The 57,671-nt window shown below is 36.4% G+C and carries 60 protein-coding genes and 2 pseudogenes (2 of these 62 only partly in view); 25 read left to right on the top strand and 37 right to left on the bottom strand.

All coding sequences use genetic code 11. The annotated features are described in order from the left end of the window. Positions 1–185 carry the 5' end (the start) of a lipase family protein gene (locus ACUXEY_RS04140; RefSeq protein WP_048545174.1) on the bottom strand. It extends 550 nt beyond the left edge of the window, so the window shows 185 of its 735 coding nt (coding positions 1–185); it begins with the start codon at positions 183–185; the stop codon falls past the left edge of the window. A gap of 156 nt (positions 186–341) precedes the next feature. Here ACUXEY_RS04140 and ACUXEY_RS04135 point away from each other — a divergent pair, with 156 nt between their 5' ends. Then, positions 342–524 carry a YjzD family protein gene (locus ACUXEY_RS04135; protein ID WP_001211116.1) on the top strand — a complete coding sequence of 61 codons (183 nt, stop codon included), beginning with the start codon at positions 342–344 and terminating at the stop codon, positions 522–524. Positions 525–557: 33 nt separating this feature from the next. On the opposite strand, the gene clpB is transcribed toward ACUXEY_RS04135, so the two are convergent. Beyond that, positions 558–3,158: an ATP-dependent chaperone ClpB gene (gene clpB, locus ACUXEY_RS04130; RefSeq protein ID WP_429600755.1), complete on the bottom strand. Its 2,601-nt coding sequence runs from the start codon at positions 3,156–3,158 to the stop codon at positions 558–560. Positions 3,159–3,369: 211 nt separating this feature from the next. After that, positions 3,370–3,549, bottom strand: coding sequence for a YjzC family protein (locus ACUXEY_RS04125; protein WP_000531421.1), 180 nt, complete (start codon positions 3,547–3,549; stop codon positions 3,370–3,372). Positions 3,550–4,040: 491 nt separating this feature from the next. Here ACUXEY_RS04125 and ACUXEY_RS04120 point away from each other — a divergent pair, with 491 nt between their 5' ends. The 3 genes from ACUXEY_RS04120 to ACUXEY_RS04110 all read left to right on the top strand — a co-directional run bounded on the left by ACUXEY_RS04120 (position 4,041) and on the right by ACUXEY_RS04110 (position 5,294). Next, positions 4,041–4,850 carry a Cof-type HAD-IIB family hydrolase gene (locus ACUXEY_RS04120; protein ID WP_087957718.1) on the top strand — a complete coding sequence of 270 codons (810 nt, stop codon included), beginning with the start codon at positions 4,041–4,043 and terminating at the stop codon, positions 4,848–4,850. Between the two features lie 105 nt (positions 4,851–4,955). Beyond that, a complete protein-coding gene (locus ACUXEY_RS04115) occupies positions 4,956–5,096 on the top strand; it encodes a hypothetical protein (RefSeq protein ID WP_000516816.1) in 141 nt (46 codons plus the stop codon). Beyond that, on the top strand, positions 5,097–5,294 hold the full coding sequence (locus ACUXEY_RS04110; RefSeq protein WP_166704159.1) for a DUF3813 domain-containing protein: 198 nt from the start codon (positions 5,097–5,099) through the stop codon (positions 5,292–5,294). 25 nt (positions 5,295–5,319) lie between these two features. Here ACUXEY_RS04110 and ACUXEY_RS04105 read toward each other — a convergent pair whose 3' ends face one another. Continuing rightward, positions 5,320–6,177 carry a YitT family protein gene (locus tag ACUXEY_RS04105; protein ID WP_417902665.1) on the bottom strand — a complete coding sequence of 286 codons (858 nt, stop codon included), beginning with the start codon at positions 6,175–6,177 and terminating at the stop codon, positions 5,320–5,322. A 100-nt stretch (positions 6,178–6,277) separates the two neighbouring features. Between ACUXEY_RS04105 and ACUXEY_RS04100 the strand changes: the two genes are divergently transcribed. Continuing rightward, on the top strand, positions 6,278–6,409 hold the full coding sequence (locus ACUXEY_RS04100) for a DUF3941 domain-containing protein (protein ID WP_001120851.1): 132 nt from the start codon (positions 6,278–6,280) through the stop codon (positions 6,407–6,409). Between the two features lie 129 nt (positions 6,410–6,538). Beyond that, positions 6,539–7,396 (top strand): peptidylprolyl isomerase PrsA, encoded by an 858-nt coding sequence (prsA, locus tag ACUXEY_RS04095; RefSeq protein WP_461300153.1) that lies wholly within the window; start codon positions 6,539–6,541, stop codon positions 7,394–7,396. A 53-nt stretch (positions 7,397–7,449) separates the two neighbouring features. Here prsA and ACUXEY_RS04090 read toward each other — a convergent pair whose 3' ends face one another. Further along, positions 7,450–8,304: a CvfB family protein gene (locus ACUXEY_RS04090; protein WP_166704156.1), complete on the bottom strand. Its 855-nt coding sequence runs from the start codon at positions 8,302–8,304 to the stop codon at positions 7,450–7,452. Positions 8,305–8,535: 231 nt separating this feature from the next. Between ACUXEY_RS04090 and ACUXEY_RS04085 the strand changes: the two genes are divergently transcribed. Beyond that, complete coding sequence (locus ACUXEY_RS04085) at positions 8,536–9,027, top strand: YajQ family cyclic di-GMP-binding protein (protein ID WP_001040146.1); 492 nt, start codon at positions 8,536–8,538, stop codon at positions 9,025–9,027. Between the two features lie 582 nt (positions 9,028–9,609). On the opposite strand, the gene ACUXEY_RS04080 is transcribed toward ACUXEY_RS04085, so the two are convergent. The 3 genes from ACUXEY_RS04080 to ACUXEY_RS04070 all read right to left on the bottom strand — a co-directional run bounded on the left by ACUXEY_RS04080 (position 9,610) and on the right by ACUXEY_RS04070 (position 12,335). Next, positions 9,610–10,491 carry a helix-turn-helix domain-containing protein gene (locus ACUXEY_RS04080; protein ID WP_429600757.1) on the bottom strand — a complete coding sequence of 294 codons (882 nt, stop codon included), beginning with the start codon at positions 10,489–10,491 and terminating at the stop codon, positions 9,610–9,612. 215 nt (positions 10,492–10,706) lie between these two features. Next, the gene (locus ACUXEY_RS04075; protein WP_151631330.1) at positions 10,707–10,934 is read right to left on the bottom strand and encodes a hypothetical protein; all 228 of its coding nucleotides are present in this window, start codon (positions 10,932–10,934) and stop codon (positions 10,707–10,709) included. Positions 10,935–10,979: 45 nt separating this feature from the next. Then, a complete protein-coding gene (locus ACUXEY_RS04070; RefSeq protein ID WP_461300152.1) occupies positions 10,980–12,335 on the bottom strand; it encodes an alpha-amylase family glycosyl hydrolase in 1,356 nt (451 codons plus the stop codon). A 158-nt stretch (positions 12,336–12,493) separates the two neighbouring features. Here ACUXEY_RS04070 and ACUXEY_RS04065 point away from each other — a divergent pair, with 158 nt between their 5' ends. After that, on the top strand, positions 12,494–13,726 hold the full coding sequence (locus tag ACUXEY_RS04065; RefSeq protein ID WP_461300151.1) for an ammonium transporter: 1,233 nt from the start codon (positions 12,494–12,496) through the stop codon (positions 13,724–13,726). Between the two features lie 186 nt (positions 13,727–13,912). Here ACUXEY_RS04065 and ACUXEY_RS04060 read toward each other — a convergent pair whose 3' ends face one another. From ACUXEY_RS04060 to asnB, 4 genes are all read right to left on the bottom strand, one after another. Then, positions 13,913–14,116 carry a hypothetical protein gene (locus ACUXEY_RS04060; protein ID WP_429600759.1) on the bottom strand — a complete coding sequence of 68 codons (204 nt, stop codon included), beginning with the start codon at positions 14,114–14,116 and terminating at the stop codon, positions 13,913–13,915. Positions 14,117–14,341: 225 nt separating this feature from the next. Next, the gene (gene katB / locus ACUXEY_RS04055) at positions 14,342–15,808 is read right to left on the bottom strand and encodes a catalase KatB (protein ID WP_461300150.1); all 1,467 of its coding nucleotides are present in this window, start codon (positions 15,806–15,808) and stop codon (positions 14,342–14,344) included. Positions 15,809–15,867: 59 nt separating this feature from the next. Next, positions 15,868–16,827, bottom strand: a complete 960-nt coding sequence (gene hemH, locus ACUXEY_RS04050; RefSeq protein WP_461300149.1) for a ferrochelatase — start codon at positions 16,825–16,827, stop codon at positions 15,868–15,870. 187 nt (positions 16,828–17,014) lie between these two features. Then, positions 17,015–18,862 carry an asparagine synthase (glutamine-hydrolyzing) gene (gene asnB / locus ACUXEY_RS04045; protein ID WP_461300148.1) on the bottom strand — a complete coding sequence of 616 codons (1,848 nt, stop codon included), beginning with the start codon at positions 18,860–18,862 and terminating at the stop codon, positions 17,015–17,017. 239 nt (positions 18,863–19,101) lie between these two features. Here asnB and ACUXEY_RS04040 point away from each other — a divergent pair, with 239 nt between their 5' ends. Beyond that, positions 19,102–19,656, top strand: a complete 555-nt coding sequence (locus ACUXEY_RS04040) for a DUF2777 domain-containing protein (protein WP_087957708.1) — start codon at positions 19,102–19,104, stop codon at positions 19,654–19,656. Between the two features lie 57 nt (positions 19,657–19,713). On the opposite strand, the gene ACUXEY_RS04035 is transcribed toward ACUXEY_RS04040, so the two are convergent. Further along, positions 19,714–20,079 (bottom strand): YisL family protein, encoded by a 366-nt coding sequence (locus tag ACUXEY_RS04035; RefSeq protein WP_000233492.1) that lies wholly within the window; start codon positions 20,077–20,079, stop codon positions 19,714–19,716. A gap of 150 nt (positions 20,080–20,229) precedes the next feature. Between ACUXEY_RS04035 and rocD the strand changes: the two genes are divergently transcribed. Next, a complete protein-coding gene (gene rocD, locus ACUXEY_RS04030) occupies positions 20,230–21,420 on the top strand; it encodes an ornithine aminotransferase (RefSeq protein ID WP_000616654.1) in 1,191 nt (396 codons plus the stop codon). Positions 21,421–21,530: 110 nt separating this feature from the next. Further along, on the top strand, positions 21,531–21,815 hold the full coding sequence (locus tag ACUXEY_RS04025; RefSeq protein WP_070805472.1) for a hypothetical protein: 285 nt from the start codon (positions 21,531–21,533) through the stop codon (positions 21,813–21,815). A gap of 40 nt (positions 21,816–21,855) precedes the next feature. Here the strand turns inward: ACUXEY_RS04025 and ACUXEY_RS04020 are convergent, their stop codons facing one another. Further along, entirely contained in the window at positions 21,856–22,755 is a 900-nt protein-coding gene (locus ACUXEY_RS04020; protein ID WP_208326605.1) for a fumarylacetoacetate hydrolase family protein, read from the bottom strand. A 246-nt stretch (positions 22,756–23,001) separates the two neighbouring features. Between ACUXEY_RS04020 and ACUXEY_RS04015 the strand changes: the two genes are divergently transcribed. The 7 genes from ACUXEY_RS04015 (at position 23,002) to gerPF (ending at position 25,263) form a co-directional block, all read left to right on the top strand. After that, complete coding sequence (locus ACUXEY_RS04015; RefSeq protein WP_000462840.1) at positions 23,002–23,181, top strand: aspartyl-phosphate phosphatase Spo0E family protein; 180 nt, start codon at positions 23,002–23,004, stop codon at positions 23,179–23,181. 96 nt (positions 23,182–23,277) lie between these two features. Next, on the top strand, positions 23,278–23,499 hold the full coding sequence (gene gerPA, locus ACUXEY_RS04010) for a spore germination protein GerPA (RefSeq protein WP_001111188.1): 222 nt from the start codon (positions 23,278–23,280) through the stop codon (positions 23,497–23,499). A 14-nt stretch (positions 23,500–23,513) separates the two neighbouring features. Beyond that, on the top strand, positions 23,514–23,720 hold the full coding sequence (gerPB, locus tag ACUXEY_RS04005) for a spore germination protein GerPB (protein WP_087957704.1): 207 nt from the start codon (positions 23,514–23,516) through the stop codon (positions 23,718–23,720). A gap of 67 nt (positions 23,721–23,787) precedes the next feature. Further along, on the top strand, positions 23,788–24,402 hold the full coding sequence (gene gerPC, locus ACUXEY_RS04000; protein WP_166704148.1) for a spore germination protein GerPC: 615 nt from the start codon (positions 23,788–23,790) through the stop codon (positions 24,400–24,402). A 6-nt stretch (positions 24,403–24,408) separates the two neighbouring features. Beyond that, positions 24,409–24,603, top strand: a complete 195-nt coding sequence (gene gerPD, locus ACUXEY_RS03995) for a spore germination protein GerPD (RefSeq protein WP_001052807.1) — start codon at positions 24,409–24,411, stop codon at positions 24,601–24,603. Between the two features lie 15 nt (positions 24,604–24,618). Further along, the gene (locus tag ACUXEY_RS03990) at positions 24,619–25,005 is read left to right on the top strand and encodes a spore germination protein GerPE (RefSeq protein ID WP_166704147.1); all 387 of its coding nucleotides are present in this window, start codon (positions 24,619–24,621) and stop codon (positions 25,003–25,005) included. Positions 25,006–25,047: 42 nt separating this feature from the next. Next, positions 25,048–25,263: a spore germination protein GerPF gene (gerPF, locus tag ACUXEY_RS03985; RefSeq protein WP_002149901.1), complete on the top strand. Its 216-nt coding sequence runs from the start codon at positions 25,048–25,050 to the stop codon at positions 25,261–25,263. Positions 25,264–25,340: 77 nt separating this feature from the next. On the opposite strand, the gene ACUXEY_RS03980 is transcribed toward gerPF, so the two are convergent. The 6 genes from ACUXEY_RS03980 to ACUXEY_RS03955 form a co-directional block, all read right to left on the bottom strand. Continuing rightward, complete coding sequence (locus ACUXEY_RS03980; protein ID WP_166704146.1) at positions 25,341–25,628, bottom strand: RNA polymerase alpha subunit C-terminal domain-containing protein; 288 nt, start codon at positions 25,626–25,628, stop codon at positions 25,341–25,343. A gap of 12 nt (positions 25,629–25,640) precedes the next feature. Then, positions 25,641–29,366, bottom strand: a complete 3,726-nt coding sequence (addA, locus tag ACUXEY_RS03975; protein ID WP_461300147.1) for a helicase-exonuclease AddAB subunit AddA — start codon at positions 29,364–29,366, stop codon at positions 25,641–25,643. After that, positions 29,363–32,878 carry a helicase-exonuclease AddAB subunit AddB gene (gene addB / locus ACUXEY_RS03970; RefSeq protein WP_461300146.1) on the bottom strand — a complete coding sequence of 1,172 codons (3,516 nt, stop codon included), beginning with the start codon at positions 32,876–32,878 and terminating at the stop codon, positions 29,363–29,365. The genes addA and addB overlap by 4 nt, the downstream gene beginning before the upstream one ends. A gap of 116 nt (positions 32,879–32,994) precedes the next feature. Continuing rightward, complete coding sequence (gene lepB, locus ACUXEY_RS03965; RefSeq protein ID WP_048567025.1) at positions 32,995–33,558, bottom strand: signal peptidase I; 564 nt, start codon at positions 33,556–33,558, stop codon at positions 32,995–32,997. 56 nt (positions 33,559–33,614) lie between these two features. Next, positions 33,615–34,208 carry a TVP38/TMEM64 family protein gene (locus tag ACUXEY_RS03960; protein ID WP_000347517.1) on the bottom strand — a complete coding sequence of 198 codons (594 nt, stop codon included), beginning with the start codon at positions 34,206–34,208 and terminating at the stop codon, positions 33,615–33,617. A 335-nt stretch (positions 34,209–34,543) separates the two neighbouring features. After that, positions 34,544–35,125, bottom strand: coding sequence for a competence protein ComK (locus ACUXEY_RS03955; RefSeq protein ID WP_000444425.1), 582 nt, complete (start codon positions 35,123–35,125; stop codon positions 34,544–34,546). A gap of 284 nt (positions 35,126–35,409) precedes the next feature. Here ACUXEY_RS03955 and ACUXEY_RS03950 point away from each other — a divergent pair, with 284 nt between their 5' ends. Continuing rightward, on the top strand, positions 35,410–35,595 hold the full coding sequence (locus ACUXEY_RS03950) for a hypothetical protein (protein WP_000391433.1): 186 nt from the start codon (positions 35,410–35,412) through the stop codon (positions 35,593–35,595). A gap of 118 nt (positions 35,596–35,713) precedes the next feature. On the opposite strand, the gene cspA is transcribed toward ACUXEY_RS03950, so the two are convergent. After that, on the bottom strand, positions 35,714–35,917 hold the full coding sequence (gene cspA, locus ACUXEY_RS03945) for an RNA chaperone/antiterminator CspA (RefSeq protein WP_000301518.1): 204 nt from the start codon (positions 35,915–35,917) through the stop codon (positions 35,714–35,716). Between the two features lie 375 nt (positions 35,918–36,292). Here cspA and ACUXEY_RS03940 point away from each other — a divergent pair, with 375 nt between their 5' ends. After that, positions 36,293–37,084: a phosphotransferase gene (locus ACUXEY_RS03940; RefSeq protein WP_461300145.1), complete on the top strand. Its 792-nt coding sequence runs from the start codon at positions 36,293–36,295 to the stop codon at positions 37,082–37,084. 163 nt (positions 37,085–37,247) lie between these two features. Here the strand turns inward: ACUXEY_RS03940 and aceA are convergent, their stop codons facing one another. The 10 genes and pseudogenes from aceA to ACUXEY_RS03890 all read right to left on the bottom strand — a co-directional run bounded on the left by aceA (position 37,248) and on the right by ACUXEY_RS03890 (position 47,183). Next, positions 37,248–38,525 (bottom strand): isocitrate lyase, encoded by a 1,278-nt coding sequence (gene aceA / locus ACUXEY_RS03935; protein WP_166704139.1) that lies wholly within the window; start codon positions 38,523–38,525, stop codon positions 37,248–37,250. 23 nt (positions 38,526–38,548) lie between these two features. Then, a complete protein-coding gene (gene aceB / locus ACUXEY_RS03930; protein ID WP_461300144.1) occupies positions 38,549–40,138 on the bottom strand; it encodes a malate synthase A in 1,590 nt (529 codons plus the stop codon). 189 nt (positions 40,139–40,327) lie between these two features. Further along, positions 40,328–40,993, bottom strand: coding sequence for an S-layer homology domain-containing protein (locus ACUXEY_RS03925; protein WP_461300143.1), 666 nt, complete (start codon positions 40,991–40,993; stop codon positions 40,328–40,330). A gap of 339 nt (positions 40,994–41,332) precedes the next feature. Continuing rightward, a complete protein-coding gene (locus ACUXEY_RS03920; RefSeq protein WP_461300142.1) occupies positions 41,333–41,992 on the bottom strand; it encodes an S-layer homology domain-containing protein in 660 nt (219 codons plus the stop codon). Between the two features lie 411 nt (positions 41,993–42,403). Beyond that, positions 42,404–43,075 carry an S-layer homology domain-containing protein gene (locus ACUXEY_RS03915; protein WP_461300141.1) on the bottom strand — a complete coding sequence of 224 codons (672 nt, stop codon included), beginning with the start codon at positions 43,073–43,075 and terminating at the stop codon, positions 42,404–42,406. A gap of 79 nt (positions 43,076–43,154) precedes the next feature. Next, positions 43,155–44,063, bottom strand: a complete 909-nt coding sequence (locus tag ACUXEY_RS03910; RefSeq protein WP_461300140.1) for a DMT family transporter — start codon at positions 44,061–44,063, stop codon at positions 43,155–43,157. 94 nt (positions 44,064–44,157) lie between these two features. Then, positions 44,158–45,423, bottom strand: a complete 1,266-nt coding sequence (locus tag ACUXEY_RS03905; RefSeq protein ID WP_461300139.1) for a M48 family metallopeptidase — start codon at positions 45,421–45,423, stop codon at positions 44,158–44,160. Positions 45,424–45,672: 249 nt separating this feature from the next. Next, positions 45,673–45,972: a hypothetical protein gene (locus tag ACUXEY_RS03900; RefSeq protein ID WP_461300138.1), complete on the bottom strand. Its 300-nt coding sequence runs from the start codon at positions 45,970–45,972 to the stop codon at positions 45,673–45,675. Next, positions 45,969–46,333, bottom strand: a pseudogene (locus tag ACUXEY_RS03895) (hypothetical protein). The gene ACUXEY_RS03900 and the pseudogene ACUXEY_RS03895 overlap by 4 nt, the downstream one beginning before the upstream one ends. Before the next feature lies 1 nt (position 46,334). Next, complete coding sequence (locus ACUXEY_RS03890; RefSeq protein WP_461300137.1) at positions 46,335–47,183, bottom strand: lysostaphin resistance A-like protein; 849 nt, start codon at positions 47,181–47,183, stop codon at positions 46,335–46,337. 140 nt (positions 47,184–47,323) lie between these two features. Here ACUXEY_RS03890 and ACUXEY_RS03885 point away from each other — a divergent pair, with 140 nt between their 5' ends. Together ACUXEY_RS03885 and ACUXEY_RS03880 are read left to right on the top strand one after the other, a co-directional pair. Then, positions 47,324–48,028 carry a response regulator transcription factor gene (locus ACUXEY_RS03885; protein ID WP_166704130.1) on the top strand — a complete coding sequence of 235 codons (705 nt, stop codon included), beginning with the start codon at positions 47,324–47,326 and terminating at the stop codon, positions 48,026–48,028. A 9-nt stretch (positions 48,029–48,037) separates the two neighbouring features. Then, a complete protein-coding gene (locus ACUXEY_RS03880; RefSeq protein WP_461300136.1) occupies positions 48,038–49,780 on the top strand; it encodes a sensor histidine kinase in 1,743 nt (580 codons plus the stop codon). Positions 49,781–49,926: 146 nt separating this feature from the next. Here the strand turns inward: ACUXEY_RS03880 and ACUXEY_RS03875 are convergent, their stop codons facing one another. Both ACUXEY_RS03875 and ACUXEY_RS03870 read right to left on the bottom strand, forming a co-directional pair. Beyond that, complete coding sequence (locus ACUXEY_RS03875; RefSeq protein WP_429600777.1) at positions 49,927–50,292, bottom strand: VOC family protein; 366 nt, start codon at positions 50,290–50,292, stop codon at positions 49,927–49,929. A 59-nt stretch (positions 50,293–50,351) separates the two neighbouring features. Continuing rightward, positions 50,352–51,254 (bottom strand): AraC family transcriptional regulator, encoded by a 903-nt coding sequence (locus ACUXEY_RS03870; RefSeq protein ID WP_429600778.1) that lies wholly within the window; start codon positions 51,252–51,254, stop codon positions 50,352–50,354. Positions 51,255–51,594: 340 nt separating this feature from the next. Here ACUXEY_RS03870 and ACUXEY_RS03865 point away from each other — a divergent pair. Both ACUXEY_RS03865 and ACUXEY_RS03860 read left to right on the top strand, forming a co-directional pair. Beyond that, a pseudogene (locus ACUXEY_RS03865) lies at positions 51,595–52,029 on the top strand (RNA polymerase sigma factor); the annotation flags it as partial. 5 nt (positions 52,030–52,034) lie between these two features. Further along, positions 52,035–53,153 carry an anti sigma factor C-terminal domain-containing protein gene (locus ACUXEY_RS03860; RefSeq protein WP_461300135.1) on the top strand — a complete coding sequence of 373 codons (1,119 nt, stop codon included), beginning with the start codon at positions 52,035–52,037 and terminating at the stop codon, positions 53,151–53,153. A 43-nt stretch (positions 53,154–53,196) separates the two neighbouring features. Here the strand turns inward: ACUXEY_RS03860 and ACUXEY_RS03855 are convergent, their stop codons facing one another. Then, positions 53,197–54,576 carry an MFS transporter gene (locus ACUXEY_RS03855; RefSeq protein ID WP_429600780.1) on the bottom strand — a complete coding sequence of 460 codons (1,380 nt, stop codon included), beginning with the start codon at positions 54,574–54,576 and terminating at the stop codon, positions 53,197–53,199. A gap of 135 nt (positions 54,577–54,711) precedes the next feature. On the opposite strand from ACUXEY_RS03855, the gene ACUXEY_RS03850 reads away from it, so the two are divergent. Further along, entirely contained in the window at positions 54,712–55,044 is a 333-nt protein-coding gene (locus ACUXEY_RS03850) for a winged helix-turn-helix transcriptional regulator (protein WP_061676523.1), read from the top strand. Positions 55,045–55,083: 39 nt separating this feature from the next. On the opposite strand, the gene ACUXEY_RS03845 is transcribed toward ACUXEY_RS03850, so the two are convergent. The 3 genes from ACUXEY_RS03845 to ACUXEY_RS03835 form a co-directional block, all read right to left on the bottom strand. Beyond that, a complete protein-coding gene (locus ACUXEY_RS03845) occupies positions 55,084–56,061 on the bottom strand; it encodes an HD domain-containing protein (RefSeq protein ID WP_429600782.1) in 978 nt (325 codons plus the stop codon). 223 nt (positions 56,062–56,284) lie between these two features. Continuing rightward, the gene (locus ACUXEY_RS03840) at positions 56,285–57,391 is read right to left on the bottom strand and encodes a metallophosphoesterase (RefSeq protein ID WP_461300134.1); all 1,107 of its coding nucleotides are present in this window, start codon (positions 57,389–57,391) and stop codon (positions 56,285–56,287) included. A gap of 146 nt (positions 57,392–57,537) precedes the next feature. Continuing rightward, positions 57,538–57,671, bottom strand: the final stretch of a protein-coding gene (locus ACUXEY_RS03835) for an alpha/beta hydrolase (protein ID WP_429600784.1). 784 nt of this gene lie beyond the right edge of the window; the window shows 134 of its 918 coding nt (coding positions 785–918); its start codon lies beyond the right edge, outside the window; the stop codon is at positions 57,538–57,540.

The following is a 57,671-nucleotide window of genomic DNA, read 5'->3' as shown; positions in this document are numbered from 1 at the left end:
CCTTCCTCAATAAGGCCATGTAAAAAATAAGATCTACCCGCATGCTGTGTCCATAAACTTGTACCATTCTCAATAAAGTAGTTGTAATCACCAAGAAGCATTACAGAAAATCCATTTGGCTTCTCCGGTAAATAAATGACACATGGTTCTTTTTCTAAGTAAAAAAAACGTTCCGTAATACTCATTTTTCCCCCGCCTTATTTTCTAAACGTATAAAAGTACTCTTTTATAATGTATGAACGGAATGCAAATTTGCGTTGAAAAATCTACAAATATTTTTCTATATTCTTTTTTCAATTGTGTTACAATAAGGACAGATTGAACGAATAGAGGTGTAAAATATGCGTTTCATTTGGGCATTAATTTGGTCGTTCTTGCTTGTACATATGATGAGCTACGTAATCGGCTCTATGACTGGCGGTACATACGATTTTAACCAAGCGTCTATTTTCTCAGTTGTTCTTGCGGTATTAGTACTAGCAATTTCAGCTGCAATTCCAAACGAGCCAGTAGAACAGCACTAAAAAAAGAGTCCGGATTTTATCCGAACTCTTTTTTTATTTCACATGCACGACTAATTCGTTATTTGCTACATCAACTACTACATGACTACTGTCCATAATCGTACCTGCAATTAATTCTCTCGCTAATTTCGTCTCAACTTGACGCTGTACATATCGTTTTAACGGACGAGCTCCGTACATCGGATCAAAGCCAGCTTCTACAACAAATTCTTTCGCTGCGTCTGTTAATTCTACTGTAATATGACGGTCAGCTAAACGACCTTGTAATTCTTTTACAATTTTATCAACAATACCTTTAATTTCATTCGTTGTAAGAGGTTTGAATAAAATAATTTCGTCGACACGGTTTAAAAACTCTGGTCGGAAATGTCCTCTTAATTGTCCCATCACAAGTTCTCTTGATTCTTCTTTAATGGAGCCATCTTCTTCTAATCCATCTAATAAATGAGCAGATCCAATATTTGAAGTCATAATAATAACTGTGTTTTTAAAGTCTACTGTACGTCCTTGCGAATCTGTAATGCGTCCGTCATCTAACATTTGTAATAAAATGTTGAATACTTCTGGATGTGCTTTTTCGATTTCGTCTAATAAAATAACGGAATACGGTTTACGTCTTACCGCTTCTGTTAATTGACCGCCCTCTTCATATCCAACATATCCAGGAGGCGCACCAATTAAGCGTGACACAGCGTGTTTCTCCATATACTCAGACATATCGATACGGATCATTTGCTCTTCACTATCGAATAAAGACTGCGCTAACGTTTTTGCAAGTTCTGTTTTACCAACACCTGTCGGTCCTAAGAAGATGAAGGAACCAATTGGACGGTTCGGGTCTTTAATACCAGCGCGCGCACGAAGAACTGCGTCTGATACTAAGCTTACCGCTTCCTCTTGTCCGATGACACGTTCTGATAAAATTTGCTCTAAGCGTAGTAATTTCTCGCGTTCACCTTCAACGAGTTTTGCGACAGGAATACCAGTCCAGCGTGAAACAATATCAGCAATCTCTTCTTCACTTACTTCCTCACGTAATAAACGATTTTCTTGTTTATTATGCGCGCCCATTTCTTCTGCTTCTTTTAACTCTTTTTCAATTGCAGGAATTTTCCCATGGCGAAGTTCCGCTGCTTTATTTAAATCGTAATTCCCTTCTGCTTCTTCTAATTCGCGGCGCAGACGCTCTAAATGTTCACGTAAGTCACGAACTTTGTGAATATCTTCTTTTTCTTTCTCCCATTTCGCTCTCATACCACTTGCAACTTCTTTTAAATCCGATAATTCACGTTGCAACGTTTTTAGACGTTCTTGGCTACCAAAGTCCTTCTCTTTTCCAAGAGCTGCTTCTTCAATTTCCAACTGCATAATGCGGCGCGTTACTTCATCTAATTCTGTTGGCATAGAATCAATCTCTGTTCGAATCGTTGCACACGCTTCGTCAACAAGATCAATTGCTTTATCTGGTAAGAAACGATCCGAAATATATCGATCTGATAAAACAGATGCTGCTACAATCGCGCGGTCATGAATATTTACACCGTGATAAATTTCAAAACGCTCTTTTAAACCACGTAAAATGGAAATTGTATCTTCAACAGTTGGTTCTTCTGCTAATACTTGTTGGAAACGTCTTTCTAACGCTGGGTCTTTCTCAATATATTTGCGATATTCATCTAGTGTTGTCGCCCCAATGCAATGCAGTTCACCACGTGCAAGCATCGGTTTTAACATATTTCCTGCATCCATCGCACCTTCTGTTTTACCAGCGCCGACGATTGTGTGAAGTTCATCAATGAATAATAAAATGCGGCCTTCACTCTTTTTAATTTCATTTAATACAGCTTGCAGGCGCTCTTCAAATTCACCACGGAATTTCGCTCCAGCTACAAGGGCACTCATATCTAATGCAAAGATTGTTCTATCTTTTAACCCTTCAGGTACATCCTTCTTCACAATACGCTGCGCTAACCCTTCAACGATTGCTGTTTTACCAACACCTGGCTCCCCAATTAAAACCGGGTTGTTTTTCGTTTTGCGTGAAAGAATGCGGATTACGCGGCGAATTTCACTATCGCGGCCGATAACAGGGTCAATTTTCCCCGCTCTTACTTCCGCCACTAAATCACGGCCATATTTTTCTAACGCTTCATAAGTTGCTTCTGGATTTTGACTAGTCACTCTTTGATTCCCCCGAACTGTCATTAAAGACTGTAATAAGTTATCTTTCGTAATATGAAATCTTGTGAATAATTGGCCTATATCGCCTTTTTCTTCAGTAAAAGCAAGCAATACATGTTCGACTGAAATGTAGTCATCTTCCAATTTTTCTGCTTCTTTTCCTGCTCTTACAAGTAATTGCTGCAGAGCACCTGTTATATATAATTTGCCTGCTTCTGCACCGCTTCCCGTTACAGAAGGCTTTTTCTTAATTAATCTTTCGGCGCCTTGTTTTAACGCTTCTATATCGACATTCATTTTTTGAAAAATACGTACTGCTAACCCATCTTGCTCTTCTAATAATGTAAACAAGAGATGAACAGTATCTACTTCTTGATGATGATGAGATACCGCTAAAGATTGGGCACTCATAATCGCCTCTTGTGTTTTTGTTGTCATTTGATTTAAGTCCATCTTTACAGTCCTCCAAATGTTTGACTTTCTTTGACCTTTGATTTGATTATACGCCAACTGACTTTTTTATACAATAATTTTGCTTATGTATTTTCAAACTTATTATTGGAAAAAGAAAAAGGGAACATTCATTGTACAATTGAAAAATATACGGTAAATGAAATTATAATGTGTAGCGACAAAAAAGCCGCAATAATGATTGCGGCTTCTGTTACGGTTTTCTTTTATATGTCCACTGGCGATTATGATTCGTGTTATCTGGAAACTTTTCACCAGCAGTTAGTTTTACCATTTGCGGATCTTTCACCATACTTCCCGTTTCACCAATTTCTACGTAAATGCCATCATTCGGCGCTTTTTGTCCAGAACGAAACCTACGATTTTGTCCCATTTCCATTCTCCTTCCATGACGTCTTTGCCTCATTAGTATATCCATTTTAAAAGAAAGCTTTTCTGTCATGTTTAGGAAACAAGTACTATATTTCATCCTTGTACATATACATGAATGACACAAGCTTAGGAAGGGATTTCTTTCCTATTTGTAGAAAAAAAAGAAACCAACCTACTATAGGCCAGTTTCAAAGGAGAGTCAAACATATACGAGAAGATTACATGTTCATTATAAGCCTCATCATACGAGTAATGTAACCCTTTTCACCATTTGTCCATAATGAAAGAAACATTGTTTGAACTTTCTAAAAAGATGTTGACTTTTCTTGATTTCCAGCGAGAAATAGTAGACACCGCAGCACTTTGCGACGTAAGATGGATATATAGTGAACTTTCCATCTTTGGTGGTCTCACCCAGTCTAACCTCTTATTTCTGCATATTAAAAACGGAAATACAGATAGATACAAAAAATTATTATAAGAGGTGAAATTATGAACAAACAACATTTAATCGCATTAGACTTAGACGGCACTTTATTAACAGACAACAAAATAATTTCCACTCGCACAAAACATACAATTGCAAAAGCAAAGGAACAAGGACATATTGTCGTTATTTCAACAGGGCGTCCCTTCCGTGCTAGTTTTGATTACTATAAAGAGCTCGGTCTGAATACACCAATCGTAAACTTTAACGGCGCTTACGTACATCATCCCCTTGATTCAAAGTGGGGCACACACCACTCTCCTCTTGAACTAGCAACAGCACAAGAAATTGTCCGAGCTTGTTTTGATTTTGGCGTAAAAAATATATACGCTGAAGTAATGGACGATGTGTACGTTCGTGAAATTGATGAAGATAAAAAACATATTTTCGAATTCGGTTCTCCAAAGATTTTTACAGGAGACTTATTAAATACTTTGAATGATCATCCAACTTGTTTATTAATTGACGCACATGACGAGCATTCTGTTGCGATTCGTCAACATTTAACTGATATGCACGCTGAAGTAATTGACCATAGAAAATGGGGTGCACCTTGGCCGATTATTGAAATTGTAAAAAGCGGGTTAAATAAAGCAGTCGGATTACAAAAAATTTCTAGTCATTACAACATTCCACAAGAGCGAATTATCGCTTTCGGTGATGAAGATAACGACTTTGAAATGATTGAATTTGCTGGCCACGGCATCGCAATGGGAAATGCCATCCCTGAATTAAAATCACTCGCAAACCATACGACGTTAACGAACGAAGAAGATGGTATTGCACTATATTTAGAAGAGGTTCTTGGATTGTAATCTAAAAATTCCCTGCTTATAGTTTCTCGCCAAACGCTCATACTATAATTAGACGCAAAAGTCAGCGCGTCGATTGTTTTCAGCTAAATAAAGGGGGTTTTTCGAATGGGTAAAAAGAACAAATCAAAACGTTTTATCCAACAAGGAGCCGATGCTGTTATGAAGCATGATGCAAGATTCCCGTATAGAGGTACATTAGCTGAGGCAGAAAAAGCGAGAAGTAACTCTTCTTTTGGAGGGGTCTAAATGGGGAACTTACTATTCCAACAAGCTAGAGACGCTGTTGCAGATGCCGTATCTTGTTCAAGCGGCGCCGAGCAACAAGATCTCGTATATAGAGCAAAAAACGCGTTGCACTCTGCTTATGCAAACTCTTCAACAGCTGAAAAAGTTCAGCTACGCGAAATGCAGGAGCAGTTGCAAAACATTACGAATTTGCATTAAAAAAGAGGACCAGCTTTGGTCCTCTTTAATCTTTTCGAAACAATCCAAACACCCCAACTGTTTGCAGTACGTTTGTAAATGCACCTGGGTCAACTTGTTTAATAACCCTCTCTAATTCATACAGTTCGTAACGAGTAATAACTATCATTAACATTTCCTTATTTTCATTCGTATAAGCACCTGTTGCCGGTATAGTTGTAATCCCCCTCACTAAGCGTGAGTGAATCGCCTTTCGTACATCCGTCCCATTCTTCGTAACGATTAAAGCTGTAATCTTCACATGGCGCGTATGAATCGCATCGATAATTCGCGTTGATACATACAAAGTTACCAAAGTATACAATGCTTTTTCCCATCCATACACATAGCCAGCGGCGATAATGATGAGCGCATTAAAGAAGAAGAAATATGTACCGACAGGCTTGTCTTTAATCTTTGATAAAATCATGGCGATTATATCTAAACCACCTGTAGAAGCCCCCCACTTCAACGCAATCCCTACTCCAATCGCTGAGATAATCCCGCCAAAAATCGCATTCAATATGATATCGTTCGAAACAGCCCTAACCGGAATAATTTCTAGAAATAAAGTCATAAATATAACGCAAAGAAAACTAAAGAAAGTAAAAGCCTTTCCAACCTTTTTCCATGCTAAAATAACGACAGGAATATTAAACAAACTAAACAAAACCCCCGTTGATATGTGAATAGATAAAAAGTCACCTAATATTTGTGATAACAATTGAGACAATCCAGCAAAACCACTTGCGTACACTTTCGCTGGCGTTAAAAATAAATTCATTCCAATCGCATTTAACAAACCTGCGACAATTACAACGATTAACTTCTTTATAAGTTCGGCATAATTCAACTTCAAATCCATTTCTAATCCACCCTTATTATTCATGAATGCACTGCTATACATAGTCTTTACGAAAAAGGAAATGATAAACGTACAACGTTTAGAAATGGAGTTGATACATATGCCACATACGAGTGACAACGATAAAAAAGCACGCGATAATAACGCAAAGCGTACGCAAAAAAATGAGCAAGAACAAAAAAATATTCAGCAAGGTAAGCGTGCCTATTCTAAAAAGACCGATCACCTTTGATTCCATCGTACATCAACAATATTGTTGATGTACTTTTTTTACATTTCACAGGAAAAAACATTAAAAATTCACTTCATGTTCACTTCTATATTCTACAATAGCGATAACATATTCGGATGAGGTGTTGGCATGAGAGGGAAACACATTTTCATTATTACTGCACTACTAAGTATATTAATGCTATCTGCTTGTGGACAAAAAAACGACTCAGATACAGTCGCTACAGCAACAGACTCAACCATTACGAAGGACGACTTCGAAAAACAGTTGAAAGATCGTTACGGAAAAGACATGCTATACGAAATGATGGCACAAGACGTTATCACAAAAAAATATAAAGTATCTGACGATGATGTAGATAAAGAAGTAGAAAAAGCAAAAAATCAATATGGAGACCAATTTAAAAACGTATTGAAAAACAACGGTTTAAAGGATGAAGCTGATTTCAAAAATCAAATTAAGTTCAAACTTGCTATGAATGAAGCGATTAAGAAAAGCATTACAGAAAAAGACGTGAAAGACCACTATAAACCAGAAATTAAAGCGAGTCATATTTTAGTAAGCGATGAAAACGAAGCGAAAGAAATAAAGAAAAAATTAGATGCTGGTGCTTCATTTGAAGAATTAGCAAAGCAAGAATCACAAGATCTACTATCAAAAGAAAAAGGCGGAGACCTTGGATACTTCAATTCAGGTAAAATGGCACCTGAATTTGAAACAGCTGCCTACAAACTAAAGGTCGGACAAATTAGCAACCCCGTTACATCACCAAACGGTTATCATATTATTAAATTAACTGATAAAAAAGATTTAAAGCCTTATAATGAAGTGAAAGACTCTATTCGAAAACACTTAGAAGAAGAACGTCTCGCTGACCCTATATTCAGCAAAAAACTATTACAAGACGAATTGAAAAAAGCAAATATTAAAATAAACGATAGTGACTTGGAAGATACATTTACTTTTATGCATGAGCAAGGAAATTAAAAAAAGCACCACCTTATTTTTATGACAAAATAAGACGGTGCTTTTTATTTAATTTACTTCTTAAAATATGTCCAACCTTCTTCTTGGTAAATCTTCTCTTCTTTCATCATTTTACCAAGCGCGCGCTTAAATGCAGCTTTACTCATGTTGAAACGTTCTTTAATGTCTTCTGGGTGGCTCTTATCCCAAAACGGCATTGCTCCGCCTCGTTCTTCCATATATGCATAAATTACTGCAGCATCATCTTCCATTCCTTCTTCTTTACGAGGAAGAAGTGAAATGTTAATTGTACCGTCATCTTTTACGTCAATAATACGGCCCGTTACACGTTCACCGATGCGGACTTGTTCTTTTCTTTCCGTATGGTGTAAGAAAGCACGGAAATGCTCATCAGTTAGTATGAATGAACCAACTTGAAGTGAACGATACACACGTCCATTTACGTTTTTATTACGCATAGATGGTGTCGCATCTACGATAATTTCTTGCATATCACTATCTCTTGCTGGAAGAGCGATAAGGCGATCACGATTCGTTAATTTTAACGTACAATATAATTCGTCTCCAACTTCAGGCCATACTGGCATATAAATTGGGAACTCATCAGCTGGGATTAGTATATCTTTTGATACACCAATATCAACAAACACACCTAAACTAGGAATAACTTCTACAACCTTTACCCAGTTCCAGTCAAAAGTTGTAATAAGTGGCTCCTTCATTGTTGCTGAAACACGATTTTGATGATCAAGGTATAAGAATACATCAATCGTATCGCCTTCTTCAATTTCTCCAACTAATTCGTTTTTATGTAGGAAAATTTCTTCTTCTTCATTCCCAACCATATATCCGATTTCCGTTTCGCGTAAAACAGTTACCTGTTCAATCGATCCTAATTGCAAATACATATTTTTTTAATTCCCTTCTATATATATAAAATTATCTTTTTTATCATTCCAAACAAAAGTTAATTATAACACGATTTTTCCTTTATTTGTCCAACTGCCCAAAATTCACTATAATAAAATGAGGTTACATGAATATAAGTATGAAAACACTTAAGTCTAGACTCGTTTTCAGCTATACTTTAGTATGTACAGTACATAAAAAGATTAGAAATTTATTTGGAGGTGCTAACTATGGCAAAAGATAGTTCTTTTGACATCGTTTCGAAAGTAGAATTACCTGAAGTAACAAACGCAATTAACATCGCATTAAAGGAAATCCAAAACCGATATGACTTTAAAGGAAGTAAAAGTGATATTAAATTAGAAAAAGAAGTACTTGTTTTAACTTCTGACGATGAGTTCAAATTAGACCAAGTAAAAGACGTTCTAATTTCTAAACTTGTAAAACGTAACGTTCCAATTAAGAACTTAGATTACGGAAAAGTTGAAGCTGCAACTGGTAACACTGTTCGCCAACGCGCAACACTTCAACAAGGTATCGATAAAGATAACGCGAAAAAAATTAACAACATCATTAAAGAAATGAAATTAAAAGTAAAAACACAAGTACAAGATGACCAAGTACGTGTTACAGCGAAAAGCCGTGATGACTTACAAGCAGTTATCGCTGCAGTTCGCAGTGCTGATTTACCGATTGACGTACAATTCATTAACTACCGTTAAAAAGAAAAACATCCTCTACACAGAGGATGTTTTTCTTTTTAGTGGGTAGGGAAACTCACAATCGGATAGTATGCATAAATTAAGGAAGCCCTTTTGAAAATCAGCGTAAGACCACCCTCCCCACTCAAATGTAACAAATTATGAGTATAAGAATATTTTCCACCCTTTCATGTAATGTACAATTAGTAAGGAATTTGTTTTATGAAAAATATTCATTAAAAAAGAGTTAGAAGTGGTTATTTGAAAAAATTAATACTATGGTTTTTATTAACTACATTCTGTCTACTTATTGCAGGATGTTCTAATAATATGACTACACTCAAGGATAAATCTAAAACTTCAACACCAGCGAAGTGCAAACACATCAACAAAGCTTGGTATAAGAAACATATGTAATGCAATAATCGAATCATCTTAATTTTAATACTATATAGACGGAAATATAAATTATTAACAGGGATACAAACTTCAAAAATGATTTTAGAATCAAGTTTATAGAAAATAATAAGATGTTTATAAGCGTAAAACCTACAGAGATTTTCCCTGTGGGTTTTGTTCTATGTATAAGTAATTTTTAAGCATTTATAGATGTTTTTTTAAATATTTTTCTTTAATCCTTTTTATATAATGCTCTTTTTCTGTTAGTTCAAATATAAATAATGCTTTTTTCATGTTATCAACCATATCTTCTTCATTATGTTCTTTAAGCCTTAATAAATTCCAACCCTTTAAATAGTATAGTTCACCTAATAGGTATAACGTGTTTAAATTAATAGCTAATTTGATGCCCTTATCAAGGTATTTCATTGCCTCTTCATGTTCGTATGCCTGACCTAAACAGTTCGCTAAATTAAAAATGATTTTTAATTTAATTTCTCTATCTCTAGGAAAGTCTAATTTATTAAAGTTCGTTAAACATTTTCTTAATATATCAATACTTTTTTCATATTCTTTGTTTTCCGCATAAAATATAGACATTGTCTGCATAATATCTATTTCTCTTTCTGATAAAAAATCAGCATTGGTTAACGTTAGTTTTAATGCATTATTTAAAAGATCTAAAGCCGTTTTTGTTGATCTATTCACCATAAATATAGCAATTGCTTCATGCCATAGTAGAAATTGTTTATCTTCTTTTGTCTGGAAAGCATTTTCATCTTTTTCTTTCTTTACTATCTCATAAAGTTCTGTATATTGTTTTTGCTTTATGCAATCTCTTATTACACATTTTACATTTTCTACATATTTCAATCTTTTATTTTGAGTTAGTGCAAATATATTATTCGGATCAATACCAAGTCTTTCAGATAGTTGATATAACAATATACTTGATGGAAAAATCATACCTTTTTCTATTTTGCTAATTTGACTTTGTGAACATATTCCATGACACAATTCAGATTGTGATATATTCTTTTTCACTCTAAGTTCTTTAATGGTAATACCCAAATCGTAAAATTCCATTTTTCCTCCTCAAATGTGTAACCTTTAATGAGTATAAGACTATTTTTCATTCTTTAATGTAATGTAAAATTCGTATAGTTGCAATTATTGTTTGTTCTAACTGACTTTTCACTTCTTTGCTCAGCTACATTTCGAGGTGAGAGTCTTACTTCACAGAAAAACAGACTAGGGAGAAAGTTTTCTCCTTAGCCTGTCCCACCGAGATTTCGCATTTATTAAGAGCAACACCATATTGCTTTATCAAATGATTTTTCAGGAATGTATACTTTATCATTTTCGATTTTGTATTTTATATCGTTTCTCTTCAGAACTGCCGTATCAACAGAATGAACACTATCGCCCCACCGAACAAATTCCCCATCATCACGGTTGTCCCAAAAATAAAAACTTACGAATACGATAAAAACACATACGCATAGAGCGAACCACTTCTTTTTCCGCAAATACCTCACCACCTTAAACTGGAGAACTACTAAAAAAAACGCTACTCATTTCCGTCTCTTTTTAACCGCGATTAAAAACGCAATAAACAATACGTTCACACCGACGATTAAAGAGATAAATAGCCAATTCACACCTGTTTCCCCGTTAACTTTATACACATTTGATTCTTCACGCTTTAAAACAAGATAAAAATTTCCGTTTTCTTCTCTTATAATTTCATCTTCTAACAATCCTCGTAACTCTTGTTTTTCGCCAATTGCACTTACAGGTAAAGCAACTTTTTGCGTTTCTTTCGTATTATTAATCGCTACTACTGTCACTTCATCTTTATACTTTCTCTTTAGTACACTCATTCCACCTTTATCGTATAGAAGCTCAAACGTACCCCTACGTAGAGATGGTCTCGATTGTCTAAGTTCACCGAGTTTCATTATGTGCTGCATAAATTTTTCATCTGATTTGAAATCCATTAATCGTCTATTATCCGGAGTATCCCCTCCATCTAATGCAATTTCAGTTCCGTAATAAAAATTCGGAATACCTGGTGTTGTAAATAAATATGTAAGGGCTAGTTTCAAGCGAGATGGCGGATAATTCATATTCTCTTTTGCAATACGAGCAAATCTTTTCGTATCTTGATTATCTAAAAATGTAGCGGATTCCCCGTCTTTTTTACTCACATCATATAAAGGTTTCACCGATACGCCCGCTTTAGAAAACGCCCCTACTATTTTTTCGTTGTATTCACTATCTTCTTTTGTCATAATACGAAAATCTTTCTTTATCGCTTGCATATCTTTTTGCACGTCATCCCAAAAAGCATCCGACTTTTTTTCACTATGTATTACATAACTTGCATCTAAATCGACTTCTTTGATCCACCATTTCATCGCGTCGATGACTTGTCGTGCGTTCTCTCCAAGAGGAAATTGAAGTACAACTTTTATTCCTTTTGCGTGAGCTGCTTGTACAAGTTCTTTCACATCATTTTCTGTTCCGAAATGTTCATTTACCTTTTGAAAATTGTGCACGTCTAATCCATCGTACTTTCCACTTTCAAAAAGCGGAGAAAGCATAACAGTGGTAAATCCCATTTCTTTTATGTAATCCAGTCTTTTTATAATTCCTCTTATATCTCCGCCTTGATACCCTTCTAAATTACCAACTTCTAACTGTTTGTCATTTTTCGGTTCTCCATTATTAAAGCGATCAATCATAATAGAATAAATAACTTCGTCTTGCCACTCTCTTTTTTCATCTGCAAACGTATGTATTGGTACAAATAAAACGACAGCTAAACAAAAATAAATGAACAGTTTCCTAGCATGTATTTTCCCCACACGCATCCCCCATGTTTTTAATTGTAAGAATATTATACCAATTTTTCGGACGAATCGCATACGTTGATTTCATTCTTCTCAAATTATCTCATGTTAGATTTTCTAACATGAATTAAAAAGTTTTCTGAATTTTTAGTTGATTTTTCTTTTTATTTCGAATATGATATGAAACATAACAAATCGATGTTATTTTTTCTAACATTATAGGAGGAGAGAGAATGAATACGGGAGATACTGTTTTTATTTTTGTAACGACTGTAATGGTCATGTTAATGACACCAGGATTGGCACTTTTTTATGGGGGCATGGTTCGCAGTAAAAACGTGCTTAGTACGACAATGCATAGTTATAGCGCAATGGCTATCGTTTCGATTCAGTGGATTGTAATTGGTTATTCTTTATCATTTGGACCAGATTGGCACGGACTTATCGGTACACTCGATTGGTTCGGTTTAAACGGAGTTACCTACGTACCAAATCCAGACTACTCATCTACTATTCCTCACAATTTATTTATGATGTTCCAGCTTATGTTTGCTATTTTAACTCCCGCTTTAATTTCAGGTGCATTCGCCGAAAGAATGCGATTTTCAGCTTTCCTTATTTTCATCCTTCTATGGACAACAATCGTTTACAATCCTGTCGCTCATTGGGTATGGGGCGTTGGCGGTTGGCTAAGAGAACTTGGTGCGTTAGACTTCGCTGGTGGTAATGTCGTTCATATTACATCTGGCGTCGCTGGCCTTGTATTAGCTATTTTCCTTGGAAAACGAAAAAACATAAACGGTACTTCTCCTCACCATTTACCATTTACGATGTTAGGCGCAGGTTTACTATGGTTCGGCTGGTTCGGTTTTAACGTCGGTAGCGCATTATCCTTAAATGATGTAGCTTTAACTGCATTTATTAATACAAATATAGCCGCTGCTGCCTCCGCATTAACTTGGATGCTTTCAGAATGGTTCTTTCAATCAAAACCGACTGCGATGGGAGCTGCTTGCGGAGTCGTTTCCGGTTTAGTTGCTATTACACCAGCTTGCGGGTTCGTTACACCTTTCTCCGCTCTTCTTATCGGAGCGATCGGCGGCGTATTATGCTTCGGAGCGGTCTTTTTCTTAAAAACAAAATTCGGATACGACGACACACTCGACGCATTCGGATGCCATGGCATCGGCGGAACTTGGGGCGGTATTGCGACAGGACTATTTGCAACTACTACTGTAAACGGCGATGGCGCGAACGGATTATTTTACGGAAACGCCGCTTTACTGTTCAAACAACTTGTAGCAATCGGCGCAACATATGCATTCACGATCATCATGACGTATGCCATTATTAAAGCAATTAACTTCTTCCTCCCTGTTCGGGTTGATGAGCACGAAGAACATATGGGTCTTGATATTTCGATGCACGGGGAGAAAGCTTATGAATATACGGAGCGAGCAAACTAAAAAAAAGATGCAATCTACCGGTAGTAGATTGCATCTCTTTTTGTTGTAATTGTCGGCGTTTCATACCCCACCTGGTATTTTGACGAATATATCAGCGATTATTCGGATATATCGACGTTTCGACACGATATATCGATTTACCAAAAAATTCCGACATATCGAAACCGAGAAATACCCCGGCGTAACTTACGAATCGCCGTACTTTCTTTTATTCGTACTTAAAATAATAAGAAACGCAATCGCAATTTGAAACGGCTCAGCCATCGCTTTATTTTTTATAAACGTAGCACGCTCATCACCTTGTTTCCCAATTGCTATAAACATTTTTACGATAGGAACTACTACAAATACAAAAACACTTAGCGCAATAATAAAAATTAAAACATCCATCAAAATACACCTCGCATATATAAAACATCTTTTACACATAAAAAAAGACGACCGTTTAACAGTCGTCTTTCCCTATTTACCCCGATATTTGCGGACAGTAAGATCCCCCAGCTTAAAATTCAGCGAAAAACAAAAAGTTAGGTGAGGGATCAACTGCCCGTAAAAGCCCGATTGGTGAAGGCTGATAATCAGCGGGGATGCCCCCCCACTGATTAAAGTTTCACTTTATTTCGGAGCATTTCCCACATATTGCGTAATATCAACATTTAGCGCCTGCGCTAAACGCATTCCATACTCTTGATCTGCACGGAAGAAGTTACAAACGGCTAATAATTTCGTGCGTTCATTTACGTCTTTTAAGTCATTTGTTAAGTTTGCAATTAAGTTGTCTTGCTCTTCTTTAGAGAATGAACGGTAACGCTCACCTGCTTGTTTGAAGTCATTTGGTTTTTCAATTTTTTCACGAGATACGTAGCCTTCTACTTTCATAGTTGAATCGCGGTAAGCTTTGTCTTCAACTGGATTTTCAGCATGACGGCTCGGTTCGTAGTTGATTGTAGATGGGTTTTGATTGATTTGCATTGCACCATCACGTTGTTGGTTATGAACAGCTGCGTATGGGCAGTTTACAGGAATTTGTAAGTAGTTTGCACCAAGACGGTAACGCTGTGTATCTGGGTAAGAGAATAAACGACCTTGTAATAATTTATCTTCAGATGGTTCAATACCATTTACAGTTGCACTTGGAGAGAACGCCACTTGTTCTACTTCTGCGAAGAAGTTTTTCGGATTACGATTTAACGTCATCGTCCCTACTTCAATTAACGGGAAGCGATCTTCTGGCCATACTTTCGTTGGGTCTAATGGATCAAAGTCTAAAGAATCCGTTTCTTCTAATTGCATCACTTGTACGTGTAAATCCCACTTTGGATAATTTCCTTTTTCGATTGCATCGAACAAGTCACGAGTTGCATGGTTGAAATCTTTCCCTTGAACTTCTTGCACTTCTTTTGCACTTAAGTTACGTACAGCTTGCTGTGGTTTCCAGTGATATTTAATGTAGACGATTTTTCCTTCTGCATTAATCCATTTAAATGAATGGACACCGAAACCTTCCATTTCGCGATAGCTTGCTGGTGTACCGTAATCAGAAAATACCCACGTCATCATATGTGTAGATTCTGGACTTAACGTCATGAAATCCCAGTAACGATCTGGCGTTTGAATATTTGTATCAGGTGCTGGTTTTAAAGAATGCACCATATCAGGGAATTTAATTGCATCACGAATGAAGAAGACCGGTAAATGGTTACCTACAATATCGTAATTTCCTTCTTCTGTATAAAATTTAACAGCGAACCCGCGTGGGTCACGAGCTGTTTCCGGAGAACCTTGACCATGAATAACCGTTGAGAAACGAACAAATACAGGCGTTTCAGTTCCTTCATTTTGTAAAAATGCTGCTTTCGTATATTGCTTCATGCTGTTTTTCGTTACGAATACACCGTGAGCACCTGCACCACGTGCATGCACAACACGCTCCGGAATACGTTCACGATCAAAGTGAGCCAGTTTTTCTACTAAATGATAGTCTTCTAATAATACCGGTCCACGGCGACCAGCTGTACGAGAATTTTGATTGTCTCCAACTGGAGCACCTTGGTTTGTTGTTAAGCGATTATTTGGATTCATCTAGGGGGATCCTCCTCTTTCTTTCATAGTAATTATTATTTATTTAAAATTATTATAAATTAATTATTATTCAAAACTGAATTCTTGTCAACTATTTCCTTCATTTTTTTGGAAACAATTTCAGCTAAGCAATCGATAAATGCAGATTGTGAATTTGGCATATTTGGTCTAAAATATACGGCATTTAATTCATCAGTAACAACTTTACACTCATAATCGTTGTCATATAAAACTTCTAAATGCTCTGCGACAAAGCCAACTGGGCAATATATGAAAGATTCATATCCACGGTCTTCAAATAAATCTCTCGTTAAATCTTGCACATCCGGACCAATCCATGGATCCGGTGTATTTCCAGCACTTTGCCAACCAATTGTATAGTTTTGAATATCGGCAGCCTCCGCAATTAAATCTGCTGTATGCTGTAATTGCTCTACATAAGAGTCCCCTGCCGCAATAATTTTTTCTGGCAAACTATGCGCCGAAAAAATTACGACTGCTTTCTCTTTCTCTTCAATCTTTGTAAATGTTTCTTTTATTTGATCTGCCCAATAGGAAATAAATTTCGGTTCATCGTACCATTGTTCAATTGGTTCAATAACAGGGCCACCGATTTCTTTTGAAAGACGAATCGCACGGTCATTATACGCTTTAATGCTAAATGTAGAATAGTGCGGTGCTAATACGATACTAATCGCCTGCTCAATTCCATCACGCTTCATCTCTTCTACTGCATCTTCTATAAATGGAGCAATATGTTTTAAGCCTAAGTAACAAGTAAATTCATACTCTGTAAATATATTATTCATTGCATCTGTTAATTTATGCGCTTGCTCTTTCGTAATTTTTGCAAGTGGTGAAATTCCACCAATCGCTTTATAGCGCCCGATTAAGTCTTGGAGTGATTCTTCGGAAGGTTTACGACCGTGGCGAATATGTGTGTAGTACGCTTCTACATCATCTAATGATTCTGGCGTTCCATACGCCATTACGAGTAAACCTATTTTTTTCTTTACCATCTATATAACACCTCAATTTTATAAATGAGAATCTTTTTCAAGAACATTTGTTTCCAATTATAACAACTAATAATAAATACGTAAAGATAATTATTCTAAATAAGTATTTTTTCTAATATGATTTTGAATTTTATTTGACAATTTATTTAATAAAAAGCGACTTACATAAAAGTAAGTCGCTTTTCTTCTATTCTTTAATATTTACGCCGTATTCTTTAAACCAAACATGAATTTGCGCTAAATGGGCTAAGAGTTGAGGCCCCGTCATTAATTGACCGAACCATGGTGATTGAAATGCACTACCGCCTGACTCAATTAATCCGCTCAGCTGCTCTTTATCAAATAGTTCGTGTAAAATTGAACCTTTATCCGTCAATAAATCTTGTAGCCATATTGTGACTGCATTTGTATAGTGCGGATTATGCGTTTTCGGATACGGACTCTTCTTTCTATATAAGATGTCATTTGGAAGCAATCCTTCTAACGCTTTACGCAATAGACCTTTTTCGCGGTTTTTATACATTTTCATTTCCCAAGGAATATTCCACGCATATTCGACAAGTCGGTGGTCCGCAAATGGAACGCGCACTTCTAAGCTTGCCCCCATGCTCATACGGTCTTTTCTGTCTAATAATGTTGTCATAAACCATACCATGTTCAAGTAAAATAGTTGTCGTCTCTTTGCTTCAATCGGGCTTTCTCCCTCTAAAATAGGAACTTCTTGAATGGATTCTTCATAGCGCTGCTGTACATATTGTTGTAAATTTAATTTATTTCTCCATTCTTTCTTTAGCAGTTGTTCACGCGCTTCTGTAGAGCGCATCCACGGAAACGCACTCGATTGTAAATCATCTTCTCTATAAAACCAAGGATAACCACCAAATATTTCGTCTGCACATTCCCCAGATAAACCGACGACAAAATCTTGTTTAATTTCACGGCAAAACCATAATAATGACGAATCAATATCTGCCATACCAGGCAAATCACGAACGAGTACAGCTTCTGTTAAATACTGCGCTAATTGTTCATTTGAAATGACGCATCGATGATGAATCGTTTGAAACGTCTCCGTCATCAAATGAATAAATGGCGCATCTGAATTTGGCTGGAATGCATTCGCTTTAAAGTATTTGTCATTATCTTCATAATCAACAGAGTATGTGTGTAATTGCCCTTTTCCTGACCGTGCGTATTCTTTCGCAGCAATTGCTGTAATCGCGCTCGAATCTACACCACCTGATAGAAAAGTGCACAGTGGTACATCAGAAACGAGCTGCCTTGTAATCGCATCTTGTAATAAAAAGCGTGTTTTCTCTACTGTTTCTTCAAAGGAGTCTTCATGTTTTTTGCTTTCCACATTCCAATATCTCCATATACATAAACCGTTCTTTGAAAATGTCATCGCATGACCTGGACGTAATTCTTTTATACCAGCATAAATACCGTGACCAGGCGTTCTAGATGGTCCAAGGCCGAATATTTCGGATAATCCTTCTAACGTTACTTCCGCCTTCACATCAGGATGAGCCAATATCGCTTTTAACTCTGAACCAAATAATAACCGCCCACTATCATATTTAAAAAATAGCGGCTTTACACCTAATCGATCTCGCGCAATAAATACTTGTTCTTTCTGTTCATCCCATACGGCAAACGCATATATACCGTTTAAATGATCGACACATTCTTCTTTCCATTCAATATAAGACGCTAATAGTACTTCCGTATCAGAATGGCCTTTGAACGTATATCCTCTTCTTAATAGTTCCTTTCGAATATCTTCCGTGTTATACAGTTCACCGTTATAGCAAATCGCATAATTCGTTTCATCTTTTAAACAAGTCATCGGTTGTTTCCCACCCTCAGGATCAACAACGATTAACCGTTTGTGCCCAAATGCAACATTGCCTTTAATCCAAACTTTATTATCATCTGGGCCACGCTTCGCTAACGTCTCAGCCATCTTCGTAACGACGTCTCGCTCTCCTTCTAATGAGCGTTTATAATCCACCCATCCTGTAATCCCGCACATATAAATCATCCTTCCATCTTATTTCTTTTCTTGAACGTGCAGTAATCCCCACCCTAAAGGGTGCGGATCAAAAAATGAAAAACTTGACGATAACCTACTATCCACATACAGAATAGAATTTTCACTCAGTAAAACGTGTTTTATTGTATGCCCACCTATGTCTAGATGTGTCTAGTTATAAAGAATGCGCGAACTGTCTATAACAGAAATAACTACTTTTCATAAAGGAGAAATCATGTATGATACAACGTAACCATATTTTATATAACCAGCCTCGTGCTCATACGGTCGGTAATGTAGAATATATAAACAATGAATGGGTATTCTTTGATGATGAGAATGATGAAGCATTTTTATTAGAAGATATTGCCGAAGATGGCTTTGAGATTTTATATAACAACAACTGGCTACCAGCTCGTTTCTATGAACAAGATGTATTACAAATCGCCAACGAACAGCACCATTTGCAAAACGGAGAAATGATACGAATTCGAAAGAAATTACTGCTTAGCTATACGGAATGGCTTGAGGAATTGCCTGACTCCGTCTTTACATTATTAACGGAATCATTGCAATCTCTTCATTACTCTTTATATGATTGCATGTATTGTCATAATTATTTATCTTTCTTACCGAAAGAGGAAGCGTGCGAAGGAGTAAATATTCTTTTGTTTGATAACGAAGAGATGATTTGTACACTGCAGCACCATTTCGTTCGTCACGCTGCGTCCAATAAAAATATGTTTCGTTTTACGAAAGTAAACGGAGAAGAGTTGCATATCGATGCGACATAAAATAAAAAACCACCTTATCTCCCAAACATTTGAGTTATAAGGCGGTTTTATTTTTTATTAGAATACTTGCCAGCCAATCGGTAATTTCAGTCCAAGGTAAAATACTGCTACTAGTGCAACAATAAATAGTCCCCAAACTGCCCCTGTTGCTTTGTTCTTGCTCATTTTTACAAGAACCATTTCCATTCCACCGATCACTAAAATACCAGCTACCATTTTTAAACCATACCACATGTGCATGTTACTTGTTGCAGTCTTCATAATACCCATGTACAACATGAAACCTGTCACAATAATGATAATGTACATAAGACGAAGCCCCATATGTACACCTTTACCTTTTCTTCCTGCTGAATAAAGTGAATACGCAACGAAGAATAAAATTAAACCTAACGCCCATGCTGTAATATGCATATGTACCATCGTATCCCTTACCTCCTCTTTTCACACTTTTTCACTCTATATGATAACATGTTCATTTATTTTCAGGAAATGTTTCGCTTTTTTACATTTAAATGATATAATATTTAGAGTATTTACAAACTTCTTGTAATAACAAAAGGGGGAACAATCATGATTCAAACTAAGGATATTATCGAACTTACAGACACATACGGAGCAAATAACTATCACCCACTTCCGATCGTTATTTCTAAAGCAGAAGGCGTTTGGGTAGAAGATCCTGAAGGAAACCGCTATATGGACTTATTAAGTGCATATTCTGCAGTAAACCAAGGTCATCGTCACCCAAAAATTATTAACGCTTTAATTGACCAAGCTAATCGTGTTACGCTAACTTCTCGTGCTTTCCATAGTGATCAATTAGGTCCTTGGTACGAAAAAGTTGCGAAACTAACTAATAAAGAAATGGTACTTCCAATGAATACAGGTGCAGAAGCTGTTGAAACTGCAATTAAAACAGCTCGCCGCTGGGCTTATGACGTGAAGAAAGTAGAAGCAAACCGTGCTGAAATTATCGTTTGTGAAGATAACTTCCACGGACGTACGATGGGTGCTGTTTCTATGTCTTCAAACGAAGAGTACAAGCGTGGATTCGGTCCAATGCTTCCTGGCATTATCGTAATTCCTTACGGTGATTTAGAAGCGTTAAAAGCTGCTATTACACCAAATACAGCTGCATTCATTTTAGAGCCAATCCAAGGTGAAGCAGGTATTAACATCCCACCAGCTGGTTACTTAAAAGAAGCTCTTGAAGTATGTAAAAAAGAAAACGTTTTATTTGTAGCAGATGAAATCCAAACAGGTTTAGGCCGTACTGGTAAAGTATTTGCTTGTGACTGGGACAATGTAACTCCTGACATGTACATACTTGGTAAAGCACTTGGCGGCGGCGTATTTCCAATCTCTTGCGTAGCAGCAAACCGTGACATTTTAGGCGTATTCGAGCCAGGTTCTCACGGTTCTACATTCGGTGGTAACCCACTTGCATGTGCTGTTTCTATCGCAGCTCTTGAAGTGTTAGAAGAAGAAAAATTAACAGAGCGTTCTCTTCAATTAGGAGAAAAATTAGTTGGGCAATTAAAAGAGATTGATAACCCAATGATCACTGAAGTTCGCGGTAAAGGTTTATTCATCGGTATCGAATTAAACGAGCCAGCTCGTCCTTACTGTGAACAACTAAAAGCAGCTGGTCTATTATGTAAAGAAACACATGAAAACGTAATTCGTATCGCACCACCTCTAGTAATCTCTGAAGAAGACTTAGAGTGGGCATTCCAAAAAATTAAAGCAGTATTATCGTAATAATAGAGAGGTTGTCCTACACGTTAGGACAACCTCTTTCTTTTTATATTGATTTATACTAAAATTAAATTGTAATTTTCTGTATTTTAAAATCACAAAGGAGGTGCGATATGTTATTAAGATATGGCAAACATATTAACTATTTAGCTACATCTTTTCTTTTAGTTACATTCTTTGGCTTCCTACTTTCTGTAACATTGCTTAGTCACTACTCAACTCCCACTACATTCACACTACTGAAAGCATCATTTTGGACTACTGTTATTCTTACTATTATTGGTTTTGGACGAGAAAAAAGCGCACTTACGGTTATACTATTTGGCATTTGTACACTTGCAGTCATTGGTCTTTACACTTTTTCCGTTATCGATTACCTCTATCACCCAAGACCATAGAAAAGAGCTATCTTTTCATAAGATAGCTCTTTTCTTCACTTCACTTCACTACATTTCGCAAAGTACCAATTCCTTCTACTGTAACGACCACTTCATCACCCGCATGTAAAAACTTCGGTGGTGTGAAACCTTTGCCGACACCAGCTGGCGTTCCTGTTGCGATAATATCTCCTGGTTCTAATGTCATACCTTTACTTATCGTTGAAATAATTTCTTCTATTGAAAAAATCATTTTATTTGTATTTGAAGTTTGTCTTATCTCTCCATTTACTACCGTTTCAATGTGTAACGCATTTGGCGCTTCAACCATTGATTTATGAATTAAATACGGTCCCATCGGACAAAATGTATCGAAACTTTTTCCAAGGAAAAATTGTTTATGCTTCCTTTGAATGTCGCGAGCAGTTATATCATTTATAATAGTGTAACCAAAAACATGCTCAAGCGCTTTTTCTTTTTTTATTTGTTTCCCTCGCTTACCGATGATGATAGCTAGTTCTCCTTCATAATCTAGTTCATTCGTTGCGTGGGGGTGACTATTAATTTTTTCATCCATTCCAATAACTGTCGTTGGCGCTTTCGTGAAGATCATTATATTTTCTGGAATTGACTCTTCTCCGCCCATTTCTATCGCATGCTCACGATAATTTTTTCCAACACATAAAATATTCTTCCTTGGCCTTGGAATTGGCGCTAATATTTTTACCTCAGTTAACGGGTAATACGCCGTTCCTTCATTTTCCTTTGCCCAATTTACAATATCACATATTTTTTCAAAACATTCGGTTCCTCTTTCAATACACTCTAACATCGTAATCGGAATCGTAACCTTTTCCCCTTTTTGTCTTTGCGCTTCTCTTAAGTGCAATACCTTTTCTTCCTCTTCATCCACAATACCTACAAATACCTTTTCATCTTTCTTCGCCGTTACCAAACGCAATATTTCCACTCTCCATCCTAAAACTCATACCATTTAATTGTATTCGCATCCGTAAGAAAAAAACCTTCTCATGCACGCTAATTTTTACAATATTCTTCTCCCATCCTATTCGTTACTCCTATGCATTTGGCATAAAATGTAGAAATTTTACTTTTTTTAGCGAAGGTATTTCTTTTTTATGGTTTTTTTGTATAATATGTACTACATATATACTAAAAATTTCATTTAGAGATGGAGCCGATTTCAATGTTTGAGCAAGCGATTGAAAAAAAACGTGAAAAAATGATTTATTTTGCTGAACGCTACGGAATGACTTCTCAAAAAACAGTGGATTGTAGCCAAGAACTGGACAGGCTCTTAAATGCAATTTGGCATGTACATACGGATTTTCACCCTAATCAAACACTCGATACACACACACAATAACGTGTGTGTTTCTTTTATTTCAAAAAAATACACATTTTATTGAAAACGCCCATACAATAGTAGAAAAGAAAATTTTAAAAACGAAAGGTGTTTTGTATGCCAGCTATGGTCGGACATATTCGTATCGTCAATATTGGATCAAGTGGTATTTTTCATATTGGAGATGTATTTGCGATTAGGCCTATTAGTTATTCACGCGCTTTCGCCGGAGCCGGCTCCTTTAATGTTGGAGATAACGTTTCTGTCTACAATTATCAAAGCGCAACAACTGTTAATGATTCAGATGTAGTTGACCAAGCGATAATTGGTTCAACTTAGGGGAGGCGATTGTATTGAATTTTTACGTAAACCAAAGCATCATCATTAACAGCATTAGAATTGATAGCATTACAACCTCTTCTGTATTCCAAATTGGTACTGCTGGAAGTATTAAAGCTCTATCTAAATTCTCAAATACTGGCGGATTTACAGAGCCCCTTCGCCCATTACAGGCGAAAGGACAAATTATTTCTATCAAACCATCAACTAGTTCTTCTTAAGACATCCTTGTCATAAATATATAGCAGGAATATATTTACCCTCCCTATTGAAAAGGAGGTTTCACAAATGAATCAAGATATATATACTTATTTACACCAACTTCAACAAGCTCTTCAAGCACAACAAGCAACCATTCTTAATTTAGAAAATCAAGTTCGTCAATTACAAGAAGAGCTTAATGAATTAAAAAGTCGCCCCTCCTCTTCTATAGGAAAAGTGGAATACAAATTCGATCAATTAAAAGTAGAAAATTTAAATGGTACTTTAAATATTGGCTTAAATCCATTTTCAACAAAAGGACAGCAAATTGAGGATTTTCAAGTTGATACAGAAACTTTGAAGGTCAATCCTGAAACTGACACAAACCCAGACTTTTACCAAGGCATCCTTCAAGAAATGCATCGTTACTTAGATGAAGAAGCATATAACCGAATTCTCCATTTTGAACAAGAAGAGAGAACGCCGCTCGATGAAATGTATAGACAAATGATGGTGGATGACATAAAAAAACAGATGGAGCATAGACTTCCTTATTATTTATCACAAGCGCAATCATATGAAGGGATTTCAACAGATCCAGATTATTTACGAGATATCATTATTCAAGCAATGAAACATGATATTGACAAAGCTTTCTTATCTTTTATCCAACACATACCGGGAAATTTCCGAAAGGAGTAAGTATGTATGAACCTTAATGTTGTGAATCGTGAGTTAAAAGTCGGACAGATTAAAATGAACGGTGTATCGTCGTCTGCACTCTTTTTAATTGGGGATGCGAATCTCCTCATACTATCTTCTATTCTTGATACACCATTTGAAACTGTTACAGAGGGGCCATTTGTACCGCTAGTAACAGATGTCCCTCCTACTCCAGGTTAAGGAGGCTGAGAAATTATGTTACATCATGTGTCTGTTGTCCAAAATGTGTCTATTATTTCTTTAGGAATTGCTGCCGTATTTCAAGTTGGAGATGCAAATCAAATGGAATTAAAAAGTAGAGCGCTTGCCGTACACAGGGAAATTCCTTGTTATATAAAAGGAGAAGGTCGCTTAGATGCATTTGAAATCTTTACAGATGAACACGTCACAATCCCAAAGCGAGCGACAGATGTAAAATTAAACATTGTAAATGAATGCCCTTTCATTGAAGTAAACAATGTTGAATTACGATCACTTTTAAATTCTGGTGGATTTCAAATCGGAAATGTTGATTATGTTTTTAATAACTCTCGTATTATGCAAATCCGCCAATACATTACGGATGAACCTTCCGCTCAATAATTCATATAGTAATTAAAAAGCTTAGTAAAGTAGGTGGATGGTATGCCTTCTATTGTTGGAAATCTCGTCGTTCAAAACAGTAATGGTTCTTTCAATTTAGGGGATTTTTATAATGTGTCTCCGAAAGAAAATACGAAAGCTTATAATGGATCCGGAGCTTCCAATGTTGGATTTGTCGTGAATACTTTTAACGGTGTTAGTGCAACAAATACGTTTGATTCTGATGTGGCCGATCAAGATCAAATTGGAACAGCGTAAAAAAAGTAGGAGATATTCTCCTACTTTTTCTTTTATCTCATTCAAGATTATCAAAAAACACTGTTTACTGTTTCATTTTATTTAAATGATAACCCGCTCTCTTCCAAAGCCTTTCTAAGCTTCGGCATAGACGCAGGTCCCATACCGTGCAGTTTTAAAATCTCTTTTTCACTATACTTTGAGAGTTCTTCTATCGTGTGAATTCCATGATGTTGCAGTGCATTTCGTGCTGGTGATGAAAGAAGTGAAAGAAATCCTGTTTTTGGTTTCTTTTCTTTCTCACAAGTTGGGCAAGTTGGACAATCGCTACTTTTAAAATATTCATGTCCTTTTTCACACGTTCTTAACGTTTTTTCCGTTGCCATTTTCAAGTCCCTCTATTCTTCAATTTTTACAACATGGTTGCCATCAAAGAAGTATAAGCATTTCTCTTTCACAGGGTGTTGTAAGCTTTTTTCAAGTGCCTTTGCATATAAAGAAAGCTGCACTTTATATCGATCTTCTAAAATTGGTTTCGCCTGATCGAATCCGCCTGGGAACTTCCCTTCAATCGTATCCGTTTTAAAGTCAATTAAAGTGATTCCGTCTTCCTCTTCGATCATGCAATCGATAACCCCTTGGACAAGAATTGATTCTCCGCTCTTCCCTTGCCAATCTTGATATGCTTCTTCTGCTGCAAGCATCATCGTAAATGGTACTTCACGCTCCACACTTTTCGCCGCTAGTACCCTTTTACCTAAATCACTGTCAAAGAATGAAATGACTTTTTCAATCGCTATTTCTTCTGCTTGTTCGAATGTTAATAGCTCTTTATTGACCATGCCATTAATTTGTTCCCGAATCACTTCTTCTGTAATCGGCTTCTTTAAATCAACATGTTGCATAACAGCATGAACTGCCGTACCTCTCTCAGCGTACGTTAATCCTTTTTTCTCCATAAAACGAGGGCGCGTTTTAATTGGCGCACGTAGTTTTTTAATAAAGGCGTTATCGCTACCTTCTTCAGATTGATAATTTCTCTTTATTTCTGTAACAGACTGTTTCGCACGATGAGATGTTGCTTCCTCATATCCGTACTTCCACATTAATCTGTCATACACTTCTTCTTTTCGTTCACTTTGCAGGGGAACAGCTTTTTTCTCACGAAGTGCTTCTAGTAATTCTTGTTTCTCTTCTTGAACTGGTTCTGGCGCAAGTAACGTGTTACCGTCAACAACTTCTACTTTCCAGCTCGCACTATATCCATAAATTTCATCCGGAATACTCCCTTGTCCTAATTCAAGAAGCATTTCACTATCACGATGTCTATATAATGAAGGTGCAATCCAGTCTAAATAACAAGACGCTCCGGCACGTATATGGTCTGGTAATAACCATTCACTATGCTCCCTCGCATCAAGCCATTTTTCCATTTCTTTATTTGCATCCTTAACTGTACCGATTAAAATTAACTTCTCTTTTGCACGCGTTAACGCTACGTATAATACGCGCATTTCTTCCGCGATTAATTCCATTTTCATTTTACGCTTAATCGCTAGTTGCGATAATGTCGTATATTTAATTCGTTTACGAGGATCGATGAATTGTGAACCGAAACCGAAGTCTTTATGCAGTAAGAAACGTTTCATTAAGTCTTGTGTATTAAAACGGCGACCAAGTCCAGCTACGAACACGACTGGGAACTCTAATCCTTTACTTTTATGAATTGTCATAATGCGAACGACATCTTCTTGTTCACCTAAAGCTCTCGCCGTCCCCATATCATCACCGCGTTCTAAAATACGTTCAATAAAACGTAAGAAGCGGAATAATCCTCTAAACGATGTTGCTTCGTATTGTCTTGCGCGGTCATATAATACACGCAAGTTTGCTTGTCTTTGCTTTCCGGCTGGTAAACCACCGACAAAGTCGTAATAACCTGTCTCACCGTACACTTTCCAAATTAAATCAGAAAGTGATTGTTGACGCGCGAATTCACGCCATCCTTGTAGTAAGTTATAGAACCACTCTAATTTATCATGTAGTTCTTTTTCTTCTTCAAGCGGTGCCCCTTTTAAGAATGAGCTCATTACTTCATAAAACGAGCCTTTTTTCCCGTGAGCACGAAGCGTTGCAAGTTCTTCATCATTTAATCCAACGATTGGTGAACGAAGCACTGCTGCAAGCGGAATATCTTGCATCGGATTATCGATAACGCGGAAGACGTTCATCATAATATTTACTTCTGTCGCTTCAAAGTAACCAGTCGCAAGATCAGCGTATACTGGAATTCCTTGCAATTTTAACTCTTCCATAATTTGCGGCGCCCACGGCATGGAGCGCAGTAAAATAACGAAGTCGCGGTATTGTACAGGGCGCATACTATCCGTTTTACGGTCATACACTTCATAACCTGAATCAACCATCGCTTTAATACGCTGCGCCATAAGACGAGCTTCAAGCTGTGCTTTTTCGACTTCTGCACCTTCTTCTCCGTCTATTACTTCTTCTTCCGTTTGCTGAATACATAGTAGTTCCGCCGCTACATCTTCACCTTCTGGATAGGTAGCACCTAACTTTAATTCAGCGTCAGCATCGTAATCGATTTCTCCAACTTCTTCGCCCATAATTTGTTTGAAGATAAAGTTCGTACCTGCTAAAACTTCATGACGACTACGGAAGTTTTTTGCTAAATCAATCTTCATTCCGCCGCCTAATCCTTCTTGCGTGAAGCGTTTATATTTTCCTAGGAATAAGCCTGGTTCTGCTAATCGGAAACGATAAATCGACTGCTTTACGTCACCAACCATGAATAAGTTTCCTTCACTCTCAGAATCTTTCGTTACGAATTTAATAATCGATTCTTGTACGAAGTTCGTATCTTGATATTCATCGACTAATACTTCAGCAAATTTATTTCGATATTGGAGCGCTACTGCTGACGGCTTCATTTCATCATTTTCACTTTGTTCACTTAAAATTTGTAAACAGAAATGCTCTAAATCTGTGAAATCGACCATTCCTTTATCTCGCTTCATCGCTTGGAAACGCTCTTTAAATACTTTTACAAGTTGAACGAGCTTTTCTAATACAGGGTGCATATCTTGAAAATCTCGTAAGAAACTTTCAGGTTTGCGGCTAAATAGCTCTTCTTGTAATTTCTTCACTTCATCTTTCGCTTTATTACGAAGAGAATCTACTTGTTTTACAACATCCTCGTTGTAATCACTTTTCTTAATACGCTTTAACGTTTGCCACGACACATTCTGCATCGCTTCATGCACACTTGTCCACGATTCACAAGCTGCTGACGATAACGTTCCAAGTAAAGCTGCATCAGCTTGCAAGGTTTCAACACGAGGCGCCGGGCCGTCAGGAAGCATTGCGAGTTCCGTCGCTTTACGAATATACTGTTCCGCTGTTTCAAGCTGGAATTTCACATCTTCTAATAAGTAAGAAGCGTACACTAAATCTTCAATTGTCTTTCCTTCTACGTCGTATGCTTCTACTAATTTATCGAGCCATTTTTCCGGATTCGGATGCGCTCTTGATTCTGTATGAAGCGCTAAAATCATACGCTGTAAGTCATCATCGCTACGATCACTCGTATAACGATCAACGAGTTCAAAGAATATCGTATTATCTTCAATTCCATACTCTTCTTCTAATATGTCATCTAGCACTTCTTCTTTTAATAATTCATTTTCCGTTTGATTCGCAATGCGGAAACGAGGATCAACATCAAGCATGTAGTAGTATCCTCTAATTACTTGTAAACAAAAGGAGTGAATCGTTGAAATAGAAGCTTTATTTAATAGACTCAGCTGCTTTCTAATGTGCTGCGACCCTGGCTCATCAATTAATACTTTTTCTAACGCTTCCCCAATTCTGTTTTTCATCTCTTGCGCCGCTGCATTCGTAAATGTTACAACGAGCAGGCGGTCGACATCGACTGGATTTTCTTCATTTATAATCTTTTTAATAATACGTTCAACTAATACTGCTGTTTTCCCTGATCCAGCTGCTGCTGCGACTAAAATATCACGTCCGTTCGCTACAACCGCCTTCCACTGATCATCTGTCCACTGACTACCTTCTGGTTTTTTAGGCCAATTTTCAATCATTCTCCGCCAACCTCCTCTCTAATTTTCTCCATCGCTTCGCTATCTTTCATATCTTTTAGCGTACGGAATTGGTTATCTTCAAGTGATTCATCGAACTGACAAACAGATTTGAAGTTACAGAACGTACATGCCGCTTTATTTCCCTTTTTGTAAGGAGCAATATCGATAACGCCTTCTGTAATATCTTTTCCGATATTTTCAAATGTATGGTGTACGTATTTTTGAAGTACGTTAAACTCTTGTTCACTTGCAATGCTTGAACGCGCACTAAAGCTACCGTCTTTTTTCAGACCAGCAGAAATAATATCAGAGCTTCCTGTTGAAAGCTTGTTGTCCATTAAACGAACAACGTCAGCGTCTCCTAGTACGAGCCCTTTCATTTTAAATTTCTTTAAAATCTCTTTCTCAATTTCCGCTTCAGATGCGTCACCTTTCATCTCAACGATCGGGTTATGAATATGGAAGTACAGTACACCAGCCGGTGATGCCGTGCCGCCTTTTTTCATCCACGTATGTGCATTTGAAGTAACAACATCTAAATACGTTAACATTTGAAGTGCTAATCCGTAGTACACTTCCGTTAAATCTAACGCTTTTGAGCTTGATTTATAGTCAATAATACGTAGGAACGTCCCGTTTTCATCTTCTGCCTTATCTACACGGTCAATACGGCCGACAACTTCCATCTTCACACCATTTGGTAATGAGAATTCCATTGGCGGAAGCGATCCTGTACCGCCCATACCGAATGGCACTTCTAAATCAACTGGTACGAAACCACTCGATTTCGCGTGTTCACGAAGAATGATTGACGTACGGAAAATGATTTGTTGTAGTTTTTGTTTTAAATAGAAATGACGGTTTGAACTTAATAAAATTTGTCTTTGTAATAACGGTGCAATTTCTTCTATTACTACAGCCGAAAGATGCTCACACTCTTTTATTGATAAATCTGCCCAAGTACGATTTTCACGTAATAGCCTGTCTGCAATTCTCTTCAGCGCTGCATGGAATAATTCACCTATATCTGGCGCATCTAGTTTGAAAATATCACGCTCTCTTAATGCTAGACCGTGCTGCGCGAAATGAGCGTACGCACAACGGTTAAATAATTCCATACGAGAGACGCTTCCTTTTATTTTGTCTCCGTATAAATCTCTACTTACAACTGTACTTAGTTTTTGCGCACGATTTCGGTAGAATAAGCTTGATAATACGCGGCTACTTTTTTGCTTCCATTCATCTGAAGTAACGTAGAAGTTATATACGTCCCACCAAAAGTCTAAATTCCCTTCAAATCCGTATCGCTTCCACGTTTGAAGTTGCTGCATAACGTAAGATAACGTTACTTCTGGCGTTGCTACGTATGAAATTTGTTCCGAACGGGATAAATCATTTACATCATTCGTAATAAATGTATCTTTCACATCAGGAAACATTCTTTTTATTTTTTTAATAAAGCTAGAAGCAAGTAACGTCTTTCCTTCCTCATCTGCTAGCGGGCATGAAATGTATAATTTCTCAGTTGCTCTCGTTACCATTTGATACATAACGAACTGTTCTTCTAATAAAGTTTGTCTCGTCGTTGGTGCTAATTCGATACCTGCAGTACTAAGAACGTCTCTTTCCTCATCAGAAAGCATACCTTCATCCATCGGTGCTGCTGGAATCACACCTTCATTCACGCCAATGACAAATGTTGCTTTCACATTTGATAATCTAGAACGATCAATATTCGCAATTAACACTTGGTCTAATGACGGCGGAATGTTGGCGAATTGAAGCGCCTCAAGACCTGTAGACATAACGTCTGTGAACATAGAAAGTGACATTTTTTCTTCGCCAAGCATCTCTACGAACGTATCAAGAAGACTCATTACTTCTTCCCATACTTGTTCATGATCTGTCGCAAATAAGAAATCTCCGCTCTCTTCTGCACGAATACGTAATGCTTCTAGTTTTTTCGGAACGTCAAGCTCTTCTAAAAATAAGTAAACAGCTTCGCACATTTGCATAACTGTTCCCGCACGCTTCAGTCTTTTTTGCATACGAATAACTGGCGTTCTTACAACGTCACGCAATCGATTTATTTTCTCTTCCATTTCACGTTCACTGTCTGTAATCATCCCGTCCGTATCGTCAAGAGAACGATAGCGGCGATACATCCACGGATCCTCAGAAGTCCATCTCTTTCCTTGTACACCGTACGCTAAACAGTAGTTTTCAAACTCATCCATCTCTTCACGCATCGTTTCTTTTCTTACGTCTAATGGATATAAAAGCTCTGTTTTTACGCAGCGAAACACTGCATCATAACGCCAATTCCCGCTAATAATCTCGAGTGCAGAACGAATGCATTCTACTAGCGGATGATGTGACATCGGGCGTTTTTCATCGATGAAATGCGGGATATTATAATCTGTAAATAGCGTTCGCATTACATCGTAATAACTTTCCCCGTTACGAAGAAGAACCGCAATATCTCGGTAACGATAGTCTTCATCTGCCACAAGTCTACGAATTTCACGCGCAACGCCTTCTACTTCAGCTCGTAAATTCGCTGCTGTACTAATCGTTACACTTGCTTCTCCGTGAAACTTTTCATTTGGACGAGCTTCGTAATGCGTTTCTAAATGCGCTAATGATTGCGAATGAAAACGCGGTTGTTCCATAAGTGGAATCGTTTTTTCAATTTCTATCTTCTCTTCACGTGCTACTTGTTTTATTTTTTCATATGTTAACGTCGTTTCATAAAATAAATCTAGTTCATTTACTGGCTGCGCTAACGTTTTTTCATCTAGTGTTAACGTGATTGTAACTCTCGCACCGCAAATCATAAGCTGTCTTACAATTTCTAGCTCTTGCGGTGAGAATGAATGAAATCCATCTATATAAATTTCAGCCCCATTTACATAGTCAGACTGCGGAAGCTTTTCGACTAGTAATTGCAAATAGTCTTCTGAATCTAAATATTTTCCGATTAAAGCACGCTCGAAATCATCATATAGTAGTTGTAAATCATACACTTTATTCGCTAATAGCTTTTGTTCGGCACTGCTACTATGTGCATCTAATTGTTGCCACATTTCATATACGTTAGATGGCGTCACGTTGTAACGTTTAAACTCCGCAATCATACTACCAAGATGTTCAAAAAAACCGTTTTGCTCCGCTGCTTTTTGGAACACCGATAATCCATCTTTACGAGACTCTACAATTTTACGAAGTAACATATGTACGCCCGCTTCATCAATATGAAGGCGACTCGCTCCGCCAACTTCTTGCAGTACCTTCCATGCTAACCGTGAAAAACTAAAAACTTGTGCCCGAATAGAACCTCTAACATCCTCACTACCAATTAACGCCTGCTGCGTTTGGAATGTCATCTGTTCTGGCACAAGATATAATATTGTTTCCCCTCTTGGACGTTGCTTTAACTCTTCTTGCACTTCGTGTAAACAAAGTGTACTTTTTCCACTTCCCGCTCTACCAATCACAAATCGAAGTGACATGTAACCCCACCTTTCACTTACATAACGAACGTTAGTTTGCTACTATAATTGTATTATAGGACACGAAAAAAGACAAACGGAGTAGTTTGCCTTTTTCTATACTTCTATCTATTATATCAACCTTTTGAAAAATTCGTTTGCACCTCTTGAATTGGCCAATATCGTAAATCAACTTTACCGACAACTGTATCAGCTTTTACAAATCCAAAGTGTCTACTATCCCAGCTCCCGAGGCGGTTATCACCTACTACAAAAATATATCCAGGTGGCACCGATTTTTCTTTCGTTAACTCTTCTAGTTTAAAATCACCTGTTAGTTGTCGTCCATTTATCTCTTTCTTATACGTTTCTAAATAAGGTTCATCCACGAATTGTCCGTTTATATATAATTTATCATGCTTATATTCAATTTGATCTCCAGGTAAACCGATAATTCGTTTTACGTAGTCCTCTTTTTTATTCGCATGAAACACAACAACATCAAACCTGTTCAAGTCCCCCACTTGATAACTCACCTTATTTACAACGAGCATATTGCCATCTTGCAATGTCGGCATCATTGACTTCCCCTCTACAACGTACGTCGAAAAGAAAAACGTTCGAAAAAATACAGCTAATAATACACCAATTAAAATTGTTCGTATCCACTCTATGCCTTCTTTTTTCAAAGTTTTCTTCATCCGCTTCTCCCCTTATCCTTTAATAATGAAGCTTTCCTTTACAAAGAAGACTATTCTTAATGTAGTTCTAACTTTACTTCAATTTTCTTACCGACATACCATAAAATAAAAATACCAATTGCTACAATAACTGATTTCACCGGATTATGAATAAATGACATTAAATCATGGCCGATATACGTTAAAATAAAAATCATCACAAGCTTTCCGAACGCAAGCGCAAGGCCAAACTGTTTTACACTAATGCGAGATAGACCCGCGACAACATTTATAAGCGCAGACGGTGTAAACGGAAAACAAAATATGACGAAAATCGGCGCGAACCCTTTTCTTTCAATCCATCCCATCGCCTTGCGTACTCTCTCATGCTTATTTACAAAAGAAAAGAAACGACTTCGGCCAAAATGGCGGATAATGAAAAAGACAAGTAAGGCACCCATTACTGATCCAAGCCAAGAATAAAGAAAACCGAGCCAAAATCCAAATGCAACAGCATTCGCCAATACAAATACGATGAGTGGCAATGCCGGAATCAACGCTTCTATCATCGGTAAACCAATACCAAGCAGTGGTCCGAACGCTTTATAACTTTCAACAATATGATCCATATTTTCTGGTGAAAAATACTCTTTGATTGTCTGAAAATCCATTCTACACTTTACCCCTTTACTCTAAGTACTACCTCTACTGTATCATTGCTTATATGAAAGAGGAAATGGTAGATACGACATATGGAGATGTAATTATTAAGTTTCCATATCTTTCATGAGAATTCCTTCATTATTATGCTATGATAATCTATCAATATTCGACAGGATATGAAGTTAATTTAGACAACGTACCTAGATTATCACTCAATAGTTATTATAAAAAAAGAAGAAAATACAGAAAGATACATTTAGAATTTTTAGTTTTTTTATGAAACTTACAGCGTGACGGTATATAATAAAATCAAAAAAGGATGAGTTCCCCCATCCTTTTCCTCTCAAACATCCTCTTCTCTAACAAAATACACTTTCTCATAAGCTGGTCTTAATGTCGATTCATCCCTTTGATCAATCTCTTTAAAACAAGGGTTCCCTTGTTTTTTTCTACGATCTTCATATTCAGTACGCAATTTCGCTGTACGATTTTGTTGATTTTCAAAACTACTTTTTGATATTTCTAATTTCACAGCAAAGCCATTTATAAATCTAACAATGACATTTCCATCTTTTGACTCTTTATTACTTTCAATATAAAAATGAGACAACCAAGCGCACTCTTTTCTAGAGTATGAATAAGTAGGAAAAAAATAAAGTTGATCTGTCGGACTAATCGCAATCGGTGCTTTATGTGTAATATGAGTTAATTCTTTCGTCCCTTCTTTTCTACCTAGGAAACTAGAGCCATGCTTGCGACAACTTCTTTCTATAATATCTAGAGGCTTTTGAAATACGAAAAAAGAATCTTCCATCTCAACAACTCGTGTAACAATTTTCTTCTCACTTAGAATAACTGGAAGTAAGGCCATTGTATTTTTATTTACCACATAGTTTTCGACATAGCGTTCTACTTTACTTTCCATATTCTACTGTCTCCTTTTTTCCATTTATATTAGCAGCTGCATATATAATTTTAGCATCTATGAAAAGGAAACGCTTTACAAATTCCGCTTTTTTACAATACTTTATCATTTGTCAAACACCTTTTAAATTATAAAATAAATATATAGTAATTTTATAATAACAAACCTATACAAAATGTATTTATACTACCTATAAATATTTACAACTACTTCCTCATTTCGCATCATTAAGACAATTAACTTTGCTATAATTAAAATAAAAATCCAATATATGGAGGTCCGCTATGGAAGAAAAAGAAATGCAACCAACGATTCACATGAAAAATAACAACATCGTAATCGTGAAAAACTCAGCTAGCATTATATTCGCTTTATTTTTCATTCTATTATTTTTTGCAAAGCCTTTTCGTAAATCGAAATGCTCTGAATGTAAGAAACGCGCGAAGAAAAAAGTTGAAAAAGAAGAGTAAAAGGCCTTCCATTTTGGAAAGCCTTTTACTCTTCTTCATTTTGTATACTTTTCCATCGTATATTACAACAAAAAAAGGATGGCAGCTGCCATCCTTTTTTTCATAATAAACTATAAAATTATAGTTTGATTACGTTTTTAGCTTGAGGTCCACGGTTACCGTCTTCGATTTCGAAGCTAACTTTTTGACCTTCTTCTAGAGATTTGAAACCGTCAGTTTCGATTGCAGAGAAATGTACGAATACATCGTTTTCGCCTGGAACTTCGATGAAACCGAAGCCTTTTTCGTTGTTAAACCATTTTACTTGTCCTGTTACTGCCATAATTATTTCCTCCTAAGAAAATACACATTTTATTTTTTTAGTCTTCCTGTCTAAAAAAAGAATCCACACATTATCAAATACGAAACATACACTAGTTCTCACATACTTTTTCTCGTTCGTTTTCAGCACTTGATAACATATGGATTGCTTAATTTAACTATTCAACTGACATCATCATAGCACATTAAAATAAAATGTACAATCTTTTTTGAAAATAACTGACAAATTAAATTGATTGTACATTCGTAAATATTTGATTTTAACACGTGCAGAATTCATTATAAAATGAACACACACATCATTTGAATACGATTATATCCCTTGTTCTCAGGTGTTATAATTTAACCACGCGGTTGCGATATTGGAGGGGATTATATGTCAAACTACACAAACGAAGAAAAGCTTACCGGGGGAAATGTATCAAATGTATATCGTTCTGAAAATACTGTTCGGCGAGAATTAAAGCCTGGCAGTGCAAAAATTCATACATTATTACAACACCTAGAAAACAAAGGCTTTCATCACGCTCCAAAGTTTTTAGGTGTAGATGAAAAAGATAGAGAGATTTTATCCTTTATTGAAGGAGAAGCTGGCAATTATCCTGTAAAAGAATATATGCGATCTAATGATGTATTAAAAAAAATCGCAAAGATGCTTCGCCTTTATCATGATGCGGTAAGTGACTTTTCGTTATTAAATGAATGGAAACCGATGGATTGTACTCCAAATGATATTGAGGTTGTATGCCATAACGATTTTGCCATATATAACATTATTTTTCATGACGAGAAACCAGTAGGTATTATTGATTTCGATGTTGCTGCTCCTGGCCCAAGAATTTGGGATATCGCTTATACACTTTATACTTGTGTTCCTTTAAGCAGAACGTATTATACAGAATCAGGTGAGGCAGTTCATTATGAACCTGCACAACATGCTGATCATACGAAAGAAAGAGTGAAATTGTTTGTCCAGTCCTACGGGAAAAGTATGGACGAGGATTACATAAGTATGGTACTACTACGCCTAGAAGCATTATGTACGTATATGAAAAGAAAAGCGCAAGAAGGAGATGTGAATTTCCAAAGAATGATTGATGAAGGACATTTAGAGCATTACGAGAAAGATATAGAGTTTATTCGTGCTCATGGAGCTGAATGGATTTAATCATATTGTCTTTTTTGTCGGTAAGTCGATATCCTTTGTCGAATCGGTGATATATTTTAAGTTATGATAGATATATCGAAAAAATCGTCGATATATTTTCATTTACTCCTCGAATCGTTCAAAAAATAATAAGGGGCACCCTTCAAACAGGTGCCCCTTCCTTTTATTTCGTAAACTGTGCTTCTTCTGTAGATCCTTTTAGCGCTGTCGTTGATGAAGTACCACCTGTAATAACTTGTGCTACTTCATCAAAGTAACCTGTTCCTACTTCTCGTTGGTGACGAGTTGCAGAGTAGCCGTGTTTTTCTGCTGCGAATTCTGCTTGTTGTAGTTCAGAGTACGCTGCCATGCCGCGCTCTTTATAGCCGCGTGCTAATTCAAACATGCCGTAGTTTAATGAGTGGAATCCAGCTAGTGTTACGAACTGGAACTTATAACCGTAAGATGCGATTTCTTTTTGGAAGCTCGCAATTGTTTTCTCATCTAGTTTTTGTTTCCAGTTGAATGAAGGTGAACAGTTGTATGCAAGCAATTTCCCTGGGTGCTCTTTATGAATTGCGTCTGCAAATCGTTTTGCATCTTCTAAATTTGGTTCAGACGTCTCGCACCAAACGAGGTCTGCGTATGGTGCGTATGCTAAACCACGTGCGATTGCTTGATCAAGACCTGCTTTCGTACGGTAAAATCCTTCCGGTGTTCTGTCCCCTGTAATAAACGCTTTATCAACAGGATCGATATCGCTCGTAATTAAATCAGCTGCATCCGCATCTGTTCTTGCAACGATAATTGTCGGCACTCCCATTACATCTGCCGCAAGACGTGCCGAGATTAAATTACGTACCGCTGTTTGCGTCGGTAGTAATACTTTTCCGCCTAAATGACCGCATTTTTTCTCTGAAGATAATTGATCTTCAAAATGCACTCCAGATGCACCTGCTTCAATCATACCTTTCATTAGTTCAAATACGTTTAATTGTCCGCCAAATCCAGCTTCTGCATCCGCTACAATCGGTACGAAATAATCTGTATCACCGCTTCCTTCCATATGCTGAATTTGATCCGCACGTTGCAGCGTTTGATTAATTCGTTTTACTACAGCAGGTACGCTGTTCGCTGGATATAAACTTTGGTCTGGATACATATGCCCAGAAAGGTTCGCATCAGCTGCTACTTGCCATCCACTTAAATAAATTGCTTTTAGCCCAGCTTTTACTTGTTGCATCGCTTGGTTTCCTGTTAATGCACCAAGTGCGTTAATGTAATCTTCCGTATGGAGTGATGACCAAAGCTTTTCAGCACCGCGGCGCGCTAACGTATGTTCAATATCAATTGACCCGCGCAGGCGAATTACATCTTCTGCTGAATATGGACGTGTGATTCCTTTCCAACGCGTATCTAGTTCCCAGCTCTCTTGTAATTTCTCGATTCTTTCGTTTTTCATTTGTTCCATCCCCTTTTCATTTTTTATAAAATTTCATAACCCGGTAATGTTAAAAATGGTACGAATTCATCATTCCGAACGAGATTTGTAAACAACGTTGTCGCCTCTTGGAATCTCCCTTTCTTAAAGGCTTCTTTACCAATCTCTCTTTCTATTTTTGCTAGTTCTTCTTCTTTTAGCTCTTCCATCAATTCAAGCGTAATATTACGACCATCATGTAGCTTTCCGCCTTCATGACGAATCCATTGCCATACTTGTGCTCTAGAAATTTCCGCTGTTGCCGCATCTTCCATTAAGTTATAAATTGGTGCTGCTCCCCGTCCGCTTAACCAAGATGCGATATATTGAATGCCTACGCTAATATTTAGGCGAAGTCCCTCTTCTGTAATCGTTCCTACTGGTACTTCTAATAAATCCTTTTCTGTAACATGTATTTCTTCGCGTTTTCTAAAAATTTGATTCGGTGTTTTCATAATGTGATTAAATACTTCCATCGCGACTGGTACAAGTCCCGGGTGGGCAACCCAAGTCCCGTCATGACCGTCTAAAGCTTCGCGCTCTTTATCTGCACGCACTTTTTCAAAAGCTGCTTCATTCGCTTCTGGATTGTTTTTAATCGGAATTTGTGCTGCCATTCCTCCAATAGCTGGTGCATTACGGCGGTGACACGTTTGAATGACTTTCAAAGAATACGCGCGCATAAACGGCGCCGTCATCGTGACTTGCGCTCTATCTGGAAGTAAAAATTCATTATGATTACGGAAACCCTTTAAAAAACTGAAAATATAATCCCATCTTCCGCAATTTAATCCAGCAGAATGATCTTTAAGCTCATACAAAATTTCATCCATTTCAAACGAAGCGTGAATCGTTTCCAGTAGCACCGTTGCTTTGATCGTCCCGTTTGGAATACCGATATATTTTTGAGCAAATACGAAAACATCATTCCACAACCTTGCTTCTAAATGGCTTTCCATTTTCGGTAAGTAAAAGTATGGACCGCTTCCTTTTGCTAGAAGAGCTTTCGCATTATGGAAAAAATAAAGTCCGAAATCTACTAAGCTACCAGACATATTCTTCCCTTCAACTTGCATATGTTTTTCTTCTAAATGCCATCCTCTTGGACGCACAATTAATACAGCTGTTTTACTATTTAAACGATATTCTTTCCCGTTTTCATTTTTATGTGAAATCGTTCCCTGCACAGCATCTCGTAAGTTTATTTGACCTTCAATCGCATTCTCCCAAGTTGGTGAATTCGAATCTTCAAAATCTGCCATAAATAGATGTGCTCCTGAATTTAAAGCATTAATAACCATCTTTCTATCTACTGGCCCAGTAATCTCTACGCGGCGATCCTCTAAATCTTTTGGCAACTTGGCAATTGTCCAATCCGCTTCACGTATGTGCTTTGTTTCTTCTAAAAACTTCGGAAACTCCCCTGCATCAATTCTCTTTTGTTTCTCCGCACGCTTTTGTAAAAGTTCTATGCGGCGCTCATTGAAATTTTCATGTAGTTTCTTTAAAAAACTAAGCGCCTCAGGTGTCAATATTTCGTTGTACGCTGGTAACATTTCTCCGGGTAATGTAACCCGTGAAGTTTGCGTCGACATATTAGCATCCCCTTCTTAAACTGTTTTATAACAGATTTGATTTTATGTTTTATATTATATAACAAATATTCAGAAAAGGAAGTTTTTTTTGAAAATTTTATTGTTTTTTTATGAAACTGTATTCTTTCACCGGCATTACACATAAAAAAAGAAGCCAGTGTTATACAACACCGACTTCTTTTTTATTATTTATTCAAAAATTGTTTTAAATAAGAACTGCGCATATTGTTCACGTGTTACCTTCATGTTTGGAGCGAAATTACCCTTGCCATCTCCTACTGAAATACCATTTGAACCTACTGCATTAATCGCATTTTCTGCCCAATGTCCTTTTGGTACATCTTTAAATCCTTTTGTTTCTTTTACTTCTAACTCATATGCTTCTGTAAGTACTTGAGCCATTTCTGCGCGTGTTAATGTATCTTTCGGTCTAAAGTTTCCAGTTCCATCACCATTAAAGATACCTAACTCTGTTAATACTAAAATTTCTTCTAAGAACATTGTTGACTTTTCATTAATATCTTTGTAAGGATTTTCAAGAATATCGCCTTCCTCGAATACTTCACTGAAATCGATTGTGCGATAAATTAAAGCAGCTACTTGTTCTCGTGTTACGTTATGTCCAAAACCGAACACACCATTTCCATAACCAAGCATAATTTCTTGTTCTGCTAAAGTTTGAATTGCTTCATAAGACCAATGTCCTGCTGGTACATCTTTAAAGATGGCCGGACTTGTTTGTTGCGGCTTAGGCTTTGCAGCTAATTCAGCTTGCGCTGTTGTCCCTTCAGCACTAAATGCTACTCCACCCATAATTGTTAAAGCTGTTGCTACTTTTAAAACTTTTTTCTTCAAAGTATTCTCTCCCTAAAAACATATTTTTTTCTAATATAAAGAATTAATGGAAGCATAACAATATAATTCCTATGTGATTTTTGTCTAATTTATGAACTATATTTCACATACTTTTATTTACACTCTATTAATAATAAAGTTACTAAACCGCATATCCAACCAATAAAAAGTTACTTTATTCAATTTCTTCTTATCCACTAAACTCCAACAACTACATTATGAGTAGCAAATTGATATACTTATAAATAATTTAAAACAAGAAAAAAGCGTGGAATTCCCGCGCTTTTTTCTTGATATATGTTATATTAATATAATTTAAGTGCCCTTATATTTTAACTTTTATTCATAATTTTCATCTTTTACAGGAAAATAAAAAACAGCTTTATTTAAAAACGTTGCATATTGCTCACGTGTTACAACTTTATTCGGTTCAAATTTTCCATTGCCTGTTCCTACTATGACATGATTAGACTGCAGTGCACTAATCGCATTTTTTGCCCAATGATTATTTGACACATCTTTAAATGTATGGTTCTTCTTCACCTCAAATGTAAATGCCTTCGTAAGAATTTGCGCCATCTCTGCACGTGTTACAGGTGCTGCTGGTCTAAAGTTTCCTTTTTCATCACCTTGAAAAATACCATGCTCTGTTAATACTAAAATTTCATCTAAAAACATGGTTGCCCTCTCAGAAATATCTTTGTATGGATTTTTTAAAGATCCTTCTTTTTTCAAATTCAATGTACGATAAAGTACTGCTGCTACTTGTTCTCGTGTTACATTATCTCCTACACCAAACTTACCATTTCCATATCCTAACATTACTTTATTGTATACTACGTCCATTATATCGTCATATGCCCAGTAGTTTACTGGAACATCATCAAACACAATCATTTCTGGATATTCTTCTGCCTTTACATTCGGGACATTCGCACTTACAAACAAGCCGCCCATAATAGTTACCGTTGCCATTATACGTAACATGTTCTTCTTCATTGCCCTCTCCCCTTTATCTCCATTTGGAAAAACGGAAAATAATAGACTGAAATCCTTTCCAATATTACATATGTTTCCTTCGCACCCATTATGCAATATATTACATTTAAAAAATCTATTATTGTGAAAATCACTACTAAAGGAGAGCCAATTCGCTCTCGATTTCAATCTTTATACCGAATTGTTCGCAAATCAATTTTCTTTCCTGTATTCATGTAAAGGTGTTTCTATAATATAAATATTCTACTTTTTTCAAAAGAAATCCTTCACATTTTAAGAGTTCATTTTCTAGACAAAAAATGCAATTATATCGACTTAACTACAACATACGACAATATTAACCTATCTATTAATAAAAGCTCATAATGAGCGGAAGATACCACTTCCACAAATTATGAGCTTTCTCTTTATTTATTCCATTTTCCCTGGAGAATTATCAATTGCTCGTTGTAAAAACTTCGCAAATTGCCCGCGTGTAACGAGCATTTCAGGCTCGAACTTGCCATCTCCCGTTCCAACGACAACTTTATTAGACTGTAATGCGCTAATTGCATCTCTTGCCCAATAGTTTTCTTGTATGTCTGTAAATGTATGCGGACGCGTTGTTTTCAACTCATACGCTTTCGTTAAAATTTGTGATAACTCTGCGCGAGTCATTGTTGCTTTCGGACGGAAATTCCCATTTTCGTCTCCTTTAAAAATACCAAGCTGTGTTAAGCGTAAAATTTCGTAAGGGAACTTGGTTGATTTCGCACTAATATCTCCATATGGATTCCCATTAATCGCACTTCCTTTTACATGAAGTGCGCGGTATATTACTGCGGCCGCTTGTTCACGTGTTATATGATCTTCTACACCAAACTTACCATTTCCATATCCATACATAATTCGATGATATACTAAATTCGTAATTTCATCATATGCCCAATGACCTGTTGGTACATCATCAAATTCTATCATCATATTAGGGCTAGATTTCTGGATAACATCTGTATTTGCAGACACACCGTTCGCACCTACAAATATTCCTCCCATTAATGTTAACGATGTCGCTATCTTTACTAGCTTTTTCATCTCTCTCATCTACCTTTTCCTTTATTTTCCTACAATTTATATTGTACAAAAAATGAGAGGATTTTCAATAGAACGCAGATTAAATTATTTAAAATTCAGAATGCAATTTTTCTTTTATCGCTATTTTTTCCTCCTTCGTTTTTCGAAAAGTAAATGCCATCCCTACAAATATAAGAACAATCCCTACTATTTGCATACTAGTCGGTCTAAACCCTGTAAAGACTGTATCTAATAGTATTGCAACCGCAGGATCTAAAAACACTAATACAGAAATTAATCTCGTCGATAAATCTCTTAAACTGTCAAAAAATAAGTAATATACAAATCCAGTATGTATAAGACCTGTCGCTGTGATCATCATCCAGTTCATTTCTGTTAACCCTTGAAACTTGCCAAAATCTACGAATGGTAGCAATAAAAATATACCTAAAAAAGTTTGTAAAAATGTCATCGCATATGCGCTCGTATGCTGAATTCCTTTTCCTAATAAAGTAGTAAAAGCATAAAATAATGCTGCAAGAAGTGCCCATACCATTCCAGACGACATCAATTTTTCGAGCGATAGACTCCCATCTACTCCAGCTACTAAAACGGTTCCGATAAAACAAATGACAATGGACATAACTGCAAACACTGTAAGTCTCTCTTTAAATACAATACTACCAATCATTAATACGATAATAGGTGCAAGATGGTAAACTGAAATTGCAATTGTAATCGACATAACTTCAAACGCTTTAAATAGAAATACCCAGTTAAAAACGAGAAATACACCACATGCTAATATTTGAACAACTTCTTTTTTATTCCATTTCTCATTTTTATACTGTCCTGTTACGAGCCAACATAGTGCTAAAAATATAGTCGCACAAATGCAACGAACGAATACTAATTCAAAAGACGGTAAACCTGTTTGAACAGAAAAAAATCCAATTGATCCGAAAATAGACATCGAAAGGATCATTTTTATAGCCGGCATTGATTTTGAATGAAACAAAATATTAACCTCCTAAACTTTTAACTAAATATTCCATATATTATACACTATAATTTTCCAAAACTCGAATAACTCATAAAAAAGAAGCAGTACACTACTGCTTCTTTTCCTTTTCATATTGTTCAAACGTATGAATTCTTTCGAAAATTGGTGGATGTGTGTATAAGAAAAACTTTACTAACGCAGGAGGATTTACTTGGCTTAAACTCGTTTTTGATAAATATTGAAACGTTTTCACACCAGATTTCCCGTCCTTCGTCATGTCTAAAGCATATTGATCTGCCGCTCGTTCTTCTATACGAGAAACATAGTTTGTTGCTGGCTGTGATGCAAAAGAGAGTACAGAAGAAATTAAGAAAAATAAAGGTAAAATCGAAAAACATGCTGCTTTTGAAATTTGCAGCGTATTCCCCCATTTTCGAATACACATATTGATAATACGACTAATGAGAAACATTCCTATAAACGATAGCAACATATAACTCGCTACGCCCCAATATATATGTTTCATAACATAATGCCCCATCTCGTGGGCCATTATAAATAAAATCTCTTTATCTTTTAATTGCTTAAGCGTTGTATCCCACATTACAATACGGGCGTTAGGACCAATTCCTGTTACATATGCATTTAATGCATTCGTTTTCTTCGACATATTTACTTCATATACATGTTTAGCAGGAATGTCAGCTTTGTCTGCTATCGCTAAAATTTTCGTTTCTAATTCTTTATTTTTCAGCGTCGAAAAATCGTTATAAAGTGGATCAATAACGACCGGCTGTATAAATGTTAAAAAGATTGTAAATGGTACAGAGAGCGCCCACCCTGCTAGCCACCATCTCTTCGGAAATTTACGGATAAGCCATAAAAGAACGGCAACTACAATTAACATCGTCGCATAACTTTCCCAAAAACCGATAACGTGATCTTTTATCCAACTTTGTGTACTTTGCGTTGAAATGCCGTAATCAACGGACACTTTTCGGCTAATCCATTGCATCGGCAGGGCAAGAACTGTTGTGAGTAGTGATAAATAAAAGAAATAAATCGCAACTTGCAGAACACTTATTTTCGTCGTTTCCTTCGACCATTTCTCAAACTTTCTTGAAACACCGAGCACAAGTACAAATAATAAAATAATCCATTCAAGAGGCGTCGCTAAAAAGTACAGTAAATTTTTCACGCGCGAATAATCTTGGCTTAGCGTAAGCTCCCTTGCATTCATAAACGTTTCTGGATCTGCACTCGTTCCTTTATACATGTCCGGAATCAGTTCATGATTCCATCCAAATAAATACCAATATATAAGCAACGCAAACCCAACGTACAAAAAAAGCGACCACCCAATAACCTTCCTCACGCTATTCCCTCCTCTATGCTGCCTGTCTATTATTATTGTAAGTTCGTACATGCTAAATTAGAACAAGCTTATTACGCGAATTGCTCGAGAACCTTCTATTTACATAAAAAAACTCTTCTACAAAAAGAAGAGTTTTACCTACCTTTAGACACTTTCTTCGGTTCATAATTTTGGATAAGAAACGCACTTATAAACTAGCGCCTTTTACATAGCGTATAAAAAATACGACTAAAACTATTACGTATCCCCTTAAGGAAGTACATCTATTAACAAACTAAAATCTTGTAAAGAAAAAGAACTATATTTCATAATACCTTGTACAGCTAAAAGTAAAATAAGACCGGTCACACACATATAATTAATGCTTTCTTCACTCTTTTTTTCAGCAACTATTCCGCCGCTTATACATAAAATCCCTAACAAATGGAGTGCTAAATACATAAAGAAATAAGCTTCCTCCCAGCGAAGAATAACATTGACTGTCGTTATCAGCACAATACTAAGCAAAATCAAATAAAAAAACTTATTTGATGATATTGTTTCATTCATATAATTTTATACATCCCTTTCAAATTTCGAATTAATGATGTTTCAAAGCTATAAAGTAAAAGGAAAGCCACTGTTACTTTCTCAAATACTTTATGAATCCACATATACTTCTCTTCATTTTTTCGAAGATGCGCTTCATCATTTCTTCTACAATTAGACCAAATACTAGTCAAACCCCTAACACAATAAGAAGAGAAATAATATTTTCTTTTAAATGAGTACTAGAAAATAAGTAATACTCTGGAAATACAATCGTATCTACTACAAGTTACACCCAATGACAAACGCTTTTATCACACATATCTGTAAGAGACGTAGATTCTATCATGTCTTTCAATATTTTTTCAAACGTTTTCTTCATCTTACTTATCTCCCACTACGTCTGAAAAACTCTTTTCCTGCTCTACATATATAGCTGGCATTTCTTTATTCCAATATTTGCGGTTAACAAATAAAAAGATGAGTACTAAGTTTAATCCCGTCATAAAAATAATAAGTCCTGGAAAGAACGTCGTATAATTTGAGAAATCTGCAAAACTCATTATCTCTTCTTTATTTATTAAAAAAGAAGCACAGATTACAAATGCATTGTTTAACATGTGAATAGCAATTGGCATGAGTAAGCTATTTGTACGAATATATACGATTGATAGTACAACACTAAATACTACTGCGCCTAGGAAATCAACATGTAGCAACGCAAACAACATCGCTACTACAATGATCGCTATACTCGTTCCCCACTTTGCAGCAAAGCGTTGCAGTAAAAATCCGCGAAAAACAAATTCACCAATAATTGGTGCGATGAATACAACCATAATAAATTGATATACATATCCCCCTGTGCTATCTATAATCGGTTCACGTAACGCATTCATAATAAATTCCGGTGTAATCCATGCAAAGCTATACATGTACAAAATAAGATATCCATAACTAAACACAGCTAACATAAGTGCAATGTATAAAACTTGCACCAGGTTAAATGTTTCATTTTTATTAACAAATAGCGAAAAGGAAACACGATGTTTTCTATACTCAAAAAAAATCCACGTAATCGGAAGGATATAGAATATAAGAATATTTATAAAAGTAGAATTTTGCATATGAAATGTATTTTCTATCAATTCATTACTGACCCTTGCAACTAAAGTTAATAGTGCAAATACAATTAAAAAATATCTAGCTCGCATCGTTTGAAACGGATTCACACTCATCTCCTCCCCTATGTTACTTTTATCATATCATTTGATTCTTAATTTTTTGAGAAAGAAAACCTTAAAATTTCCTTAAAAATTCCATAAGTTACAGAAAGATGATATGATATTCGAGGAAATTAGGAGGGATTTTTATGTATGAAGCAAATATTTTGCTCGTTGATGATGAAACAGCAATTTTACAATTACTAACTACCATTCTTGAAAAAGAAGGTTTTTCTCATATTACAACTGCAACATCCGCTGAAATAGCTTTATCTCTCACCGAGCAAAACGATTACGATTTAATTATTTTAGATGTCATGCTTCCTGGACAATCTGGTTTTGATATTTGTCCAATCATTCGCCAGAAAACAGATTGCCCTATTTTCTTCCTCACAGCTAAAACATCTGATTTAGATAAAATATTTGGATTTTCACACGGTGCAGATGATTATATTACGAAGCCATTTAATCCACTTGAAGTAGTAGCTCGTATGAAAGCACAACTCCGTAGACATATGAAACAAGCAGTACCACACGAACAAAAAGCACACTCCAGTTCATTTGGCAGATTTGAAATTGATCGATATTCCGCAGAACTTACAGTAAATGGACATGTTGTCGAATGTTCCGCCCAGCTATTTCAGCTACTACTCTTCTTTTGCGAGAATCCGAACTATGTATTTTCAAAAGAAGAAATATACGAAAAAGTTTGGGGAGCACCTGCCTACAATGGCGATGATAATACCGTTATGGTCCACATTCGAAAACTACGCGAAAAAATTGAACAAGACCCAAGTAAACCAGAATATATAAAAACCGTTCGCGGACTTGGCTATAAGTTCATTACAAAGTAGGGTGAAGATATGAACTTTAATAAACGACTTATTATCCAGTTTATCATGCAACACGTATTTGTTTTAGTTACATTACTGATTGCTGTAGTAGCTGCATTCACTTATTTAATTTTTCTTGTTACGAGTACTTCATACGAACCGAACATTCCAGATGCTGATAATTTTATGATTTCAAGATATATCTCTTCAGAAGATGGCGATATTTCGTTGAAAGCTGAAGTAAAAGACTTAATTAAAGAGAAAAATGATTGGATTCAAGTTGTAGAGGAAAACGGAAAAGTTCTCTATCACTTTAATACACCAAGTGACGTGCCAACATCTTATACGAAAGTATCTTTATTCTCATATATACAGAATCACATAGAAAGCCCTTATACATTTACATATTGGGAAATTGAATTAGAAGAAAAGAACGTACTTGTTATTTACGGCGGTACGTTAAAAAGCAATGTATTACTGAAAACGATCCAAAAAGAGCACCCTTCTGTATCTACGGATACGTTCGCATTAACAGAAGAAGAAAAACAGTTACTTTCTAAAGAAAAGGCTACTCTTCAAATCTTTAATAGTGGCGGCGAAGAAGTATTCTCCTATCCAGATGGAAAGAAAAAACCGTTTTCTGTCATACAAGCTGCTCTTAGCGAAAAGGAACCGTGGAATCATAAAGAAAACACGTCTAGCTTTTACGACATAAATAGCAATCATCTTCTCGTTGTAACTGCCAAAAATGAGTACTACTATCCAGATGATGAAATAGACGATGTATTTGCTAAAAAGTTTCTAATCGGATGCGGACTAATCCTTCTTATCGTATTTGTTTATTTAGTCATTCTTTCTATTTGGTACGGTAATAAATTTGGAAAACCGTTATTACATGCGATGCGCTGGCTTAAAAATATAGCTGGTGGAAAGTATGAAGAGCCTGTTAGTAAAAAAGGGAAACCTGTCAGGTTCCGGCGATCTGGTAAAGAGAAATGGTCATTCCGCTTATTTAGTGATGTAACAAATTCACTAGAGCACCTTTCTATTACACTCAAAAAAAATGATGCAATGAGACAAGTATTGCAGCAAACACGTGAAGAATGGATTACCGGTCTAACGCACGATTTAAAAACACCACTTAGCTCGATATATGGCTACGCATTATTACTAGAATCACAGCAGTACAACTGGACTGATCGTGACATTCAACAATTCGGCAGCGTTATGAAAGAGAAATCTCAATATATGACGACATTAATTGATGACTTAAGCTTAACGTATCAATTAAAAAATAACAGTCTTCCTGCGCAGCACGTAAACATTGAAATGAATCAATTCGTCCAAAAAGTATTATTACAATTCATTAATAATCCGACACTTCAAAATCAAAATATTGAATTCGTACCAAGCTCAAACAAAATTCAATATTTTATTGAAGAAAAATGGTTCCAGCGTATTATCGAAAACTTACTCGTAAACGCTGTAAAACATAATAATAAAACGACAAACGTCATCGTAAAACTTTCGCAAAATGAAAATTCATTCACACTCTCTATTTCAGATAACGGAAAAGGAATGGATGATAAAACGAAAGAGCTTCTATTTGAGCGATATTACAGAGGAACCAATACAGAAGAAAGCAACATCGGAACTGGACTTGGCCTCGCTATTACGAAACAGCTCGTTCATGCTCATAACGGAACGATTTCTATTGATAGCGAACTCGGAAAAGGAACGACGATTACACTTGTGTTCCCGTTTCATTCGTAGGAAAGGCGCTATGTGGCGTCTTTTCTTATGGGGGAGTTTGGTGATAAATGAAATTATATCGGTTTACCGACAATAACAATCCTTTCTCCTTACCATACAAAATAACCTTTCACAACTCACTATGAAAGGTCATCTCCATATTTTAGCTATTTCCCTACTAACACAAACACATTCTCATCAGGTGCTTCCATTACCGCAACATGTCCTGATTCTGTTGGAAATGCTTCGCGAATCCATTTTACATCTTTATTACCTTTTAAAGTTTCATACGTTTGTTGCACATCTTCTACTAATACTTCGACTTCCATAAAGTTAATATCTGGATGATTGCTTATTACTAACTCCGAACTTTTCTCATCTGGAAACTTCAATCCTATTAACGTCCAAATAACCCCTTCTCCTAATTCTCTTTCTATAACCCAGTTTTCCTTCATTCCCATTTCTTTATAGAAAGAAACTGATCTTTCTATATCCTTCGTATGTATAGAGACACATTCTAGTTTTTTGAACATTGTCCCATTTCCCCCTTTATAAAAAGCGAATCACTTCCCAGTGATTCGCTCTTATCCTATTACTTCTTCTTCACCGGTATCCAAAGTTCAATTTGAGCGAACTCACTTTTATCTGCATGGGAACGCTCATCATATAGTTCAAATTCATTAACGCCGCAATGTTCATATCCTGAATGCGGGAACCATTCTGAGAATACAGCATTCCACGTTTGATGAATAGACGATACCATTTCTTCATGAGGAACTTTCGGCGTTGTAAATACAGCATATGTCGCTGCTGGGAAAGTGCGCTTCGCAACTTCATTTGGTACATTTTCAAAGCCTGTAACTTCCATTCCGATAATATAAGTGAAGTCGCCCGTTTCTAAATTAAAATCAGTACATAATCCAAGCTCTACCCATTGGCTCGTATCTTTACGATTCGGAATCGTTGTTCCAAGATCTTTCTGTAAATATTCTTGCCAAAATGCTGGGATGTCTTGATGGTTTTTCCCTTCTTTACTTGTCGTCTTCAGTTCATAGCCCACCATTAAAAATTCTGGTTTATTTACAATACGATATTCCATTTGTATGCCTCCTAAATACGGATTTAATTTTCTTTGTTTTACATTCACGCTGTAATACATCGGCGTTTCAATTTCTTGTTTTCGATATTCACTCGGTGTCATTTGAAATAATTTTTTAAAGGCTCTCGTGAACGTTTCGTGAGATTGAAAGCCATGCTCAAATGCGATATCAATAACTTTTTCATCCGTATGAGAAAGTTGATAAGCTGCCCGGGCTAACCTCCTCTTTCGAACATACTCCATTACTGTATCACCTACTAACGCCTGAAATACACGATGAAAATGTGACTCAGAAAAACCTGCAATGCGAGCTAAATTACGCAGCGTCTGTTTTTCCATGACATCTTCCTCAATATAATCAATTGACCTTTGAATTTGTGTTTCATAGCTTTCCATCTCTGTTCACCCGCCTTATATGTATTATGATAAAAGAGAATCCTATCCAATTCTTGACGTTTTTTACTATATTTTTAAAAACAAATGTAACTTTTTTATATGTATTTCGTTGTTATGTATGAAGGGAGGGAAATATAGTGAAACGCAAACAATCATTAGAAGACATTTACTCCGAGCATATGCAAGATTTATCCCACTTTAATGGGCAGTAAGACCCCCACCTCAAAATGCAGCGAAAGCAAAGAATTTAGGTGGGGGATCAACTGCCCATAAAAGTCCGATTGGTTCAACTAATAATCAGTGGGGGATGAAGAAAACCCCCACTGATTAAAGTTTCACTTTATTTCGCTATCTTCTCTCCCTAACCGGAGATTCCCACTATGCGGAAGATCTCATGCAAGAAACGTTTTACCGAATGCTCGTCCATATTTACTATTATAAAGGAGAAGAAATTAGGCCTTGGTTATTTACAATTGCCTACAACGCCTTTATCGATTGGTATCGAAAAGAAAAAAGATATAAAACAACGACAATTGCAGAATTCCATTTACCAAACGTACCAAGTACAGAGCACTCTTATTTCGTAAAACATGAGATTGCTAGTTGGTTAGACAGTTTATCTTCGCTGCCCCTTGAAAGACGAAATGTCCTGCTACTACGAGATTACTACGGATTCTCATATAAGGAAATAGCAGAAATGACTGGTCTCTCACTAGCGAAAGTGAAAATTGAATTACACCGAGGACGAAAAGAAACGAAAGGCATAAAGGAGTGATTAGGATGGGTTGTACAAAGTTTAAAAAACTGTGGGAGAAATACGAAAACGGAACGCTCACGTATGATGAACAAGAAGAGTTAGAAAGTCATATTGAGACTTGTGAAGAGTGTGAAGCGCATTTGGATGAATTGCTTGCGAAAAGTGAGCCGATAAAGAAAAGGTTACCACCACAAAATTTGAAAGTCCCGTTTTGGAAAATAAAATGGAAACAGCGTTGGCAAACCGTTAGTTTTGTCCTTGCAGTTTGTATAGCAATCTATTTTGTTGGTCATTTTTCATCTTCTTTTTACTTCTATAATATGAAAAAATTAGCTGAAGTAGATGAGATTCCAGCACTCGCACTAGAAGCAACAATTCCAAATAGTCGTTCCACTGGAGGCAGTACAAAAATTAAACCCTTTTTCCGTACAGAAAATGAAATGAATTTAGTTAAAACTGTCGGCAAAAAAGAAGTTCAATTCGGTACAGTAACAACGAAAAGCTTCTTAACGTCTGTAACTGTTACAAATAAATCTTGGGCAAACAAATTGAATTACTCTAATCTTTATTTTGTTCATCCAAAAATAAAACAAGGTGATCACTTAAAAGAATCGTCTAAAAAAGTTTGGGATACACTTGCAAAAGTACATGACGGAACCGTTGCTGAAGTAGCGATATCTTTTGACAAACTATATTCGTTAAAAGAACTAGAATCCATACTATATAGCATATTTGAAGCACAAGAAATGCCACCAACTCCTGTATGGTACGCTTTAGATACAGGACAAGAGAGAATAGATGAGGAAGATTTCATCTTACATGGCGGAGAGGCTATCGGATTTCCAGAACATATAAACCTCCCTGATAGTGAAGCAGAACGACCGAAGACAAAAGAAGATGAAGTAATCGAAATGATGCGTATTCTTTCTACCCATAAAAAAACTGTAAGTAAAACTACTTGGACTCATGAAAAAGAGTTGAACTTAGATAAGCGTTATGAGTATGTAAAAGAGAACGGCGTAAAAGTATACGGCATTGTCATTACAGGTCCGTCAAAAGAGTTATTAAAATCACAAAACTCACCGCACGTTCGTTATGCGACTCTTGGAGATATTGAGGTTTGGAATTGGTTTGATTATTAATGAGAAAAAAGAGAGCATCCAGAAGTGATGCTCTCTTTCTATTTTATTTCCTCTCCACAAACTTCCAAACTAACATTGCTGCACATAAATAGGCGATCCCCATTACTAAAAAACTATAGCTCGCTCCACTGTACCAACTTGATGATTCATTTAAAATGATTCCCGTAATTGCTATACCGACTAATGCACCAATTTGACGATTTACATTTAAAGTTGCTCCAGCCATATTCCCATTTTCACGACCGGCAGATTTCATTACAATTGTAGTCATGGCAGGTACTGCTATACCGATTCCAAGATTAACAACACTATAAATGATTGCAATTCCTATATAACTCACATTATTTACTAGAAGCATTAATAATAAAGACCCTATACTAGCTATAAATAACGCTATGAATAATAACGATTTTGAGTTAAACTTACTCACCATTTTTGCAAATAATACATTCCCAATAACAAATACGCTCATCATTGGCAATAGTTGTAGTCCTGCTACAAACGGGCTTGCTCCATATGCTTTTTGTAAAAAGAGTCCAAACATAAATATGCCGCCAAATAACGCAAAGTTTATTAGAAATCCAACTATATTCGCCGAGATAAATGTCTCGTTTTGGAACAACACTCTTGGTACAACTGAGTTTTTTGATTTTCGTTCTGCATAAACAAAGAGAATAGTAGTTAATACTGTCCCCACTACTCCTCCTAAAATTTGAGGCGAGGACCATCCGTAGCTTGGCCCTTCAATTAGAGTAAACGCCAACAATGTTATTGCAATTATACCGATTAAATGATTCGCTACATTTATTTTCTCCTTTTTCGGTAAAACATTTGGAATCATTACAAAAGCCATTAAAATACCAATCATCCCAAGTGGAAGATTTATAATAAAAATGCTTCGCCAGCCAAATGTATTTACTAAAAGGCCACCAATAAAAGGACCTGTACCAGAGGCGATAGAGACAATTGCCGACCATACCCCAAACATTTTAGCTCTCTTCTTTTCATCTGGAAATGATACTACTAATAAGCTAAGTGAACTTGGCATAAATAAAGCCGCTCCAACACCTTGAAGTACTCGGCCGATAATGAGGGTGTTCCCATTTGTGGCAATCGCACATAAAAGAGATGCGAATACAAAAATGATTAAACCAACCATATATAGTTTTTTTGCTCCAAATCGATTGGCTAATGCCCCTCCAGCGAGTAATAATGCCGCAAAAGATAAGATATATCCGTCGACAATCCATGCCGAACTATATAATGTCAGTCCTAATGTTTCTTGAATATTCACCACTGCAACATTTACTACTGTTACGTCTAATGTTGCCATTATAAAACCCATTGCCAAAGTTATTAAAATGACGATACCTGATTTCTCTTTTGTTTGAACATCTAAATTTCTACTAGCCACTCCATTCACTTGCTAACTCCCCTCTCAAAAATTAGTAATTTACCTATATATTCCTTTAGAACTATAATAAAGAAAGTACTTCATTTATAAAAGTACTGATTTTTTATATAGTACCTATACTTTTATATAGTAAGGAGTGTTTATATGGAAAATGTAAATGAAGAAATTTTATTAAAATGCCCCATTGAAAAAACAATGTCTGTAATAGGTGGAAAGTGGACTTTCTTAATTTTAAGAGATTTGTTCTATGGTCCTAAACGTTTTGCTGAGCTTGAAAGACGTCTAAGTGGCATTAGCCCACGCACACTCTCTCTTCGTTTAAAAGAACTTGAACAAGAAAATATTATAAAGAGAACAATCTATTCAACTATGCCACCTCACGTGGAATATTCACTTACAAAAAAAGGGGAAACACTCCGTCCTATTTTTGACGCGATGAAGGACTGGGGAAATGAGTGGAAAATATTGGATAAATAAAAAGAAGGTATCATCTTATGTGATGATACCTTCTTTCTATTAATCCGAAATCACTTTCACATACATCCCTCTCACCGCTTTTTCATACGCAACCTCACTCATCTGTCTTATTTTTTCCGACACAACAGACGATGTAACAACTTCACCTTCACGAAGTAACGGAGGATCAATAAGACGGACTTTATTTTTCTGATACAAATCATAATCGTTTCTATCTTCTTTTACTTTTACATTCGGATGAACTTTTCTTAATAAAGCATGTACTTCTGAATCATTACATTGCTGCAATTTCGAAATAAGCTCATCATCTTCAAGAAGAAAATCATCTGCATGAATAATCCTTTTATGAAGTGCTAACTTTAACGTTTTCGCTAACATGTCGTTTCCGTAAATATTCATTGGTTTCATAAAGAAATCAATTACTTCTTTGTAATACGTTTCTGTAAACCATTCTGCCATTTCGACACTTTGAAGAACCATCTTCCCATCTACTGCGATGACATCTTCTAAAAGACTGTGAACTTCTTCTAAAGAAATATAACCATATGTATACATATCTCGTAACGTATAATCCACTCTGTCTGCACATAATTCTGGTGCTGACCTTTCGAGTAACGTCCATTTCGAATCATCTAACAAAATATCTTCATAGTTATAACCATACTTCGAAAGGATTGCTGGAATTTCTGAGTTTTTCACTACAGAACTAAATATCTCTTCATGATAACTTTCACCCTCATTATGAAAGACATAATCAATCACGTGGGAAAAAGCAGTATGTGATACGTCATGTAGTAAACCTGCAATTTGTTCTTCAACTGAACCACCGAGTTTTTTAACCAACAACATAACGCCAACTGAATGATCAAATCGTGTTACATTCCATTTCTCATTTATTAAGTAGCTTGCGCCAGCTTGATGAATACCTTTTAGTCTTTGCACAGACTTACTTGAAATTAATTCTTCTACTACTTGATCCACTTCAAATTCTCCGTATAGTACATCTGATATGCTCACTTATAATCCCCCTTTATTTCAGCAGAATCTTCTAATCGTACCTCTTTTATGAAATCGACATCAATACAAACATTAAATTTAAATATATCGATATTAAATTACAAGTATTGTATATTATACATGTCTGTTATTTCTTTTAATTCATTTTTTTATTGAGTGCTCCTTATGTGGAGCCTTTTTTTATTGAAAAAATAGAGAGCAATTCGCTCTCTATTTTATACACCTATTCAAACGTAACTTCCACCTGTACAATCTCAGATCTACTTCCAAGTCTAAGCGGTGGTCCCCAAAATCCGAAACCAGAAGAAACAATCGCGTGGAATGCACCTTTTTGTGCGTATCCCCAGTCTAGTTCGTACATTCTTCTCGTTACAATATGATTCGGCGCCATTTGTCCGCGGTGCGTGTGACCGGATAATAGTAAATCTACGCCAGCATCCGCTGCTTGTTTTAATTCAAACGGTTGGTGATCCATTGCGATAACTGGCATGGATTTATCCACTGTACTCATAAGTTTTTCAAAGCTTTGGCGATCTCGCTCAGTTTTATCTCTTCTTCCAACGAGATAAAACTGATCTTCAATTGTGATCACTTCATCTAACAGAATACGAATATCGATTTTATCCATCTCTTGCAAAAATTCCGGAACCGCTCGTCCGTAATATTCGTGGTTTCCTAACACACCATATATGCCTAATGGAGCTTTCATTTGTTTCATAATATGTCCCATATTTTTTTGAATGAACACACCTGGATGATCATCGATAATATCACCTGGCAGTAAAATAATATCAGGCTCCATCTCATTTACATGACGGACAAGTCTTTTTAAATGCGAAACGCCAGATAATTTACCGAAATGCATATCAGAAGCCATCGCAATGCGTAAGCTTTTACGTCCCTCTACTTTTTTCGGTATGTGCACCTCGTACTTTCTAACTACCGGGCTATATGCGTTGAATACCCCATATGCAAAAATAAAGATAAACGCAAGTAACACGGCCGTTCCTGTCCAAATAATTGCCGCTTCTTTCTCCACTGAAAACTGTAAAAAAAAGACCGTAATATTCGCTAACGGCAACAGCATAAGCGCATATTGTATGACCGCAAACCAAATCGAACCTATCGTTCGTAGAAATGGTAAGAACTTAAACACTTGCACGAGAATGTACGCATATGAAATAAATCCGACTACGAAAGCGTAATATCCCCAAGATTCCCAGCCAAACACCGTACTAAGCCAAACCCAACCGTTCCAGCCGATGTAAAACATGAGTAGTGTGTATACAATTAAAATAGTGAATATATTGAAATAACGAAGATTTTTCACAGCCAGCCTCCTTATTCATTTCTTCTATTATATCTTGTTATGCACTTATAACGTAAATATTAAGCACAGCCATCTTCACAATAAAAACCTCTAACTGCTAGATGCAAACTTAACAATTAGAGGTGCAATTCAAAACAAAATTACTTTTACAGATTTTCGTTATAGAAACTTGTTAATTTTTCAACTGCAATTTTTACTGGTTCTGGTTGGTCATATAAATCGTAATGACTCGCACCTTCCACAACAAGTAAATCTTTTTTCTCTGAAGCTGCTTTCTCAT

Source organism: Bacillus sp. F9_6S_D1_P_5 (assembly GCF_054823925.1).
Note: the sequence above shows the minus strand (reverse complement) of the source record. Positions and strands in the feature narration are given on the sequence as shown.

Bases quoted from the DNA above. Each gene is read 5' to 3' on its own strand.
- ACUXEY_RS04135 (WP_001211116.1), top strand. From the start codon at position 342: ATGCGTTTCATTTGGGCATTAATTTGGTCGTTCTTGCTTGTACATATG.
- clpB (WP_429600755.1), bottom strand. From the start codon at position 3,158: ATGGACTTAAATCAAATGACAACAAAAACACAAGAGGCGATTATGAGT.
- ACUXEY_RS04125 (WP_000531421.1), bottom strand. From the start codon at position 3,549: ATGGGACAAAATCGTAGGTTTCGTTCTGGACAAAAAGCGCCGAATGAT.
- ACUXEY_RS04120 (WP_087957718.1), top strand. From the start codon at position 4,041: ATGAACAAACAACATTTAATCGCATTAGACTTAGACGGCACTTTATTA.
- ACUXEY_RS04115 (WP_000516816.1), top strand. From the start codon at position 4,956: ATGGGTAAAAAGAACAAATCAAAACGTTTTATCCAACAAGGAGCCGAT.
- ACUXEY_RS04110 (WP_166704159.1), top strand. From the start codon at position 5,097: ATGGGGAACTTACTATTCCAACAAGCTAGAGACGCTGTTGCAGATGCC.
- ACUXEY_RS04105 (WP_417902665.1), bottom strand. From the start codon at position 6,177: ATGGATTTGAAGTTGAATTATGCCGAACTTATAAAGAAGTTAATCGTT.
- ACUXEY_RS04100 (WP_001120851.1), top strand. From the start codon at position 6,278: ATGCCACATACGAGTGACAACGATAAAAAAGCACGCGATAATAACGCA.
- prsA (WP_461300153.1), top strand. From the start codon at position 6,539: ATGAGAGGGAAACACATTTTCATTATTACTGCACTACTAAGTATATTA.
- ACUXEY_RS04090 (WP_166704156.1), bottom strand. From the start codon at position 8,304: ATGTATTTGCAATTAGGATCGATTGAACAGGTAACTGTTTTACGCGAA.
- ACUXEY_RS04085 (WP_001040146.1), top strand. From the start codon at position 8,536: ATGGCAAAAGATAGTTCTTTTGACATCGTTTCGAAAGTAGAATTACCT.
- ACUXEY_RS04080 (WP_429600757.1), bottom strand. From the start codon at position 10,491: ATGGAATTTTACGATTTGGGTATTACCATTAAAGAACTTAGAGTGAAA.
- ACUXEY_RS04070 (WP_461300152.1), bottom strand. From the start codon at position 12,335: ATGCGATTCGTCCGAAAAATTGGTATAATATTCTTACAATTAAAAACA.
- ACUXEY_RS04065 (WP_461300151.1), top strand. From the start codon at position 12,494: ATGAATACGGGAGATACTGTTTTTATTTTTGTAACGACTGTAATGGTC.
- ACUXEY_RS04060 (WP_429600759.1), bottom strand. From the start codon at position 14,116: ATGGATGTTTTAATTTTTATTATTGCGCTAAGTGTTTTTGTATTTGTA.
- katB (WP_461300150.1), bottom strand. From the start codon at position 15,808: ATGAATCCAAATAATCGCTTAACAACAAACCAAGGTGCTCCAGTTGGA.
- hemH (WP_461300149.1), bottom strand. From the start codon at position 16,827: ATGGTAAAGAAAAAAATAGGTTTACTCGTAATGGCGTATGGAACGCCA.
- asnB (WP_461300148.1), bottom strand. From the start codon at position 18,862: ATGTGCGGGATTACAGGATGGGTGGATTATAAACGCTCATTAGAAGGA.
- ACUXEY_RS04040 (WP_087957708.1), top strand. From the start codon at position 19,102: ATGATACAACGTAACCATATTTTATATAACCAGCCTCGTGCTCATACG.
- ACUXEY_RS04035 (WP_000233492.1), bottom strand. From the start codon at position 20,079: ATGGTACATATGCATATTACAGCATGGGCGTTAGGTTTAATTTTATTC.
- rocD (WP_000616654.1), top strand. From the start codon at position 20,230: ATGATTCAAACTAAGGATATTATCGAACTTACAGACACATACGGAGCA.
- ACUXEY_RS04025 (WP_070805472.1), top strand. From the start codon at position 21,531: ATGTTATTAAGATATGGCAAACATATTAACTATTTAGCTACATCTTTT.
- ACUXEY_RS04015 (WP_000462840.1), top strand. From the start codon at position 23,002: ATGTTTGAGCAAGCGATTGAAAAAAAACGTGAAAAAATGATTTATTTT.
- gerPA (WP_001111188.1), top strand. From the start codon at position 23,278: ATGCCAGCTATGGTCGGACATATTCGTATCGTCAATATTGGATCAAGT.
- gerPC (WP_166704148.1), top strand. From the start codon at position 23,788: ATGAATCAAGATATATATACTTATTTACACCAACTTCAACAAGCTCTT.
- gerPD (WP_001052807.1), top strand. From the start codon at position 24,409: ATGAACCTTAATGTTGTGAATCGTGAGTTAAAAGTCGGACAGATTAAA.
- ACUXEY_RS03990 (WP_166704147.1), top strand. From the start codon at position 24,619: ATGTTACATCATGTGTCTGTTGTCCAAAATGTGTCTATTATTTCTTTA.
- gerPF (WP_002149901.1), top strand. From the start codon at position 25,048: ATGCCTTCTATTGTTGGAAATCTCGTCGTTCAAAACAGTAATGGTTCT.
- ACUXEY_RS03980 (WP_166704146.1), bottom strand. From the start codon at position 25,628: ATGGCAACGGAAAAAACGTTAAGAACGTGTGAAAAAGGACATGAATAT.
- addA (WP_461300147.1), bottom strand. From the start codon at position 29,366: ATGATTGAAAATTGGCCTAAAAAACCAGAAGGTAGTCAGTGGACAGAT.
- addB (WP_461300146.1), bottom strand. From the start codon at position 32,878: ATGTCACTTCGATTTGTGATTGGTAGAGCGGGAAGTGGAAAAAGTACA.
- lepB (WP_048567025.1), bottom strand. From the start codon at position 33,558: ATGAAGAAAACTTTGAAAAAAGAAGGCATAGAGTGGATACGAACAATT.
- ACUXEY_RS03960 (WP_000347517.1), bottom strand. From the start codon at position 34,208: ATGGATTTTCAGACAATCAAAGAGTATTTTTCACCAGAAAATATGGAT.
- ACUXEY_RS03955 (WP_000444425.1), bottom strand. From the start codon at position 35,125: ATGGAAAGTAAAGTAGAACGCTATGTCGAAAACTATGTGGTAAATAAA.
- ACUXEY_RS03950 (WP_000391433.1), top strand. From the start codon at position 35,410: ATGGAAGAAAAAGAAATGCAACCAACGATTCACATGAAAAATAACAAC.
- cspA (WP_000301518.1), bottom strand. From the start codon at position 35,917: ATGGCAGTAACAGGACAAGTAAAATGGTTTAACAACGAAAAAGGCTTC.
- ACUXEY_RS03940 (WP_461300145.1), top strand. From the start codon at position 36,293: ATGTCAAACTACACAAACGAAGAAAAGCTTACCGGGGGAAATGTATCA.
- aceA (WP_166704139.1), bottom strand. From the start codon at position 38,525: ATGAAAAACGAAAGAATCGAGAAATTACAAGAGAGCTGGGAACTAGAT.
- aceB (WP_461300144.1), bottom strand. From the start codon at position 40,138: ATGTCGACGCAAACTTCACGGGTTACATTACCCGGAGAAATGTTACCA.
- ACUXEY_RS03920 (WP_461300142.1), bottom strand. From the start codon at position 41,992: ATGAAGAAGAACATGTTACGTATAATGGCAACGGTAACTATTATGGGC.
- ACUXEY_RS03915 (WP_461300141.1), bottom strand. From the start codon at position 43,075: ATGAGAGAGATGAAAAAGCTAGTAAAGATAGCGACATCGTTAACATTA.
- ACUXEY_RS03900 (WP_461300138.1), bottom strand. From the start codon at position 45,972: ATGAATGAAACAATATCATCAAATAAGTTTTTTTATTTGATTTTGCTT.
- ACUXEY_RS03885 (WP_166704130.1), top strand. From the start codon at position 47,324: ATGTATGAAGCAAATATTTTGCTCGTTGATGATGAAACAGCAATTTTA.
- ACUXEY_RS03880 (WP_461300136.1), top strand. From the start codon at position 48,038: ATGAACTTTAATAAACGACTTATTATCCAGTTTATCATGCAACACGTA.
- ACUXEY_RS03875 (WP_429600777.1), bottom strand. From the start codon at position 50,292: ATGTTCAAAAAACTAGAATGTGTCTCTATACATACGAAGGATATAGAA.
- ACUXEY_RS03870 (WP_429600778.1), bottom strand. From the start codon at position 51,254: ATGGAAAGCTATGAAACACAAATTCAAAGGTCAATTGATTATATTGAG.
- ACUXEY_RS03860 (WP_461300135.1), top strand. From the start codon at position 52,035: ATGGGTTGTACAAAGTTTAAAAAACTGTGGGAGAAATACGAAAACGGA.
- ACUXEY_RS03850 (WP_061676523.1), top strand. From the start codon at position 54,712: ATGGAAAATGTAAATGAAGAAATTTTATTAAAATGCCCCATTGAAAAA.